General features: G+C 68.5%; 62 protein-coding genes and 1 pseudogene. 41 read left to right on the top strand and 22 right to left on the bottom strand.

Translation table 11 applies throughout. The features are described from left to right. The first annotated feature begins 162 nt into the window (after positions 1 to 162). The 18 genes from QQJ79_RS01550 to lpdA all read left to right on the top strand — a co-directional run bounded on the left by QQJ79_RS01550 (position 163) and on the right by lpdA (position 15709). Entirely contained in the window at positions 163 to 1704 is a 1542-nt protein-coding gene (locus QQJ79_RS01550) for a prenyltransferase/squalene oxidase repeat-containing protein (protein ID WP_284220390.1), read from the top strand. 78 nt (positions 1705 to 1782) lie between these two features. Continuing rightward, positions 1783 to 2745: a lipoyl synthase gene (lipA, locus tag QQJ79_RS01545; protein WP_284220387.1), complete on the top strand. Its 963-nt coding sequence runs from the start codon at positions 1783 to 1785 to the stop codon at positions 2743 to 2745. Between the two features lie 7 nt (positions 2746 to 2752). Further along, positions 2753 to 3208, top strand: coding sequence for a type II toxin-antitoxin system RatA family toxin (locus tag QQJ79_RS01540; protein ID WP_284220385.1), 456 nt, complete (start codon positions 2753 to 2755; stop codon positions 3206 to 3208). Continuing rightward, on the top strand, positions 3205 to 4317 hold the full coding sequence (locus tag QQJ79_RS01535) for an NAD(P)/FAD-dependent oxidoreductase (RefSeq protein WP_284220384.1): 1113 nt from the start codon (positions 3205 to 3207) through the stop codon (positions 4315 to 4317). The genes QQJ79_RS01540 and QQJ79_RS01535 overlap by 4 nt, the downstream gene beginning before the upstream one ends. Next, a complete protein-coding gene (locus QQJ79_RS01530; RefSeq protein WP_284220382.1) occupies positions 4310 to 4840 on the top strand; it encodes a GNAT family N-acetyltransferase in 531 nt (176 codons plus the stop codon). The genes QQJ79_RS01535 and QQJ79_RS01530 overlap by 8 nt, the downstream gene beginning before the upstream one ends. A 4-nt stretch (positions 4841 to 4844) precedes the next feature. Continuing rightward, positions 4845 to 5372: a GNAT family N-acetyltransferase gene (locus QQJ79_RS01525; RefSeq protein WP_284220379.1), complete on the top strand. Its 528-nt coding sequence runs from the start codon at positions 4845 to 4847 to the stop codon at positions 5370 to 5372. Between the two features lie 111 nt (positions 5373 to 5483). Further along, positions 5484 to 5666, top strand: a complete 183-nt coding sequence (gene rpmF / locus QQJ79_RS01520) for a 50S ribosomal protein L32 (RefSeq protein WP_284220375.1) — start codon at positions 5484 to 5486, stop codon at positions 5664 to 5666. Between the two features lie 93 nt (positions 5667 to 5759). Continuing rightward, positions 5760 to 6356 carry a hypothetical protein gene (locus QQJ79_RS01515; protein WP_284220373.1) on the top strand — a complete coding sequence of 199 codons (597 nt, stop codon included), beginning with the start codon at positions 5760 to 5762 and terminating at the stop codon, positions 6354 to 6356. 64 nt (positions 6357 to 6420) lie between these two features. Beyond that, on the top strand, positions 6421 to 7701 hold the full coding sequence (gene eno / locus QQJ79_RS01510) for a phosphopyruvate hydratase (RefSeq protein WP_284220370.1): 1281 nt from the start codon (positions 6421 to 6423) through the stop codon (positions 7699 to 7701). A 121-nt stretch (positions 7702 to 7822) separates the two neighbouring features. Continuing rightward, entirely contained in the window at positions 7823 to 8140 is a 318-nt protein-coding gene (locus QQJ79_RS01505; protein ID WP_431307562.1) for an FtsB family cell division protein, read from the top strand. 113 nt (positions 8141 to 8253) lie between these two features. Continuing rightward, positions 8254 to 9285 carry a pyruvate dehydrogenase (acetyl-transferring) E1 component subunit alpha gene (gene pdhA / locus QQJ79_RS01500; RefSeq protein ID WP_284220366.1) on the top strand — a complete coding sequence of 344 codons (1032 nt, stop codon included), beginning with the start codon at positions 8254 to 8256 and terminating at the stop codon, positions 9283 to 9285. Then, positions 9282 to 10631: a pyruvate dehydrogenase complex E1 component subunit beta gene (locus tag QQJ79_RS01495; protein ID WP_284220364.1), complete on the top strand. Its 1350-nt coding sequence runs from the start codon at positions 9282 to 9284 to the stop codon at positions 10629 to 10631. The genes pdhA and QQJ79_RS01495 overlap by 4 nt, the downstream gene beginning before the upstream one ends. Continuing rightward, on the top strand, positions 10628 to 10942 hold the full coding sequence (locus tag QQJ79_RS01490) for a DUF5076 domain-containing protein (RefSeq protein ID WP_284220362.1): 315 nt from the start codon (positions 10628 to 10630) through the stop codon (positions 10940 to 10942). The genes QQJ79_RS01495 and QQJ79_RS01490 overlap by 4 nt, the downstream gene beginning before the upstream one ends. Further along, a complete protein-coding gene (locus tag QQJ79_RS01485) occupies positions 10939 to 12243 on the top strand; it encodes a pyruvate dehydrogenase complex dihydrolipoamide acetyltransferase (protein ID WP_284220360.1) in 1305 nt (434 codons plus the stop codon). Before QQJ79_RS01490 ends, QQJ79_RS01485 begins: the two co-directional genes overlap by 4 nt. 13 nt (positions 12244 to 12256) lie before the next feature. Beyond that, positions 12257 to 12736, top strand: a complete 480-nt coding sequence (locus QQJ79_RS01480) for a glutathione peroxidase (RefSeq protein WP_284220358.1) — start codon at positions 12257 to 12259, stop codon at positions 12734 to 12736. 1 nt (position 12737) lies between these two features. Next, entirely contained in the window at positions 12738 to 13142 is a 405-nt protein-coding gene (locus QQJ79_RS01475; protein ID WP_284220356.1) for a hypothetical protein, read from the top strand. After that, a complete protein-coding gene (locus tag QQJ79_RS01470; protein WP_284220355.1) occupies positions 13139 to 14164 on the top strand; it encodes a DUF3667 domain-containing protein in 1026 nt (341 codons plus the stop codon). Before QQJ79_RS01475 ends, QQJ79_RS01470 begins: the two co-directional genes overlap by 4 nt. 141 nt (positions 14165 to 14305) lie before the next feature. Continuing rightward, complete coding sequence (lpdA, locus tag QQJ79_RS01465; RefSeq protein WP_284220354.1) at positions 14306 to 15709, top strand: dihydrolipoyl dehydrogenase; 1404 nt, start codon at positions 14306 to 14308, stop codon at positions 15707 to 15709. Positions 15710 to 15715: 6 nt separating this feature from the next. Here lpdA and QQJ79_RS01460 read toward each other — a convergent pair whose 3' ends face one another. Continuing rightward, positions 15716 to 17500: an acyl-CoA dehydrogenase gene (locus QQJ79_RS01460; RefSeq protein WP_284220437.1), complete on the bottom strand. Its 1785-nt coding sequence runs from the start codon at positions 17498 to 17500 to the stop codon at positions 15716 to 15718. 124 nt (positions 17501 to 17624) lie between these two features. Here QQJ79_RS01460 and QQJ79_RS01455 point away from each other — a divergent pair, with 124 nt between their 5' ends. The 3 genes from QQJ79_RS01455 to QQJ79_RS01445 are packed head-to-tail and all read left to right on the top strand — an operon-like array spanning position 17625 to position 19644. Beyond that, positions 17625 to 18176: a cytochrome b gene (locus tag QQJ79_RS01455; protein ID WP_284220353.1), complete on the top strand. Its 552-nt coding sequence runs from the start codon at positions 17625 to 17627 to the stop codon at positions 18174 to 18176. Beyond that, positions 18155 to 18730: a YceI family protein gene (locus QQJ79_RS01450; protein ID WP_284220352.1), complete on the top strand. Its 576-nt coding sequence runs from the start codon at positions 18155 to 18157 to the stop codon at positions 18728 to 18730. The genes QQJ79_RS01455 and QQJ79_RS01450 overlap by 22 nt, the downstream gene beginning before the upstream one ends. Beyond that, a complete protein-coding gene (locus tag QQJ79_RS01445) occupies positions 18727 to 19644 on the top strand; it encodes an L-threonylcarbamoyladenylate synthase (protein WP_431307561.1) in 918 nt (305 codons plus the stop codon). The genes QQJ79_RS01450 and QQJ79_RS01445 overlap by 4 nt, the downstream gene beginning before the upstream one ends. Positions 19645 to 19647: 3 nt before the next feature. Here the strand turns inward: QQJ79_RS01445 and QQJ79_RS01440 are convergent, their stop codons facing one another. The 3 genes from QQJ79_RS01440 to QQJ79_RS01430 form a co-directional block, all read right to left on the bottom strand. Next, positions 19648 to 20496, bottom strand: a complete 849-nt coding sequence (locus tag QQJ79_RS01440; protein WP_284220348.1) for a 3-hydroxybutyrate dehydrogenase — start codon at positions 20494 to 20496, stop codon at positions 19648 to 19650. Between the two features lie 72 nt (positions 20497 to 20568). Continuing rightward, the gene (yaaA, locus tag QQJ79_RS01435; RefSeq protein WP_284220346.1) at positions 20569 to 21336 is read right to left on the bottom strand and encodes a peroxide stress protein YaaA; all 768 of its coding nucleotides are present in this window, start codon (positions 21334 to 21336) and stop codon (positions 20569 to 20571) included. A 73-nt stretch (positions 21337 to 21409) separates the two neighbouring features. Continuing rightward, entirely contained in the window at positions 21410 to 22237 is an 828-nt protein-coding gene (locus tag QQJ79_RS01430; RefSeq protein ID WP_284220345.1) for an NAD(P)H-hydrate dehydratase, read from the bottom strand. 120 nt (positions 22238 to 22357) lie between these two features. On the opposite strand from QQJ79_RS01430, the gene QQJ79_RS01425 reads away from it, so the two are divergent. Together QQJ79_RS01425 and glnA are read left to right on the top strand one after the other, a co-directional pair. Next, positions 22358 to 22696, top strand: coding sequence for a P-II family nitrogen regulator (locus QQJ79_RS01425; protein WP_284220343.1), 339 nt, complete (start codon positions 22358 to 22360; stop codon positions 22694 to 22696). Between the two features lie 72 nt (positions 22697 to 22768). After that, positions 22769 to 24175: a type I glutamate--ammonia ligase gene (glnA, locus tag QQJ79_RS01420; protein ID WP_284220341.1), complete on the top strand. Its 1407-nt coding sequence runs from the start codon at positions 22769 to 22771 to the stop codon at positions 24173 to 24175. 78 nt (positions 24176 to 24253) lie between these two features. On the opposite strand, the gene QQJ79_RS01415 is transcribed toward glnA, so the two are convergent. The 7 genes from QQJ79_RS01415 to QQJ79_RS01385 form a co-directional block, all read right to left on the bottom strand. Beyond that, complete coding sequence (locus QQJ79_RS01415; RefSeq protein WP_284220339.1) at positions 24254 to 24532, bottom strand: hypothetical protein; 279 nt, start codon at positions 24530 to 24532, stop codon at positions 24254 to 24256. Between the two features lie 58 nt (positions 24533 to 24590). After that, complete coding sequence (locus QQJ79_RS01410; RefSeq protein ID WP_284220337.1) at positions 24591 to 25628, bottom strand: DUF4118 domain-containing protein; 1038 nt, start codon at positions 25626 to 25628, stop codon at positions 24591 to 24593. Positions 25629 to 25668: 40 nt separating this feature from the next. Next, the gene (tatC, locus tag QQJ79_RS01405; RefSeq protein ID WP_284220331.1) at positions 25669 to 26553 is read right to left on the bottom strand and encodes a twin-arginine translocase subunit TatC; all 885 of its coding nucleotides are present in this window, start codon (positions 26551 to 26553) and stop codon (positions 25669 to 25671) included. Further along, on the bottom strand, positions 26550 to 27083 hold the full coding sequence (tatB, locus tag QQJ79_RS16010) for a Sec-independent protein translocase protein TatB (protein ID WP_348521768.1): 534 nt from the start codon (positions 27081 to 27083) through the stop codon (positions 26550 to 26552). Before tatB ends, tatC begins: the two co-directional genes overlap by 4 nt. 29 nt (positions 27084 to 27112) lie before the next feature. Further along, complete coding sequence (locus QQJ79_RS01395) at positions 27113 to 27331, bottom strand: twin-arginine translocase TatA/TatE family subunit (RefSeq protein WP_284220329.1); 219 nt, start codon at positions 27329 to 27331, stop codon at positions 27113 to 27115. 94 nt (positions 27332 to 27425) lie between these two features. Beyond that, a complete protein-coding gene (locus QQJ79_RS01390; RefSeq protein ID WP_284220436.1) occupies positions 27426 to 27779 on the bottom strand; it encodes a type II toxin-antitoxin system death-on-curing family toxin in 354 nt (117 codons plus the stop codon). A gap of 35 nt (positions 27780 to 27814) precedes the next feature. Next, entirely contained in the window at positions 27815 to 28003 is a 189-nt protein-coding gene (locus QQJ79_RS01385; protein ID WP_284220328.1) for a hypothetical protein, read from the bottom strand. Between the two features lie 86 nt (positions 28004 to 28089). Between QQJ79_RS01385 and rnhA the strand changes: the two genes are divergently transcribed. Further along, a complete protein-coding gene (gene rnhA / locus QQJ79_RS01380; RefSeq protein ID WP_431307560.1) occupies positions 28090 to 28533 on the top strand; it encodes a ribonuclease HI in 444 nt (147 codons plus the stop codon). Here rnhA and QQJ79_RS01375 read toward each other — a convergent pair. From QQJ79_RS01375 to QQJ79_RS01365, 3 genes are all read right to left on the bottom strand, one after another. Further along, entirely contained in the window at positions 28530 to 28988 is a 459-nt protein-coding gene (locus QQJ79_RS01375) for an NfeD family protein (protein ID WP_284220326.1), read from the bottom strand. The two genes, rnhA and QQJ79_RS01375, sit on opposite strands and share 4 nt — an antisense overlap. Positions 28989 to 28991: 3 nt before the next feature. After that, positions 28992 to 30005: an SPFH domain-containing protein gene (locus tag QQJ79_RS01370; protein ID WP_284220324.1), complete on the bottom strand. Its 1014-nt coding sequence runs from the start codon at positions 30003 to 30005 to the stop codon at positions 28992 to 28994. Positions 30006 to 30099: 94 nt separating this feature from the next. Beyond that, positions 30100 to 30510 carry an NUDIX hydrolase gene (locus tag QQJ79_RS01365; RefSeq protein ID WP_284220323.1) on the bottom strand — a complete coding sequence of 137 codons (411 nt, stop codon included), beginning with the start codon at positions 30508 to 30510 and terminating at the stop codon, positions 30100 to 30102. 56 nt (positions 30511 to 30566) lie between these two features. Between QQJ79_RS01365 and QQJ79_RS01360 the strand changes: the two genes are divergently transcribed. The 10 genes from QQJ79_RS01360 (at position 30567) to gmk (ending at position 38922) form a co-directional block, all read left to right on the top strand. Then, positions 30567 to 31973: an FAD-binding oxidoreductase gene (locus tag QQJ79_RS01360; protein ID WP_284220321.1), complete on the top strand. Its 1407-nt coding sequence runs from the start codon at positions 30567 to 30569 to the stop codon at positions 31971 to 31973. Between the two features lie 320 nt (positions 31974 to 32293). Continuing rightward, a complete protein-coding gene (gene fabD, locus QQJ79_RS01355) occupies positions 32294 to 33241 on the top strand; it encodes an ACP S-malonyltransferase (RefSeq protein WP_284220319.1) in 948 nt (315 codons plus the stop codon). A gap of 40 nt (positions 33242 to 33281) precedes the next feature. Beyond that, positions 33282 to 33587, top strand: a complete 306-nt coding sequence (locus QQJ79_RS01350) for a hypothetical protein (RefSeq protein ID WP_284220316.1) — start codon at positions 33282 to 33284, stop codon at positions 33585 to 33587. Further along, positions 33587 to 34327: a 3-oxoacyl-[acyl-carrier-protein] reductase gene (gene fabG / locus QQJ79_RS01345; RefSeq protein WP_284220432.1), complete on the top strand. Its 741-nt coding sequence runs from the start codon at positions 33587 to 33589 to the stop codon at positions 34325 to 34327. Before QQJ79_RS01350 ends, fabG begins: the two co-directional genes overlap by 1 nt. Then, positions 34327 to 34527 carry a hypothetical protein gene (locus tag QQJ79_RS01340; protein ID WP_284220315.1) on the top strand — a complete coding sequence of 67 codons (201 nt, stop codon included), beginning with the start codon at positions 34327 to 34329 and terminating at the stop codon, positions 34525 to 34527. Before fabG ends, QQJ79_RS01340 begins: the two co-directional genes overlap by 1 nt. 149 nt (positions 34528 to 34676) lie before the next feature. Continuing rightward, positions 34677 to 34916 carry an acyl carrier protein gene (locus QQJ79_RS01335; RefSeq protein ID WP_055830235.1) on the top strand — a complete coding sequence of 80 codons (240 nt, stop codon included), beginning with the start codon at positions 34677 to 34679 and terminating at the stop codon, positions 34914 to 34916. Between the two features lie 107 nt (positions 34917 to 35023). After that, positions 35024 to 36304: a beta-ketoacyl-ACP synthase II gene (gene fabF, locus QQJ79_RS01330; protein ID WP_284220303.1), complete on the top strand. Its 1281-nt coding sequence runs from the start codon at positions 35024 to 35026 to the stop codon at positions 36302 to 36304. Continuing rightward, a complete protein-coding gene (gene mltG, locus QQJ79_RS01325; RefSeq protein WP_284220301.1) occupies positions 36304 to 37413 on the top strand; it encodes an endolytic transglycosylase MltG in 1110 nt (369 codons plus the stop codon). Before fabF ends, mltG begins: the two co-directional genes overlap by 1 nt. Then, the gene (locus QQJ79_RS01320) at positions 37410 to 38291 is read left to right on the top strand and encodes a YicC/YloC family endoribonuclease (protein ID WP_284220299.1); all 882 of its coding nucleotides are present in this window, start codon (positions 37410 to 37412) and stop codon (positions 38289 to 38291) included. The genes mltG and QQJ79_RS01320 overlap by 4 nt, the downstream gene beginning before the upstream one ends. Then, positions 38281 to 38922 carry a guanylate kinase gene (gene gmk / locus QQJ79_RS01315; protein ID WP_284220297.1) on the top strand — a complete coding sequence of 214 codons (642 nt, stop codon included), beginning with the start codon at positions 38281 to 38283 and terminating at the stop codon, positions 38920 to 38922. Before QQJ79_RS01320 ends, gmk begins: the two co-directional genes overlap by 11 nt. Before the next feature lie 35 nt (positions 38923 to 38957). Here the strand turns inward: gmk and QQJ79_RS01310 are convergent, their stop codons facing one another. The 7 genes from QQJ79_RS01310 to QQJ79_RS01280 form a co-directional block, all read right to left on the bottom strand. Next, a complete protein-coding gene (locus QQJ79_RS01310) occupies positions 38958 to 39356 on the bottom strand; it encodes a host attachment family protein (protein WP_284220295.1) in 399 nt (132 codons plus the stop codon). A 158-nt stretch (positions 39357 to 39514) separates the two neighbouring features. Then, positions 39515 to 40393: a 16S rRNA (adenine(1518)-N(6)/adenine(1519)-N(6))-dimethyltransferase RsmA gene (rsmA, locus tag QQJ79_RS01305; RefSeq protein ID WP_284220293.1), complete on the bottom strand. Its 879-nt coding sequence runs from the start codon at positions 40391 to 40393 to the stop codon at positions 39515 to 39517. A gap of 190 nt (positions 40394 to 40583) precedes the next feature. Beyond that, positions 40584 to 41585: a 4-hydroxythreonine-4-phosphate dehydrogenase PdxA gene (gene pdxA / locus QQJ79_RS01300; RefSeq protein ID WP_284220290.1), complete on the bottom strand. Its 1002-nt coding sequence runs from the start codon at positions 41583 to 41585 to the stop codon at positions 40584 to 40586. After that, positions 41585 to 42922: a peptidylprolyl isomerase gene (locus tag QQJ79_RS01295; RefSeq protein ID WP_284220288.1), complete on the bottom strand. Its 1338-nt coding sequence runs from the start codon at positions 42920 to 42922 to the stop codon at positions 41585 to 41587. The genes pdxA and QQJ79_RS01295 overlap by 1 nt, the downstream gene beginning before the upstream one ends. A 99-nt stretch (positions 42923 to 43021) precedes the next feature. After that, positions 43022 to 45451 (bottom strand): LPS-assembly protein LptD, encoded by a 2430-nt coding sequence (locus QQJ79_RS01290; RefSeq protein ID WP_284220285.1) that lies wholly within the window; start codon positions 45449 to 45451, stop codon positions 43022 to 43024. A gap of 58 nt (positions 45452 to 45509) precedes the next feature. Then, positions 45510 to 46640: an LPS export ABC transporter permease LptG gene (gene lptG / locus QQJ79_RS01285; RefSeq protein WP_284220283.1), complete on the bottom strand. Its 1131-nt coding sequence runs from the start codon at positions 46638 to 46640 to the stop codon at positions 45510 to 45512. Next, positions 46637 to 47770 carry an LptF/LptG family permease gene (locus tag QQJ79_RS01280; protein WP_284220281.1) on the bottom strand — a complete coding sequence of 378 codons (1134 nt, stop codon included), beginning with the start codon at positions 47768 to 47770 and terminating at the stop codon, positions 46637 to 46639. The genes lptG and QQJ79_RS01280 overlap by 4 nt, the downstream gene beginning before the upstream one ends. A 135-nt stretch (positions 47771 to 47905) precedes the next feature. Between QQJ79_RS01280 and QQJ79_RS01275 the strand changes: the two genes are divergently transcribed. From QQJ79_RS01275 to QQJ79_RS01250, 6 genes are all read left to right on the top strand, one after another. Further along, positions 47906 to 49381: a leucyl aminopeptidase gene (locus QQJ79_RS01275; protein WP_284220276.1), complete on the top strand. Its 1476-nt coding sequence runs from the start codon at positions 47906 to 47908 to the stop codon at positions 49379 to 49381. A 22-nt stretch (positions 49382 to 49403) separates the two neighbouring features. Then, positions 49404 to 49865 (top strand): DNA polymerase III subunit chi, encoded by a 462-nt coding sequence (locus tag QQJ79_RS01270; RefSeq protein WP_284220273.1) that lies wholly within the window; start codon positions 49404 to 49406, stop codon positions 49863 to 49865. A gap of 122 nt (positions 49866 to 49987) precedes the next feature. After that, entirely contained in the window at positions 49988 to 50176 is a 189-nt protein-coding gene (locus QQJ79_RS01265) for an I78 family peptidase inhibitor (RefSeq protein ID WP_284220272.1), read from the top strand. 22 nt (positions 50177 to 50198) lie between these two features. Beyond that, a complete protein-coding gene (locus tag QQJ79_RS01260; RefSeq protein ID WP_284220270.1) occupies positions 50199 to 50492 on the top strand; it encodes an I78 family peptidase inhibitor in 294 nt (97 codons plus the stop codon). Beyond that, positions 50489 to 50764, top strand: coding sequence for a hypothetical protein (locus QQJ79_RS01255; protein ID WP_284220269.1), 276 nt, complete (start codon positions 50489 to 50491; stop codon positions 50762 to 50764). Before QQJ79_RS01260 ends, QQJ79_RS01255 begins: the two co-directional genes overlap by 4 nt. Before the next feature lie 66 nt (positions 50765 to 50830). Further along, positions 50831 to 52528: a tetratricopeptide repeat protein gene (locus QQJ79_RS01250; RefSeq protein WP_284220266.1), complete on the top strand. Its 1698-nt coding sequence runs from the start codon at positions 50831 to 50833 to the stop codon at positions 52526 to 52528. Between the two features lie 9 nt (positions 52529 to 52537). Here the strand turns inward: QQJ79_RS01250 and panC are convergent, their stop codons facing one another. Continuing rightward, positions 52538 to 53410: a pantoate--beta-alanine ligase gene (panC, locus tag QQJ79_RS01245; RefSeq protein WP_284220264.1), complete on the bottom strand. Its 873-nt coding sequence runs from the start codon at positions 53408 to 53410 to the stop codon at positions 52538 to 52540. A 105-nt stretch (positions 53411 to 53515) separates the two neighbouring features. Between panC and QQJ79_RS01240 the strand changes: the two are divergent. After that, positions 53516 to 53780, top strand: a pseudogene (locus QQJ79_RS01240) (SPOR domain-containing protein); the annotation flags it as partial.

The following is a 53780-nucleotide window of genomic DNA, read 5'->3' as shown; positions in this document are numbered from 1 at the left end:
CGGATCAAACTAGAGCCGCCGAGCGGTATTGAAAAGGTGCGTTACCTTGCGTGACCCGAAGGGCTCATCGCTTGGACTGATTGAATCTGATCGGGTTCGCCGGACCTCTGGAAATCGATCGCCGTTCTCTCTACGCCTGTGAGGCGGAGGGCAGGAGCGCGCGTGACCGGGAAGGAATCGCCAAAGAAGCTGACCGAACTGCCGGCGCCCTATGCGGCCGAGCCGGCGCCCGGCCTGCCGCCCTGGTTCCTGAAGGCCGTGGCCTGGACCGGCGCCCTGGGCGTGCTGACGGCCAACCTTTCGGTCCTGCTGCCGCACATCGCCTCCCTGCGGACCGCCCTGCAGGAATCGTTCGGCCTCATCGCCTTCGAAAGCTTCAGCAGCGCCGCGGGCGTCCTGACGGTCCTCGGACTGGGGGCCGGCTATTTCTGCGGCTGCGCCCTGATCTATTTCCTGTGGATACGGCGGCATCTGAAATTCAAACTGCCGTTCCTGATCGGCGCCGGCGTGCTGGCGCCCTTCGTCTTTTTCCTCAGCCTGAGCCTGCGGCCCGCCAGCGACCTGGGGCCGATGCAGTCCGGACGGCTCGGCGAACTGCTGGCCATGGTCGACCAGAACTATGTCCGCGCCGGCGCCGACCATGGCGGCTACTGGTTCGCGACCGACAACGCCGCCATGGGGCCGCAGGGCTGGACCACGGCCCAGGTTCTGGCCGGCGTGCTCCAGGCGCCGTCCAGCGCCGAGTCGCGGCCCCAGACTGTCGAGCGGGTCCGCCGCAGCCTCGCCTATATCGAATCCATCCGGCAGCCGACCGGCTGGGGCTATCAGGACGGCGCGCGGACCACGGTGACCGAGATCATCGGCTGGGTCGCGACCGCCGAAGCCCTCGCCCTGCAGTCCGACCCGCACCAGCCGGTCTGGACGCCGGCCGAGGAAGGCCAGGCCAAGGACCGGCTGTTCACCGACCTGCGCGAACTGGCCGGCCGCCAGCATTCGGACGGCGGATGGGGCCCGTTGTCGCCGACGTCCGCCCGCGAACACCAGCGCACCTATTCGACCGTCGTAAGCCTGATGGCCTTTCTGGCGGCGCGGGACGCCGACATCGTGCGCGGCGACGCCCGCTGGATCTGGGACAATGACATCCGGCGCGGCGCCCGCTGGCTGATGCTGAACGCCACCGAGGGCCAGGAAGGCGCCAAGGGCTGGTGGCCCAACCCCTATGTGCGGCGGACGGACGGCGACTGCCTCGGCCTGACGTCCCAGGTCATGTACGTCCTCGCCCACATAGATCGATCGCTGGGCCTGCGCCCCTATGACGCCGCCTTCGCGGAGCTGCGCACCGGCTATCTCGGGCGGCTGCGCGAGGGAGACGGCCAGTTCGCCTCGATCCAGAAGCGGCCGCTGGACATGAACTGCCAGCTTCAGGACAGCGAATCCTACCTGTTCGGCCAGCCCGACTTCACGCTCGAGCGGTCCACCTTCCTCTGGTATCCGTGGACGATGGCGGCGGTCAGTGAGCTGTCGCGTTCGCCCAGGCTTTCGGCCGACGAGCGCAAGCGGCTGGCGGTGCTGGACGACATCCTGACCCGTCGCCTGCCCGAGATGACGCAGAAGGATCTCGAGAACACCGTCCTCTATCCGACGGCCGAGACCCTGTTCGGCCTGGGCGTGCGGATGCGCAACGACGCCGTGCTGAATCCCTGAACCCGTCGGGCCCCGCCTTGCCTTTGAGCGCCGAAAGACCGACATAGCCGCTCTGGCAAGGAGCCCTGTTCCCCGGCGATGGTCACGCTGATCGACACCCTGACGAAGACGCCGGCCGAGTTGCGTCACCCCGAGAAGCAGAACCGTCCAGAGACGGCGGTGCTGAAGAAGCCCGACTGGCTGCGCGTCAAGGCGCCCGGATCGGGCCAGTACAACGCCACCAAATCGATCGTGAAGGACAAGGGCCTCGTCACCGTCTGCGAGGAGGCGGCCTGCCCCAACATCGGCGAGTGCTGGAGCCAAAAGCACGCCACCCTCATGATCATGGGCGACACCTGCACGCGGGCCTGCGCCTTCTGCAACGTCAAGACGGGCCTGCCCCAGCCGCTGGACCCTGAAGAACCCGCCAAGGTCGGACTGGCCGTGGCGCAACTGGGTCTGAACCACGTGGTCATCACCAGCGTGGACCGGGACGACGTCTCCGACGGCGGCGCGGCCCATTTCGCCGAGGTGGTGCGTCAGATCCGCCTGCAGGCGCCGAACACAACCATCGAGATCCTGACGCCCGACTTCCTGCGCAAGGACGGGGCGGCCGAGGTGATGATCGACGCCACGCCCGACGTCTTCAACCACAACCTCGAAACCGTGCCGCGGCTGTATCTGAAGATCCGGCCCGGCGCCCGCTACTTCCACAGCCTGCGTCTTCTGCAGATGGTCAAGGAGCGCGATCCCAACCAGTTCACCAAGTCCGGCATCATGGTCGGCCTGGGCGAGACCCGCGAAGAGGTCATGCAGGTGATGGACGACATGCGCTCCGCCGGCGTCGACTTCATCACCATCGGCCAGTACCTGCAGCCGACGCGCAAGCACGCCGCCATCGACCGGTTCGTGACCCCGGACGAGTTCAAGGCCTATGAGGCCATCGCCCGCGCCAAGGGCTTCCTGATGGTTTCCTCCTCGCCCCTGACCCGCAGCTCGCACCACGCCGGCGACGACTTCGCCCGCTTGCGCGCGGCGCGACTGGCGCAGACCGGACGCTGAGCCGCGCTTGGCCGTCCATCGCGTCACCAAGATCCTGCCGTATACGCCCGCCCAGCTGGCCGCGCTGGTCGCCGATGTGCGCGCCTATCCCGAGTTCGTGCCCTGGGTCACCGCCATGCGGACCTGGAGCCCGCGCGAGGAGGCGCCGGGCGTCAGCCTGGTCGACGCCGAGGCGGCCGTGGGCTTCTCCTTTCTCAAGGAGCGGTTTTCGACCTGGGTGCGGCATGACCGGAACCGTGACGTGGTCGAGGTCGGGCTGATCCGGGGGCCCTTCAGGCATCTGAAGAACCGCTGGGAATTCTTCCCCGATCCGGCCGGGACGCGGGTCGAGTTCATGATCGACTTCGCCTTCAGGTCGCGGCTGCTGGACGGCATGCTGCACGCCAATTTCGACCGCGCCGTCAGCAAGCTGATGGGCTGTTTCGAGGCGCGGGCGGCGAAACTCTACGGTCCGAAGGCGTGAGTTTCGACTTCGACGCGACGGTGGTCGGCGCCGGCGCGGTCGGCCTCGCCTGTGGTCGGGCGCTGGCGAAGCGCGGCCTGTCAGTGCTGGTGCTGGAGAAGGAGCCCCACATCGGTCAGGGCGTATCCTCGCGCAATTCCGAGGTCATCCACGGCGGTCTCTACTATCCGACCGGCTCGCTGAAGGCGCGCTTCTGCGTCGAGGGGCGGCGGGCGCTCTACGCCTTCCTCGAAAGCCACAAGGTCGACCACCGCAAATGCGGCAAACTGGTCGTGGCCACGGACGAGACCGAGGTCGAGCGCATCGAGGCCATCTTCGTCCAGGCCACCGCCAACGGTGTCGAAGGCCTGGAGCACCTGACCGGCGCCCAGGCGCGCGCCCTGGAGCCGGGTCTCAACGCCCACGCCGCCATCCTGTCGCCGGAGAGCGGCGTCTTCGACAGCCACGGCTATATGCTCGCCCTTGAGGGCGAGATCGGCGAGGCGGGCGGCTCGGTCGTGGTCTCGACGCCGTTCGAACGGGCCGAACCGCTGCCCGGCTTCGGTTTCACCCTCACTGCGGGCGGGGAGGGCGGCGCCACCCTGACCACCCGCCTGCTGGTTACGGCGCCGGGTCTGGGGTCCCAGGCCGTCGCGGCCCGGATCGAGGGCTATCCGGCCGACCGCATCCCGCCGGGCCATTTCGGCAAGGGCGTCTATTTCCGCCTGACCGGCAAGGCGCCGTTCGAGCGGCTGATCTATCCGCCGCCGATCCCGGGCGCGCTCGGCACCCACTATCGCAAGGACCTCGGCGGACAGGCCGTGTTCGGCCCCGACCTCGTCTATGTCGAATCCGAGGACTATGCGGTCGACGCCGCCAAGGCCGCCGAGTTCGAAGGCTATATCCGCCGCTTCTGGCCCGGTCTGCCCGACGGCGCCCTGACCCCCGACTACGCCGGCATCCGGCCCAAGCTGCACGGGCCGGGCGAGCCGCAACCCGATTTCCAGCTGCACGGCCGCGACGTCCACGGTCTCGACGGCCTGGTCGCCCTGTTCGGCATCGAGAGTCCGGGCCTGACCAGCTCCCTTGCGATCGGCGAGGCGGTCAGCGAAATGCTGGCCCATGACTGAGATCACGATCCGCGACGCCGCCGCCGCCGACATTCCGGCCCTGCACGCCCTGATCGAGAGCGCCTATCGCGGCGAGGCGTCGCGCGCGGGCTGGACCACGGAGGCGGATCTGCTGGACGGTCAGCGCACTGACCCGGACGATCTGGCCGGCATTCTCGCCGACCCGAAACAGGCCTTGCTGACCGCGTGGCGCGGCGAGGATCTGGTCGGCTGCGTCCTGATCGCCGACCGTGGCGAGGGAACCGGCTATTTCGGCATGTTGTCGATCCGCCCGACGCTGCAGGGCGGCGGTCTGGGCCGCCGCCTGGTCAATGCCGCCCACGCCGCCCTGACCGATCGCTTCGGCGCCCGCCGGGTGCGGATCTCGGTGTTCCCGCAGCGCGAGACCCTGATCGCCTGGTATGAGCGCCTGGGCTATCGGCGGACCGGAGACACTCTGCCCTTTCCCTACGGCGATCCCCGTTTCGGCCTGCCAAAGCGTGACGACCTGCATTTCATCGTCATGCAGCACGAACTGGCCTGAGCGGGTGGAGATCCGCACACCCCGCCTGATCCTGCGCTCCGCCCGCCCGGACGATCTGGAGGCGATGCACGCCGTCCTGTCGGACCCGCGCGCCACCCTCTGGTGGTCGACGCCGCCGCACGAGACGCTGGAGCAGACCCGGGAGTGGCTGGACGGCATGATCGCCAACGGCCCTGACCACCCCGACTTCGTGGTCGAGCGGGATGGCCGGGTCATCGGCAAGGCCGGCTTCTGGAACCTGCCGGACGTCGGCTACATCCTGCATCCTGACGTCTGGGGGCAGGGGCTGGCGTCCGAGGCGGTCGGGGCGGCCATCGACCATGTCTTCCGGACACGTGACATCGAATCCCTGACCGCCGACGTCGATCCGGAGAACGCCGCCTCGATTCGGCTGCTGGAGCGGCTGGGCTTCATCCGGACCGGCTTCGCCGAGCGCACCTGGAACGTCGGCGGCGTGTGGAAAGACAGTCTCTACTATGCCCTGACGCGCGCGGATCGGGCGGCGGCGACCGCCGGACAAGCTCCCGCTTGAACTCCGGGCCGGGTTGAGGCATAAGCCCGCCCTCGCTGGCGGCTCTTTCGGGCCGCCGCTGTTGTTTTCGCGCCTCCGCCGGCGCCGACCTTATAGAAGATTGAGACGGACATGGCCGTTCCGAAGCGCAAAGTATCGCCCTCGCGTCGCAACATGCGCCGCTCGCACGACTCGCTGGGCTCCAACCCGCACGTCGAGGACAAGGACACGGGCGAGCTGCGCCGCTCGCACCACATCGACCTGAAGACCGGCACCTATCGCGGCCGCCAGGTCCTGACGCCCAAGGAAGACTAGGTCTTTTCAGGCCTGTATCCGACCGAATGACGGCGCGCGGTTCACCGCGCGCCGTTTTCGTGCGTTGTATCTCCCACCCGAAGGAGTTGCGCCATGATCCGCCGCCTGATGCTGACCTCCGCCGTGCTCGCCCTCGCCGCCTGCGGCGCGCCCGACCCCGAGCCGGCCCCGACGCCCGAGCCCGCGACGCCGGTCGAAGCCCCGCCCGCCGCGGATGTGCTGACCGCCCAGGGCTTCGGCCCGCTGCGCATCGGCATGACGCGGGCCGAGGTCGAGAGCGCCCTGGGGGGCGATTCCAGCCCTGACTCCGTTGGCGGGCCGGATCCCGCTTCCTGCGACACCTTCCATCCCGCCCGCGCCCCGCAGGGCCTGACGGTGATGGTCGAGCAGGGCGTCCTGACCAGCATCTGGCTGGACGACGGCGCCACGATCAAGACGGACCGCGGCTTCGGCGTCGGCGATACGGCCACGGCGATCAAGGCCGCCTACGGACCGCTTGCGCACGTCTCGCCACACAAATACGCCGCCGCCCCGGCCGAATACGTCACCACCTGGAGCGTCGGCGGCGCCGCCGGCTATGTCCAGAATCCCTCAGCGCGCGGCATCGCCTATCACATCGGCACGGACGGCCGGGCCGAACATGTGGCCGCGGGCGGACCCAGCATCCAGTACGTCGAGGGCTGCGCCTGACGGTTGGCGATTCGGCGGGGGTTGGGCTAAACCCCCGCCAACTCCCCGACAGCAGAGCGCCCCCATGACCGACATCGCCGACATCGTCGCCCGCCAGATCCTCGACAGCCGCGGCAATCCGACGGTCGAGGTGGATGTGATCCTTGATGACGGCAGCTTCGGCCGGGCGGCCGTGCCGTCGGGCGCCTCGACCGGCGCCCATGAGGCGGTCGAACTGCGCGATGGCGACAAGGACCTCTGGGGCGGCAAGGGCGTCGGCAAGGCCGTCGACAACGTCAACGGCGAGATCTTCGACGCCCTCAGCGGCATGGACGCAGAGGACCAGCGTCGCATCGACGAGGCCCTGATCGCGCTGGACGGCACCGAGAACAAGGGCCGGCTGGGCGCCAACGCCATTCTCGGCGTGTCCCTGGCCGTGGCCAAGGCCAGCGCCATCTCCTCGGGCCTGCCGCTGCACCGCTATCTGGGCGGCGTCTCGGCCCGCATCCTGCCCACCCCCATGATGAACATCATCAACGGCGGGGCCCATGCCGACAATCCGATCGACATCCAGGAGTTCATGATCCTGCCGACCGGGGCGGACAGCTTCTCCGAGGCCCTGCGGATGGGGTCGGAAATCTTCCACGCCCTGCGCAAGCAGCTGAAGGACGCGGGCCACAACACCAACGTCGGCGACGAGGGCGGTTTCGCCCCCAACCTGGCCTCGGCCGAAGAGGCGCTGAGCTTCATCACCCGCGCCGGCCAGGCCGCAGGCTATCTGGCCGGCGAGGACTTCCACCTCGGCCTCGACGTCGCGGCCACGGAATTCTTCAAGGACGGCAAATACGTCATGGCCGGGGAGGGCAAGACGCTCGAGGCCGAGGCCATGGTCAACTATCTCGCCGACCTGTGCGAGCGCTTCCCCATAGTCTCGATCGAGGACGGTTGCGCCGAAGACGATTTCGACGGCTGGCGGATGCTGACCGAGCGTCTGGGCGACCGCTGCCAGATCGTCGGCGACGACCTGTTCGTCACCAACCCGGCCCGTCTGGCCGCGGGCATCGGCGAGGGTCTGGCCAACTCCATTCTGGTAAAGGTCAACCAGATCGGAACCTTGTCCGAAACTCTTGATGCTGTGGATATGGCCCATCGCGCCGGCTACACCGCCGTGATGAGCCACCGTTCGGGCGAGACCGAGGATTCGACCATCGCCGACCTCGCCGTGGCCACCAACTGCGGACAGATCAAGACCGGCTCGCTGGCCCGTTCGGACCGCACCGCCAAATACAACCAGTTGCTCCGCATCGAGGAGATGCTGGGCGACCAGGGGGCCTATTTCGGCGACGGCATGTTGCTCAACCGGTAACCGAAAACGGACGCGGCGGCGCCAAATCCTACTGCCAAGCTACGGTTCGTTAGGCATTTTCGGTCAGGATTCATTGATTGTGTGTCCACGCTCAGAAGGAGCGTCCAAAGTGCCCGAACGGATGAAGCCGTATTTCCCTTCCGCCATTCTGCTGTTGCTGGTCGTCTATCTGGGCGTTCAGGCCCTGACAGGGCAGCGCGGCCTGCTGAGCGGGCACGAGCGCGACGCCCTGATGGTGCGGCGCGAGGCGCAACTGGCCGGAATTCTGGAACAGCGGCGCGATCTCGAGGTCCGGGTCCGCTATCTGCGCACCGACAGCCTGTCCCGCGACCTGCTGGAAGAGCGCGCCCGCGCCGTCCTCGGCTTCGCCGACCCGCGCGACTACGTCATCAGGGTCTCCGCGCCGGCCGCGACGACAGGGCCCGCGCCGCGGGCGTGAACTTTCGTTACAGCTTGGCCAGAGCGCTTTGCCTTTCGGGAACGAAGGCTGCTAAAGCCCCCTTTCCGTAACGACAAGAGGTCCTGACGCGGGGCCCAGCCGGGAGATGATGGATGGCGAAAGCCCCCGCTTCGAAGACGACTTCGAAAGCCGCGAAAATCCCCAATACGCCGACGGCCTCGAAAGAGGACCTGCTGCGCTTCTATCGCGAGATGGTGCTGATCCGCCGTTTCGAGGAGCGCGCCGGCCAGCTGTACGGCATGGGTCTGATCGGCGGCTTCTGCCACCTCTACATCGGCCAGGAGGCCGTGGCCGTCGGCGTTCAGGAGAGCGTCAAACAGGGCCACGACAAGATCATCACCGGCTATCGCGACCACGGCCACATGCTGTGCGCCGGCATGGACCCGAAAGAGGTCATGGCCGAGCTGACCGGCCGCATCGGCGGCTCGTCCAAGGGCAAGGGCGGCTCGATGCACATGTTCGACACCGCCACCGGCTTCTACGGCGGCCACGGGATCGTGGGGGCGCAGGTAGCGCTCGGCACGGGTCTGGCCTTCGCCGGCCGCTATCGCGGCGACGACTCGGTCGCCTTCATCTATTTCGGCGACGGCGCGGCCAACCAGGGCCAGGTCTATGAGAGCTTCAACATGGCCCAGCTGTGGAAGCTTCCGGCCATCTACATCATCGAGAACAACCAGTACGCCATGGGCACGAGCATCGAACGCTCGTCGTCCACGACGCAGCTGAGCGAGCGCGGCTCCAGCTTCGGCATCCCGGGCGAGCAGGTGGACGGCATGGACGTGCTGGCCGTGCGCGACGCCGTGGCTCGCGCCGTCAAGCGCGCCCGCGAGGGCGGCGGCCCCTTCATCCTCGAGATGAAGACCTACCGCTATCGCGGGCACTCCATGAGTGATCCGGCCAAATACCGCGCCAAGGAAGAGGTCGACGAGGTCAAGAAGACCCGCGACCCGATCGATCACGTCAAGATGCTGCTGGACCAGGCCGGCGCGACTGAGGACGACCTCAAGGCGATCGACGCCGAGATCAAGACCATCGTCGCCGAGGCGGTGCAGTTCGCCCAGGAAAGCCCGGAGCCGGACCCGTCCGAGCTCTACACCGACGTCTATGTGGAGGCCTCAGCGTGACCGACATTCTCATGCCGGCGCTGTCGCCCACGATGGAAGAGGGCACGCTGACGAAGTGGCACATCAAGGCGGGGGACACGGTCAAGGCCGGGGACGTCATCGCCGAGATCGAGACCGACAAGGCCACGATGGAGGTCGAGGCCGTCGACGAGGGCGAGGTCGCCGAGATCCTCGTCGCCGAAGGCTCGGAGAACGTGAAGGTCAATACGCCGATCGCCCGTCTGGCGGGCGAGGCCGGCGCCGCGGCGCCCGCGCAGAAGGCTGAGGCTCCCAGGGCCGAGGCGGCCGAACCGGCCGCGCCCGCCGCGCCCGCCGCCGCGCCGGGCCCCAGGGTCGAGCTGCGTGATCCCGAGATCCCCGCCGACGCCAAACTGGTCAAGACCACCATCCGCGACGCCCTGCGCGACGCCATGGCCGAGGAGATGCGCCGCGACGAGAAGGTCTTCCTGATCGGCGAGGAAGTCGCCCAGTACCAGGGCGCCTACAAGGTCAGCCGCGAGCTGCTGCAGGAGTTCGGCGACAAGCGCGTCGTCGACACCCCGATCACCGAGCATGGTTTCGCCGGCCTCGGCGTCGGCGCCGCCATGGCGGGGCTGAAGCCGATCGTCGAGTTCATGACATTCAACTTCGCCATGCAGGCCATCGACCACATCATCAATTCGGCGGCCAAGACCCTCTACATGTCGGGCGGCCAGATCCGCGCCGGCATCGTCTTCCGCGGCCCCAACGGCGCCGCCAGCCGCGTCGGCGCCCAGCACAGCCAGGACTATTCGGCCTGGTACGCCCAGGTGCCCGGCCTGAAGGTCATCGCGCCCTATGACGCCGCTGACGCCAAGGGTCTGATGAAGGCGGCGATCCGCGACCCGAACCCGGTCGTCTTCCTCGAACACGAGATGATGTACGGGCTGGAGTTCGACGTGCCCGAAGGCGACTACGTCCTGCCCATCGGCAAGGCCAAGGTTCGCCGCGAGGGGACGGACGTCACCATCACCGCCCACAGCCGCATGGTCGGCTTCGCCCTGCAGGCTGCGGAACAACTGGCCGGGGAGGGCATCTCCTGCGAGGTGGTCGACCTGCGCACCCTGCGGCCGCTGGATCACGAGACCATCGTCGAGAGCGTGAAGAAGACCAGCCGCCTGGTTTCGGCCGAGGAAGGCTGGGGTCCGATGGGCGTCGGCGCCGAGGTCGTGGCCCGCGTCATCGAACACGCCTTCGACTACCTCGACGCGCCGCCGCTGCGGGTGCATCAGGAGGACGTCCCTCTGCCCTACGCCGCCAATCTGGAAGCCCTGTCGCTGCCGGGCGTGGACAAGATCGTCAAAGCCGTCCGGGCGGTGATGGCATGAGCCAGCCTGACGAATTCCAGCTGAAGACCCCGGCCAGCGTCGCCGCCGACGCCGAGGCGGTCGAAATCCTGCGCATCTGGTGGTCGAAGGGCGAGCCGGTCATGTCGATCAAGCCGGCCTTCAACGACCCGCGCCAGTTCGGCCAGGTCCTGGCCCTGGCCGCCCAGCACATGGCCCACGGCTACAACGTCCGGCACGGCCATGACGAGAAACAGGCCTACAACAAGATTCTCGCCGGCATTTCCGATGTGCTGAACGGCCCGGGGGTGGCGACCGTGGTCGAGGATCCGACCTCAGGGAGCCTGCAATGACCGACATCCTGATGCCCGCCCTGTCGCCCACCATGGAAGAGGGCGTTCTGGCCAAATGGCACGTCAAGGTCGGCGATGTGGTCAAGGCCGGCGACGTCATCGCCGAGATCGAGACCGACAAGGCGACCATGGAGGTCGAGGCCGTCGACGAGGGTGAGATCACCGACATCCTCGTGGCCGAAGGGACCGAGGGCGTGAAGGTCAATACGCCGATCGCCCGGCTGAAGGGGGAGGATGGGGCGGCCAGCCCCTCCACCGCTTCGCGGTCCCCCTCCCCGCAAAGCGGGGAGGAGACGCCCGCCGTCGCCACCAAGTCTCCTCCCCACGCCGGTGGGGAGGGGGACCAGCCGAAGGCTGGTGGAGGGGCGCCCGCCGCACCTGCGAAAGCCGACGGCGCCCGCGTCTTCGCCTCGCCGCTGGCGCGCCGTCTGGCCGCCCAGGGCAACATCGACCTGGCCTCAATCAAGGGCACGGGCCCGCACGGCCGCATCGTCAAGCGCGATCTCGAAGGCGCCCTGACCGGCGCCGCCAGGCCCGCCGCCGCAACGGCTCCGGCCGTCGCCGCCGAGCCCCGCAAGGTCCAGTCGCTGGCGCAGATGGGCATTCCGGACGGCAGCTACGATCTCGTCCCGCTGGACGGCATGCGCAAGGCCATCGCCCGGCGCCTGACCGACAGCTTCCGCGACGTGCCGCATTTCCCGCTGACCATCGACTGCCGCATCGACGGCCTGCTGGCCGCCCGGGTCAAGGTCAACGCCTTGCTTGAGAAGGACGGGGTCAAGGTCTCGGTCAATGACTTCGTCATCAAGGCCAGCGCCATGGCCCTGAAGGCCGTGCCCGAGGCCAACGCCAGCTATTCGCCCGAAGGCATCGCCATGCATCACCACGCCGATGTGGCGATGGCGGTGGCGATCGACGGCGGCCTGATCACCCCGATCATCCGCAAGGCCGAGACCAAGTCCCTGTCGCAGATCGCGACCGAGTCCAAGGACCTGGCCAAGCGCGCCCGCGACCGCAAGCTGAAGCCCGAGGAGTTCCAGGGCGGCACCTTCTCGGTCTCCAACCTCGGCATGTTCGGAATCCAGTCCTTCGCCTCGATCATCAACGAGCCCCAGGGCGCGATCATGAGCGTCGGCGCCGGCGAGCAACGCCCCGTCGTGGTCAATGGCCAGCTGGCGGTCGCCACCGTGATGACCGTCACCCTGACCTGCGATCACCGCGTGGTGGACGGCGCCATCGGCGCCAAATTCCTGCAGGTCTTCAAGGCGATGATCGAAGATCCCGTGACGATGCTGGCCTGATCGGAGACGCGGTGTGACCTCGGTCTACGACTTCAGCGCCACGGCCATCGACGGCGCCGAGACGGCGCTGGAGCAGTATCGCGGTCAGGCGCTCCTGATCGTCAACACAGCCTCGAAATGCGGCTTCACCGGCCAGTATGCGGGGCTGGAGGCGCTGCATCGTCAGTATGCGGACAAACCGTTCCAGGTGCTGGGCTTCCCCTGCAACCAGTTCGGCGCCCAGGAGCCCGGCAAGGCCGCCGAGATCGCCAGCTTCTGCTCCAGCACCTATGGCGTCGATTTTCCGATGTTCGACAAGGTCGAGGTCAACGGTCCGAACCGGCATCCCCTCTACGCCTGGCTGACCAGCCAGAAGAAGGGCTTCCTCGGCAGCCGCGACATCAAGTGGAATTTCACCAAATTCCTCACCGACCGGGAGGGGCGGGTGGTGGCGCGCTATGCGCCCCAGGTCGAACCCGAGACCATCAAGGCCGATATCGAGAAGCTGATCTGACATGGCCGCGCTGCGGGACCTCGCCATCGCCCTCGACCACCGCCCCGGCGCCCTTGCCGAAATGGGCGAAGCCCTGGCGCGCGCCGGCGTGAGCATCGAGGGCGGCGGCGCATGGATCGCCGGCGGAGGGGGCGTCGCCCACTTCCTGTTCACCGACGGGCCGGCCGCCCGTGCCGCGCTGGAAGCCGCGGGCATCCGGGTCGTCGCGGAACGCGAGGTTCTGGTCCAGCGGCTGCGGCAGGATGTGCCCGGCCAACTGGGACAGTTGACTCGCCGGATGGCCGGGGCCGGCGTCAACATCGAGGTTCTGTACAGCGATCACGACCATCAGATGATCCTTGTGGTCGACGACATGGCGAAGGGACGCGCGGTCTCCGAAGCCTGGACCCGCGAGACGGGCCTTTGACCACGACCGACGGTCCGGGCGAGGGCGAGGAAAGCTGTTCGGACTGCGGCGCCGCCCTGGTCGGACGCTTCTGCCACGCCTGCGGCCAGGACAATCGTTCGCGAAACCTGCCGATGAAGGACCTCATCGGCAATGTGCTGGCCGAGAGCTTCAACCTCGAGGGACGGACCTTCCTGACGGCGGACGCCATGCTGCGTCGGCCCGGCGATCTGCTGGTGGCCTTCCGCGAGGGCCGCAGCCTCTACACTACGCCGTTCAAGCTGTTCCTGATCGTCTCGGCGGTGTTCTTCGTCTTCCTGGTCTGGACGGACGTCGCCATCTACCAGTTCCTGCCGGTCCGGACCGGTGCGGAGCCGATCACGGCCGAACTGGTCCCGAACGGGGTCCGGCTGATCGGCGGCGCCCTCAGGGACGTCTTCCTGTTCCCGCGGGCTGACCAGGCGACGGCGCTGGAGACCATCGCCGCGCTGGAGGCGGCGCGGCCGGGAGCCGACGCGGTCCAGACCCGGGCGATCGACGACTTCATCCAGTACCAGAGGGCCTGGACCGACCTGAACGCCACCCTCGAGACCTGGCTGCCCCGCCTGCTGTGGCTGCTGATGCCGATCTACGGCCTGATGCTGTGGCCGCTGTTCGGAGGCCGGCGGCGGATGCTGGTCGAGCATTTCGTCTTCGCCCTGTGGGCCCACTGCCTGATCTTCATCCTGCTCGTGCTGTTCGCGACGCTGAACTGGCTCGGCCTCAGGCTCAGCTTCTGGCTTCTGGCTCTTCCGTATCTGGCCTATTTCACCCTGGCCGCGCGGCGCTACTACGCCGTCTCCACCGTCGGGGCCGCGTGGCGGGGGGCTGTCCACCTGCTGGCCTTCTTCCTGCTGGCCTGGATTCCCCTGTCGTTTGGCGTCGCCTGGGGCAGCGCCTGGAACAAGCTGCCGGACACCTTCTGGGTTTCGGAAACCAGCGAAGGTTTCGACGACATCGACCGCTGGGTTCTGCCCGACCCGCCCACCGATCCGGCGCCGTGAGCGGGAGGCCGGCCGGGGTGATCGCCGTCCTTGCGGCCAGACGGCTGACAAATTGTATCGCGCGCGGCTGGGGAGTGGCCCCCGGCGCCGTGGGCGCGTTAAAGAGGCCGGACATCCGGCGCGGCCCAGGAGACCTGACCCATGGCTGAATTCGACCTTATCGTCATCGGTTCCGGCCCCGGCGGCTATGTCGCGGCCATCCGCGCCAGCCAGCTGGGCCTGAAGGTCGCGATCGTCGAGCGCGAGAGCCTGGGCGGCATCTGCCTGAACTGGGGCTGTATCCCGACGAAGGCCCTGCTCAAGTCGGGCGAGAAATACGAGAGCCTGTCGCACCTGAAGGACTACGGCCTGTCCGCCGAAAAGGTCGGGTTCGACTTCGACGCCATCATCCAGCGTTCACGGGGCGTCGCCGCCACCATGAACAAGGGCGTCACCTTCCTGATGAAGAAGAACAAGATCGAGGTGATCGAGGGCACGGCGAAGCTGGAAAAAGGCGCCGCGGCCCCCAAGGTCGTCATCGCCCTCAAGGCCGGCGGCTCGCGCACGGTCGAGGCGAAGACGGTCATGCTGGCCGTCGGCGCCCGGGCCAAGGCCATCCCGCAGATCGGCCTTGAGGCCGACGGCGACCGTATCTGGGCCTACCGGGAGGCCATGGCGCCGAAGAAGATGCCGGTCTCGATCGTCGTCATCGGTTCGGGCGCCATCGGCATCGAGTTCGGCAGCTTCTACCGCGCCCTCGGGGCCGAGGTGACGGTGGTCGAGGCGGTGGACCGCATCCTGCCCGTTGAGGACGAAGAGGTCTCGAAGGCCGCCCGCCGGTCGTTCGAGAAGCGCGGCATGAAGTTCCGCGTCGGCTGCAAGGTCACCAGGGTGTCCAAAGGCGGCAAGGGCGTGCAGGTGGCCATCGAGGCCGACGGAAAGGCCGAGACGCTTGAGGCCGAGGTCTGCATCTCGGCGGTCGGCATCACCGCCAACACCGACGGCATCGGCCTGGAGGCGCTGGGCGTCAACATGGACCGCGGGCACATCACGATCGACGGCCACTGCCAGACCAACGTCAAAGGCCTGTACGCCATCGGCGACTGCGCCGGCGCGCCCTGGCTGGCGCACAAGGCCTCGCACGAGGGCATCCACGCCGCCGAGCACATCGCCGGCTACAAGACGCCCAACGTCCACTCGCCCATCGCCGGCTGCACCTACGCCCAGCCGCAGGTGGCCTCGGTCGGGATCACCGAACAGGGCGCGCGCGAGGCCAAGCTGGACGTGAAGATCGGCCGCTTCCCCTTCAAGGTGAACGGCAAGGCTGTCGCCGCCGGCGACACCGACGGCTTCGTCAAGGTGATCTTCGACGCGAAGACCGGCGCCCTGATCGGCGCCCATATGATCGGGGCCGAGGTCACAGAGATGATCCAGGGTTTCGTCACCGCCATCGCCATGGAGGCCACGGAAGAGGACATCCACGGCATCGTCTATCCGCACCCGACCATGTCCGAAGCCATGCACGAAGCGTCGCTGGACGCCTGGGGGCGGGTGCTGCACATCTGACGGGTCTCAGCCCGCCAGCACGTCCGCGCTCATCCGCTCCAGCAGCGCGCCGCCCTGACGGATGGCGGCCATCCGTCCCGCCGCGCCGTCCAGCACATTGGCGGCGTAGACCTCGTACAGGGTGATCTTGCCCTCGAGCCAGGCCGGGTCGCCCTGGCCGCCGTCCAGCTGGTCGCGGGCATGGATCGCGCCGAGCGCCAGCATCCAGCCGCCCGTGACGTCGCCGACCAGCTTCAGATAGCCGTCGGCGGCGGCCAGCACGTCGGCGGCGCCGTCCGCGGCGCCCTTGCGCTCCAGCAGCCAGGCCGTGGCCTCTTCCACCGCGGCGACGCCCTCGGCGAGGGCCTCGACCGGCCGGCCGGAATAGAGGCGCGGCAGCACGGCCAGGGTCGCCTTCATGTCGGCGATCAGGTCCCGCACCGACTGGCCGCCGTCCTGCGACAGCTTTCGGCCGACCAGATCCATGGCCTGGATGCCGTTGGTGCCCTCATAGATCGGGGCGATGCGGGCGTCGCGATAGTATTGGGCCGCGCCCGTCTCCTCGATGAAGCCCATGCCCCCGTGGATCTGAACCCCCATGGAGGCGACCTCGCAGCCGATGTCGGTCGACCAGGCCTTGGCGATTGGGGTGAACAGGTCCTCGCGACCCTTCCAACGGCGGCGGTCCTCGTCCGTGGCCGCGTGCTTCGCCAGATCGGCGGCGACGCCGGTCGACAGGCAGATGGCGCGGGCGGCGGCGATCTTGGCCTTCATCACCGCCAGCATGCGGCGCACGTCCGGATGGTCGACGATCGGGGCGTTGGCCTCGCCGGTCCAGGCGGAGCGGCCCTGACGCCGGTCGCGGGCGTAGGCGAGGGCGTGCTGATAGGCCCGCTCGGCGATGCCCACCCCCTCGACGCCGACGGCGAGGCGGGCGGCGTTCATCATCACGAACATATGGGCCAGGCCCTGGTTGGGCTGGCCGACCAGTTCGGCGGTCGCGCCTTCGTAGGACATCACGCAGGTGGGCGAGGCGTGGATGCCCAGCTTGTGCTCGACCCCTACCGCGCGGAAGCCGTTGCGCGCGCCCAGGGACCCGTCCTCGTTCAGCAGGAATTTGGAGGCGAGGAACAGGCTGATCCCCTTGGGCCCCGCAGGCGCGTCGGGCAGGCGGGCCAGCACCATGTGGACGATGTTGTCCGTGGCGTCGTGGTCGCCCCAGGTGATGAAGATCTTCTGGCCGTGCAGGGCCCAGGTCCCGTCGCCGTTCGGGGTCGCCGTGGCGGTCAGGGCGCCGAGGTCCGACCCCGCGCCCGGCTCGGTCAGCACCATGGCCCCGGTCCATTCGCCGCTGACCAGTTTCGACAGATAGATATCCTTCTGCGAGGGCGTGCCATGGGCTTCCAGCGCCTCGATGGCGGCCAGCGACAGCATGGGACACAGGCCGAAGGCCATGTTGGCCGCGTGGACCGTCTCATAGGCCGCCAGCTCCAGCGCCTTGGGCAGTTGCTGGCCGCCGGCGTGGGCGGGGGCGGACAGGCCGGTCCAGCCGCCCTCGGCGAACTGGCGATAGGCGTCGGCGAAGCCCGGGGCGGCGCTCACCGCGCCGTCGGCCCAGGTCGAGCCCTTCAGGTCGCCGATCCGGTTCAGGGGCGCCAGCACGCCTTCGGAGAACTGCGCCGCCGCCTCGAGCACGGCGCCGAGCAGGTCGGCGTCATAGTCGGGAAAGGCGCCGGTGGCCGCGACCCGGTCGATCCCGGCCACGGCCTGCAGGGTGAAGGCGAGATCGCGGACGGGGGCGCGGTAGGTCATGGCGGTCGGGCCTTTACTGGTCTGATATGCGTTCATGCCGCCTTGCCCCGACGGTATGCAAGCGCGGCCCTTGGCGTCAGGCCTGCGCTGGTCCAGTCTGGGGGCTCCGGACGGGTGAGGGACCATGGCTGAACCGCGCAACCGCTATTCGACCGTCTCGCTGATCCTGCACTGGCTTATCGCCGCGCTGGTGGCGACCCAGATCGGCCTGATCGCGGCGCATGAGGCGACGGACGGCCCGATCTCGCGCGAGTTCGTCCAGATCCACAAATCGGTGGGCCTGAGCATCCTGGTGCTGACGCTCGGCCGTCTGGGTTGGCGCATCGCCAATCCGGCCATTCCCCTGCCGGCGGCGATGCGCGCCTGGGAGAAGGGACTGGCGCGCGCCACCCACGTCCTGTTCTACGCCTTCATGATCGGCATGCCGCTGGTCGGCTGGGCCGCGTCGTCGGCGGCCGGTCGCGAGATCCAGTGGTTCGGCCTGGTCCCGTGGCCGCTGCTGCCCATCGGCGGGGGGCGTGAGATGGCGGGCCAGCTGATGGACATGCACGAGCTGGCGGCCAAGGCGCTCTATGTCCTGATCGTCCTGCATGTCGTCGGCGCGCTGAAGCATCATTTCGTCGATCGGGACAATGTCCTGCACAGGATGATCCCGTGGATCCCGCGGCGGCCGTGAGGCGGCGCGCCGTCCTGGCCTTCGCCCTCCTGGCCCTCTTGACCCAGACGGGCGCGGCGGCGATCCCGTGGACGGTGGACCGGGACGCGTCCCGCATCGAGATGTCGGTGCGGGCTTTCGGCGGCTCGCACAGCGGCCGGTTCGGCGACTGGCGTGGCGACATCGTCTTCGATCCCGACGCCCCGGACCGGACCCGGGCCACGGTGGTCGTCCAGTCCGCCTCGCTGGCGATGTCGCCGGCCGCCGTGTCGGGTCGCGCCACCGGTCCCGCCTTCCTCGACGCCGCGCGCTATCCGCTGATCCGCTTCGACCTGCGGGCGCTGGAGCCGCTCGGCGGGGATCGCTACACCGCCCGCGCCGAGGTGACGATGAAGGGGGTGACCCGCCCGGTCGCCTTCCCCGTGGACTTGCGCGTGACCGGCGACCGGGCGCATCTGACGGGCGCGTTCGTGCTGAATCGCGCGGATTTCGGCATAGGGACATCGGGGCCTTGGAACAGGCTGGTCGGACGGCAGGTGACGGTGCGGGTGGCGCTTCAGGCGCGCCGCGCCTGACCGTGTCCGACGCCGAGGCCGCCCGCGCCCTGGCCGAAGGCCATCTGGTCATCCTGCCGACCGAGACCGTCTATGGCCTCGCCGCCGACGCCGGAAACGCCGTCGCCGTCGCCGCCATCTTCGAGGCCAAGGGCCGGCCGCGATTCAATCCCCTGATCGCCCATGTCGCCGACGCCGTGCAGGCTGAGGCCATCGCCGTCTTCGACGCCCGGGCGAGGGCCCTCGCCGAGGCCTTCTGGCCCGGTCCCCTGACCATCGTGGCCCCCGTCCGGGACCGGGACCGCGTCTGCGATCTGGCCCGCGCCGGTCTGGACAGCGTCGCCGTGCGGGTGCCCGGCCACGCCCGCGCCCGGGCCGTCATCGCCGCCTTTGGAGGCCCGGTCGTCGCCCCCTCCGCCAACCGCTCGGGCCGCCCCAGCCCCACCACCTTCGCCGACGCGGTCGAGGAGACGGGCGCCTTCGCCGCGGCGGCCCTCGACGGCGGCGACTGCGCCGTCGGCGTCGAGAGCACCGTGGTCTCGGTGCTGGATGGCCGCGTCTCCCTGCTGCGCCCCGGCTCGGTCACCCGAGAGGAGATCGAGGCCGTCGTCGGCCCGCTCGACCGGGACGGGGAGGGCCATCGCTCCCCGGGCCGGATGGCCCTGCACTACGCCCCCGATGCCCCTGTCAGGATCGATGTCGTCGAGCCGCGGCCCGATGAAATCCTGCTCGGCTTCGGCCCCGGCGTCGGGGCGCTCCGCTGGAGCCTGAGCCCGTCGGGCGACCTGCGCGAGGCGGCGGCCAATCTGTTCCGACGGCTGCGGGAAGCGGACCGGGAGCAGCCGGCGGGGATCGCGGTGTCGCCCATCCCGGCGCAGGGGCTCGGCGAGGCGATCAACGACCGGCTCAGGCGGGCGGCGGGGTTTGTGGGGTAGGCGCTACTGCGCCGTCCAGCCGCCGTCGATCGAGAAGCTGGCCCCGTTGGCCGACGCCCCGAGATCACTGACCAGATACAGCATCATTCCGGTCAGCTCATCGGTCGTCACGAACCGCTTGGTCGGCTGGGAGCCGAGAATGACGTCCTTCAGCACCGCCTCCTTCGACAGGCCGCGCGTGCGGGCCTGGTCGGCGATCTGTTTCTCGACGATCGGCGTCTCGACGAAGCCGGGGCAGATGGCGTTGCAGGTGATGTTGTCCTGCGCCACTTCCAGGGCCACGGTCTTGGTGAAGCCGATCACCCCGTGTTTGGCCGCGACATAGGCCGACTTGAACGGACTGGCGACCAGGCCGTGGGCCGAGGCCACGTTGATGATCCGGCCGCGCCCCTGGGCCTTCATGATCGGGATGGCCGCGCGGGTGGCGTAGAAGGTCGAGGACAGGTTGATGGCGATGATCTGTTCCCACTTGTCGGAGGGGAATTTCTCGACCGCCTCGACGTGCTGGACGCCGGCGTTGTTGATCAGGATGTCGACCCGGCCGAGCTGGTGCTTGCCATAGGCGACCATGTCAGCGACCTCGTCGCCGCGCAGCATATTGGCGGCGTGATAGCGCACCTGCACGCCGCAGCTGGCCTCCAGCTCCGACCGCGTCCGCTCGATCTCGGACGGATCGCCCAGGCCGTTCAGCACCACATCGCCGCCGCGCGAGGCGATGGCGCGGGCGAAGGCCAGGCCGATGCCGGAGGTGGAGCCCGAGATCACCGCCACCTGACCCTTCAGGTCGCCTATGTCGCGGAAGGGCTCGCGGGCTGTCTCTGAGCCGTCACCGCGTTTGGGCCATTGGAACATAAGGGTCTCGTCCGTCCGTCAGTCTGGTGTCGCCAGCCTAGCCGTTCGCGGTTGCGAAGGCGACAGTCGGGATTAATTTCCCGACCTGATGAATATCCACTCTGTCTCGCTCGAGGCCGCCTTGTCAAAGCGATAGCCGTCGCGGTCGAAGGCCTTGAGGTCTTCGGCCCGTTCGATCCGCTCGTCGATGGCGAACCGGGTCATGCCGCCGCGCGCCTTCTTGGCGAAGAAGGAGATGATCCGGCTCTCGCCGCCCTTCGATTCGCGGAACTGCGGCGTCACCACCGGCAGTTTCAGCGCCCGGGCGTCGACGGCGCCGAAATATTCCTGGCTGGCGAGGTTCACCAGGACCCGCTGCCCATGGCCTTCGGCGTCGGCGTTCAGCTGTTTGGCGATCCGGTCGCCCCAGAAATCGTACAGGCTGGACCCGCGCCGGGTCTTCAACCGCGTGCCCATCTCCAGCCGATAGGGCTGGATCCGGTCCAGCGGCCGCAGCAGGCCATACAGGCCCGACAGAATGCGCACATGGTCCTGGGCGAAGGCCAGACCGGCCGCATCCAGTTCCCGCGCCTTCAGCCCCTCATAGACGTCGCCGGCGAAGGCGAAGGCCGCCTGCACGCCGTCGGTCGAGTCGGGGTCCAAGGCCTGGAAGCGTTCGCGGTTCAGCCGCGCCAGATCGTCGGAAAGGCTCATCAGCCGGCGCAACTCGGCCACGGTCCGGCCGCGCGCGGTTCTGGCGAGTGACGCGGTGTCCTCAAGGAAGCGCCGCTCGCTGGCGGGCAGGCCGGGATCGGCTTCGGTGAAATCCAGCCGCTTGGCCGGGGACAGGACGATCAACAAGACGGAGCTCCGGCGGCGCAGCCGTCGAGATAGGCCGCTTCGATGACGAATTGAACCGGGCGGGACGTCGCGCTCAGACCGCCTGTGAATAAAGCGCCGCCAGCACCGCCGGGATGCGCTCCGGCAGGTCTTCCGCGATCAGTCCGGGGCCGAAACCCCGCGCCGCCTCGGCATGCATCCAGACGGCGGCGCGGGCCGCGTCGAAACTGTCCATCCGCTGCGCCATCAGACCGGCGATCATCCCGGCCAGGACATCGCCGCTGCCGGCCGTGGCCAGCCAGGGCGTGCCGTTGTCATTCACGCTCAGACGCCCGTCCGGCGCCGCGATCACGGTCGCCACCCCTTTCAGCACCACGACCGCGCCCGCCCGCTTCGCCGCCTCGGCCGCCGCCGCCTCGCGGCCCTGCTCCAGCAGCACCGGAAACAGGCGCCGGAACTCGCCCTCGTGCGGGGTCAGGACATCATCCCGGTCCAGCACCTCGAACAGGTCCTCGGGCCAGCCCTCGAACACGGTCAGTCCGTCGGCGTCCACGACCAGGGCGGCGCCGGTGCCTGCGAGGGCGCGGACATTGGCCTGGGTGGCGTCATTGATCCCGGCCGCCGGGCCGATGACGACGGCGTCGAGGTTCGCGGCCGCCTCCGCCAGGGCTTCATCCGAGCCGAACGGGGTCAGCATGATCGCCTCGATGGCCGGAGCGATCACGGCTGTCGCATCCGGCGGGCACAGGATGCGCACCACGCCCGCGCCGATCCTGAGACCCGCCCGCGCCGCCAGCCTGGCCGCGCCGGTCTGGGTCGCCTTGCCGGACACGACGCCCAGCCGGCCGCGCGCGTGCTTGTGCACATCGACCGCGGGCCAGGGCAGGGTCGTTCGCCAGTCGGGCAGGGCGGGGCGGGTCATCCCGACTTGCGTCCGTTCACGGATGGCGACCTAGGACGAAAAACACTTGCCTTATTGTGCAATGCAATGTCCCCTTGCGGTCCAAGTGTGCGGCACGAAATAGCCCGCCTGGGATCGCCGATGAAAAAGATTGAAGCCGTCATCAAGCCCTTCAAGCTGGATGAAGTAAAAGAAGCGCTGCAGGATGCCGGCGTGCAAGGCATGACGGTGCTGGAGGCCAAGGGATATGGTCGCCAGAAGGGTCATTCCGAACTATACCGCGGCGCCGAATACGTCATCGACTTTCTGCCCAAGATCAAGATCGAGGTGGTGGTTCCCGACGACATGGTCAATTCGGTTGTCGACGCCATCCAGGCCGCCGCCCGCACCGGCAAGATCGGCGACGGCAAGATCTTCATCTCCGACGTCCTCGACGTCATCCGCATCCGCACCGGCGAAACCGGCGCACAGGCCGTATAGTCTCTTCCTCCACCGGCCGCTCCACAAGGCGGCCGTTTTCATTCCTCCCCCGCCAGACAGGATCCACAAGACATGAGCGCCGGCAAGATTCTAAAGGAGATCAAGGAGAAGGACGTTAAATACGTCGATCTCCGTTTCACCGACACCAAGGGTCGGATGCAGCACGTCACCTTCGACATCGACCTGGTCGATGAGGAGTTCCTCGAAGAGGGGACCATGTTCGACGGTTCCTCCATCGCCGGCTGGAAGGCGATCAACGAGTCCGACATGCTGCTCAAGCCGGACCTCGCCAATTTCTGGATCGATCCCTTCTACCAGCAGACGACGATGTTCCTGTTCTGCGACGTGCTGAACCCCGACACCGGCGAGCCGTACAACCGCGACAGCCGCTCGATGGCCAAGAAGGCCCTGGCCTATGTCCAGTCCTCGGGTGTGGGCGACACCGTCTATTTTGGCCCGGAGGCCGAGTTCTTCATTTTCGACGACGTGCGCTGGTCAACCGCCCCGCACGACACCGGCTATGCCTATGACTCCATCGAGCTGCCGGCCAACACCGGAGCCGAATATTCGGAAGGCAACATGGGTCACCGTCCGACCCACAAGGGCGGGTATTTCCCGGTCAACCCGACCGACAGCGCCCAGGACCTGCGCGGCGAGATGCTGGGCGTCATGCGCGACCTGGGCATGCAGCCCGAGAAGCACCACCACGAGGTGGCCCCGGCCCAGCACGAACTGGGCCTGAAGTTCAGCGACCTCCTGACCATGGCCGACCGGACCCAGCTCTATAAATATGTGATCCACAACGTCGCCGCCGCCTACGGCAAGTCGGCCACCTTCATGGCCAAGCCGACCTTCGGCGACAACGGCTCGGGCATGCATGTGCACCAGTCGATCTGGCGCGACGGCAAGCCGCTGTTCGCGGGCGACAAATACGCCGGCCTGTCGGACCTCTGTCTCTGGTACATCGGCGGCATCATCAAACACGCCAAGGCCATCAACGCCTTCGCCAACTCGACCACCAACTCCTACAAGCGGCTGGTCCCCGGCTATGAAGCCCCGGTGAAACTGGCCTATTCGTCGCGCAACCGCTCCGCCTCGATCCGGATTCCGTGGGTCAATTCGCCCAAGGCCAAGCGCATCGAAGCCCGCTTCCCCGATCCGATGGGCAACCCCTATCTGACCTTCGTCGCCCTGTTGATGGCCGGTCTCGACGGCATCGAGAACCGCATCGATCCGGGCGCGCCGGCCGACAAGAACCTCTACGACCTGCCGCCGGAAGAGCGCGGCTCGATCCCCGAGGTCTGCGGCTCGCTGAAGGAGGCGCTGGACGCCCTCGACCAGGACCGCGCCTTCCTCAAGAAGGGCGGCGTCATGGATGACGACTTCATCGACAGCTACATCGAGCTGAAGATGGAAGAGGTGATGCGTCTGCAACTGCATCCGCATCCGGTCGAATTCGACATGTACTACAGCTGCTGACCGGCGGCTGAGGCTGGACAGTCAAAGGCGCCGGACGGGATCCCGTCCGGCGCCTTTTTCATTCTGTTGAGCGAGGGTTTAGCGGTTGGTGGTTTCGACCTCGATGCCGTCACGGCCGGCGCGGACCGTCGTGCTGTCGCCGTCGCGGCGATCGCTTTCAATGACTACCGGCGGGCCGGGGACGGCGACTTCGCGCTCGATGACCACGGGGGCGGCGGGGACCTCGCGCTCGATGATCGTCGTCGTGTCGGTGTCGCGGGCGGCGTCCGCATCGTCGGCGGCCGGGGTGCAGGCAGCGGCGCCGAAGGCGACGAGCGCCAGCGCGGCGACAGTGGTGAGCGTGTGGCGGATGGTCATGGACGGACTCCTGAATGGGAACCCGATGCTAACGGCCACGCTCGGCCGTTGTTCCTGCCTAGTGGACGCTGACCGCCACCGGGTTCCAGCTCTCCGCCGGCTGGACCTCGGCCGGGAAGGTGATGCGCACGCCGCCGCCCGGTGCGCCGCGGGTGATCAGTAGCCGTCCACCCAGCTGTTCGGTGATCGCTTCGAACAGGGGGATGTCGTCCGGGGCGGGCCCTTCGCCCTCGGTCACCGCGAGATTCAGGAACCGGTCCCGCCCGTCCTCGTCGAGGGTGACGGCGAGTGACACCGCGGTCCGCTGGGCTTTCAGGGTGTTCAGATACTCCAGCAGCACCAGCCCCAGAGATGTCGCCTGTTCCAGCGGGATGTCGCGCGCTCCGCCGGCGATGCTGACGCGATCGGACGGCACGCCCCCACGGGCCGCGGCGGCCTCGACCAGCTTGCGGGCGAAGGCCTCGAACGGGATGCGACGGTCGACCCCGCCGGTGAACTCCCGGTGGGTGCGCGAGATCACCAGGGTGCGCGAGGCGGCGTTGGTCAGCACCCGCGAGACGAAGGGGTCGGCTTCTTCTCGGGCCCGCAGTTGCAGGATGGCGGAGATCAGCTGGAGATGATCCGTGGTCCGTTGGGCATGATCGCGGAACAGCTCGGCCTGACCCATGGCCAGGGCTTCGACCTGGGCGTGTTTGGTGGTCAGGGTGTTCAGCCGCGCGCGGATGGTGCTGAGCACATGAATCAGCAGCAGGGAGGAGACGAGGAAGAAGCCCAGGGCGACCATGGCGCGCCCGTCGGTCGGGAAGGAGAAGGGCTTCGGCCCCATGAAATTGTAGACGATCACCGTCGAGAGGCCGGCCGCCATCAGTCCGGGCCGGCCGCCCAGCCAATAGGCCGACAGGATCACGCCTGGATAGAAGCAGGTGTAGCCGTAGCCGCTGGCGAGATAGGGCGAGAGCAGCAGCCGCACCCAGAGCGAGATGAGCACGAGGCCGGCCGCGGCCCAGTACCGGGCGCCGGGAATTCCCCTTAACCGCGTCAGGATCGCGCTCACGCGGGAAGGGGAGGCGGTCAGGAGCGCGGAGGGGGTTTCCATGGCGTGTCAATATCACACCGGCCAGACTGCGTCGCCGGGCTCAGGCCAGCCCTTCGGCCGCATCGGCCTTGTTGCGGCGGAATTCGATCAGCCGCACGCACCAGATCGAGATCTCGTAGAGCAGCACCAGCGGGACAGCGAGCATGATCTGGCTGATCGGATCGGGCGGGGTGACGACGGCGGCGACCACCACCACGGCCATGATGGCGTAGCGGCGACCCTCGGCCATGACCTTCGAGGAGATGATTCCCGCGAGACCGAGCAGGGTCATCACCACCGGCAGCTGGAAGCACAGGCCGAAGGCCAGCAGCAGGGCGGTGACCAGGTTCAGATAGTCCGACACCTTGGGCAGAAGGGCCGCCGATACGCCGCCGCCGGTGATCTGCTGGCTCAGGGAGAACCACATGACGAAGGGCAGCATGACGAAATAGACCAGGGCCGCGCCCAGCATGAACAGCAGCGGCGCCGCCAGCAGGAAGGGCAGGAAGGCGCCCTTCTCGTTGCGGTACAGGCCCGGCGCCACGAACCGGTACAACTGCCAGGCCAGGACGGGGAACGACACGACAATGGCCCCGAAGCCCGCCAGCTTCATCTTGGTGAAAAGAATTTCCAGCGGGGCCGTGTAGATCAGATTGACCGTCTGGCCGTCGACGCCGGGCAGGGGCTTGAGCCCTGCGGTGCCAAGGATCAGATCGAGCGGCGAGACATGGCCGCCGGGGCCGACCGACTGGTGGAAGGCCGCGGCCGCCGCGAACGGCTTGACCAGAAAGATGTACAGCGGCTCGGCGAAATAGAAGCAGACGAAGAAGCTGATGATGAAGGCGATCACGCAGATCACCAGCCGCCCGCGCAGCTCGATCAGATGATCCATCAGGGGCGCGCGCGACGCCTCGATCTCATCCTCGTCGGTGTCCAGGCGGCTCACAGGTCGACCTTTTTGGCGCGGATGGGCCGCGACTTGCCGCTGGCGGTCTTGATGGAGGCGACCGGCGCGTCGGACTTCTTCGTTGTGGTCTTCCGGGACTTGGCGGCCGTCCCGGTCCTGGGCGCGGTTTTCGCGTCGGGCTTCGGCGCGTCTGCCGGCTCAAGCGGCGTCATCACCGGCGGGCTGTCCGGCCATTCGTCCGGCGCGGCCAGCATGACCGGCTCGTCCAGCGGCCGGTTCAGGTCGTCGCGGATTTCGCGGAACGCGGCGTCGGCCTCGGCCCCCAGCGGGACCATGCCCTGACCGGTCCGCAGCGCCTGGACCTCCTTGCGCAGTTCGTCCAGCTCGGACTGGCGCGCCATTTCGTCGAAGCTTGAGCGGAACTCATTGGCCATGGCGCGGGCGCGGGCCATCACCCGGCCGATCTTGCGCATCAGCAACGGCAAATCCTTTGGCCCCACCACAAGCAGGGCCACGATGCCGATCACGAGGATTTCAAAGCCGCCGATACCGGGGCCGAGGCCACCCATCCGTCAGGTCTCCGACGTCAATGAGGGGGCTACGACTTCAGGTCTTCTTTTTCGGCGTCGGTGCGGGGCAGGGCGCCCGCGCGCTCGTCCGAAGGCTTGTCCGAATCGGTGTCCTTCAGGCCTTCGCGGAAGGCCTTGATGCCCTTGGCCGCGTCGCCCATCAGGCCCGACAGCTTGCCGCGCCCGCCGAACAGCAGCAGGGCGACGATCGCGACGATGGCCCAGTGCCAGATGCCGAAAGTACCCACGAACCGTCTCCTCGTTCGGGCCCATGCGCGGCCCGCTCAAACACTTGTGCCGCATATAGGCCGTTCAGTGGCGCGACGCCAAGCGATTGCCGCGTCAGGTCGCCACGCTGTTGGCTCGAACCCAGACGGCGAGCGCGTCTTCGTCCATCTGGCTGGCCGCGATGGCATAGAAGGCCCTGACCGCATCCCCGTCGGTCGCCGCCAGTATCCAGCCATTGAGTTCCAGAAACACGCCCACGCCAAGGAAGGCTGCGCGCTTGTTGCCGTCGACGAAAGGATGGTTCTTGGCCGGACCAATGCCATAGCTCGCGGCCAGATCGCGGATGTCCTCGACACCCTCATAACTCCAGCGATTAAAGGGTCGCGCGAGGGCGGATTCCAGCAAACCCTCGTCCCGCAAACCGGATGATCCGCCCGTGCGGGCCAGAACGTAGTCGTGCAGTTCGATGACGTCGGCCTTGGCGAGCTAACGTGGCTCGACCTTCATTTGGCGAGGGCTTCGAACGTCTTGATGTAGCGCTCGACGAAGGCTTTGCCGCGTTCGACCGCCGTGGCCTCCACGGCTTCGATCGCCACGACGTCGCCCACCGCCGCGCCGAGCGAGGCCAGGTCCGCCGCATCCAGCTGAATGACGGGCTTTCCGGCGACTTCTGCAATCTTCAGATGGATCATGGCGGCGCTCCTGCCTAGGAACATACGCCAAACCGGATTCGCCTCCAACCAGCCGGAGGCCGGAGCCGCTGACCAAAGGTTCGCTCTTGTCCCACGTGATCATCCACACCGACGGCGCCTGCAAGGGCAATCCCGGCCCCGGCGGCTGGGGCGCGATTCTCCAGACCGGCGGCGGTCACGAGAAGGAACTGTGCGGCGGCGAACCCCTGACCACCAACAACCGCATGGAGCTGATGGGGGCGATCAGCGCGCTCGAGGCCCTGTCCCGCCCATGCCGCGTCGATCTGCACACCGACAGCCGCTACGTCATGGACGGCATCACCAAATGGATCGGTCCGTGGAAGGCGCGCGGCTGGAAGACGGCGGACCGGAAGCCGGTCAAGAATGAGGACCTGTGGAAACGCCTCGACGCCGCCCGCGCCCGCCACGAGGTCAAATGGCACTGGGTCAAGGGCCATGTCGGCCATGAACTCAACGAACGCGCCGACGGCCTGGCCAACCGCGGAATCGAGAAAATGCGGGCGGGTTAGGCCGGCCGCACCTTCAGCTTCGGCCCGTCCATCCCCTCGACGATGACGCTCTCGCCGGCCAGCGGGGCCGCGCCCTCGATCTCGGCGACCCATTCGGCGCCCGAGACGAACACCCGGCCGCGGCCGTCGACGAAGGCCTGGACCACCTGGGCGCGCTGGCCGATCAGCCGGACGTCTCGGGCGTTGATGTCCGGCGCGTCCGACGGATTGACCCGCTGGATCAGCCGTCGTGACAGCAGGGTGGCGATCACGGTCAGGGCGGCGAACAGGGCCACCTCTCCGGCGAAGCCCAGCGGCAGGCCGAGGGCGGTGACCACGGCCACCACCCCCGCCGACACCGCCGGCCACAGCAGCCATTCGGTCGAAAAGGCCGCCTCGATCGCCAGAAGGATCACGCCCAGGGCCAGCCAGATCCAGAACGGCTGGGCCGCGTGCAGGTCAGTCAGGGCTTCCATGGATCAGGTCCTCGGAACGGAAGGGCGGGGCGGGCGCGGCGGGGTCGGACGAGCGGGCGCGGGCGGCGGCGGGGCGTCGCGACGCACGTCGCTGCGGCCCTGCTGTTGTTCCTTCGCCAGGCCGACCAGCTCGCCGAGGCCGGCGATGGTGCCGACCAGGCCAGACATCTCCGCCGGCACGATCACCGTCTTCGCCGTCGGGTTGCGCGCCAGTTCGGCGAAGGCCTCGACGTATTTCTGGGCCACGAAATAGTTGATGGCGTTGACGTCGCCGGCCGCGATGGCCTGGGACACCATGGCGGTGGCCTTGGCCTCAGCCTCGGCTTCGCGCTCGCGGGCCTCGGCGTCGCGGAAGGCGGCTTCGCGCCGCCCTTCGGCTTCCAGAATGGCGGCCTGTTTGGCGCCCTCGGCGCGGGCGATGGCGGCCTGTTTCTCGCCGTCGGCCTCGGTGATGACGGCGCGGCGTTCGCGCTCGGCCTTCATCTGGCGGGCCATGGCGTTGGTGATGTCGGCCGGCGGGGTCAGGTCCTTGATCTCGATGCGGTTGACCTTGACGCCCCACGGCTCGGTCGCCGCGTCGATCACGGTCAGCAGGCGGGAGTTGATCGAGTCCCGCTGGAACAGCACCTCGTCCAGCTCCATCGAGCCGACCACGGTGCGCAGGTTGGTCGAGCACAGCTGGGTGATGGCGTAGGGCAGGTTCTCGATCCGGTAGGCCGCCGCCGAAGCCTCCATCACCTGGATGAAGACGATGGCGTCCACCTTCACCATGGCATTGTCCTTGGTGATGACCTCTTGCTGAGGAACATCAAGAACTTGTTCCATCATGTTCATGCGCCGGCCGATCCGCTCGACGAACGGCGTGAGGATGCTGATGCCGGGGCTGAGGGTGCGCGTGTATTTGCCGAACCGCTCGACGGTCATCTCGCGGCCCTGGGGCACGATCTTGACCACGCTGAACAGCAGCACGAAGGCCAGCACCACCAGCGCGACGGTGAATAGAAGCGACGTGTCCATGATATCTCCCTGTCCGGCTCAGGTTAGCACCCTGTGGCCCGCACGCCACAGAAACCGGACAGGGCGGAGATGACATCCGCGTAATCTGCGCCATTCAGCGCGCGGCGGCGGCCATGCGGATGATCCGGCGCGTCTCGGACCAGCCGATCAGGGTCTCGACCTCTCCCAGCGCCACGAACCGCGCCTCGACGGCGTCGTCCCCGGCCACCGGCTCGCCCGACAGCCACCGCGCCGCATAGTCGATCAGCACATAGTGCCGGCCCGCTTCGGGAAACAGGCCGTCGACGACATCGACCAGCCCCGTGATCTCGGCCGCGACCCCGGTCTCCTCGCGCAGCTCCCGCAGAGCCGCGTCCGCCGCCCGTTCGCCGGGCTCGATCCGCCCGCCGGGCAGGCTCCATTCGCCCTGGCGCGGCGGCGTCCCGCGCCGGATCAACAACACGGAGTCGCCCCGCAGGCAGACGACGCCGACGCACGGGACGGGGGTGGGCAGGGAGACGGACATCCACCAACCCTGACACGGCCCTTTCGCCGCGCCCACGACTTTGAGACAAGGACTCCATGACCGCCCCGTCGCCCGCAGCCCTCGCCGCCCTGAAATCCGCTGTCGGCGACGGCGGCTGGACTGACGATCCGGTCGAGATCGCGCCCTGGCTGACTGAGTGGCGGAACCGTTGGCATGGCCATACGCCCCTGATGCTGACGCCGCGCTCGACCGCCCAGGTCGCCGCCGCCGTCCGCGTCTGCGCCGAGCACCGGATCGCCATCGTCCCGCAGGGCGGCGACACCGGCCTGGTCGGCGGCCAGATACCCTATGGCGAGGTGCTTCTTTCGACCCGGAAGCTGCGCGCCGTGCGCGACGTCACGCCGTTGGACGACGCCATGACGGTCGAGGCCGGTGTCACCCTGCTGGAGGCGCAACAGGCCGCCGCCGCCGCCGATCGCATGTTCCCGCTCAGCCTCGCCGCCGAGGGCACAGCCACCATCGGCGGGGTCATCTCGACCAATGCGGGCGGCACGGCCGTGCTCCGCTACGGCATGATGCGCGATCTGGTGTTGGGCATCGAGGCGGTGATGCCGGACGGCGAGGTCTTCAACGGCCTCAAACGCCTGCGCAAGGACAACACCGGCTATGACCTCAAACAGCTGCTGATCGGCGCCGAGGGCACGCTCGGCGTGGTCACCGCCGCGACGCTGAAACTGTTCCCCGTGATGCGCAGCCGGGCCACGGCCATGGTCGGGCTCGACGCGCCCGGAGCCGCCATCGAACTGCTCGCCCGCGCCAGGGCCGAGACCGGCGGCGGGGTCGAGGCCTTTGAGCTGATGAAGCGGATCGGCATGGCGTTCGTCCTCGCCAACATCCCCGACACGCGCGAGCCGCTCGACTCGGCCCCGCCCTGGTACGTCCTGGTCGAACTGGTCTCGGGCGAGCCCGGCGCCGCCGACGCGGCCATGGAGCGGCTGCTCAGCCAGGCCTTCGAGACCGACCTGATCACCGACGCCGTCCTCGCCCGGAACGACAGCCAGCGCGCCGCCCTATGGAAGTTGCGCGAGGAGCAGTCCGCCGCACAGAAGCCCGAGGGCGGCGGCTGGAAGCACGACGTCTCCGTCCCGCTCTCCCACATCGCCGACTTCCTCGAAGAAGCGACCGCCGCCGTCGAACGCTTCCACCCCGGCGCGCGGGTCAGCGCCTTCGGCCACGTCGGCGACGGCAACCTCCACTATGATGTCCTCTGCCCCGTCGGCGGCGATCATCCGGCCTTCATCGCCCGCTGGGAGGAGGGTTCGCAGATCGTCCACGACATCGTCGCCCGCTACGACGGCTCCATCTCCGCCGAACACGGCCTCGGCCGGCTCAAGACCGACGAGGCGCGCCGCTACAAGTCGCCGCTCGAAATCCGCACCATGCAGGCCGTCCGCGCCGCGATCGACCCGCACCGGATCATGAACCCCGCGGTGCTGTTCTAGCGGTCGGAAGGAGCCCTTCCCGGAGTTTGCACCTGGAGCCAGCCTCGTCGGCTCATCACAAAGGGCCCGAAGAAGGCACGAAGAACACTAAGGGAGCGCGCCCGTCCCAGCTTGCAGCGGGCCCTTGCCCGCCATCTCCTTACCTTGTGTCTCCCTGACGGGAGACGCGGGCCCGCCGGCCGCTTCGTGTCCTTTGTGTTCCTTTGTGCCCTTTGTGATGAACCTTTCCCGGTCCGATGCCTCCCGGCAGGCCCGTCTTGCCCCTGCGGCCTGATCGTCCTACCCCTCCGGCTCGATTCAACGCCGCCGGAGACCCCCCCATGACCCTCGCCCTGCTGTTCCCCGGACAAGGCAGCCAGTCGGTCGGCATGGGGGTCGCGCTCGCCGACGCCTTCGCCGCCGCCCGCGAGGTCTATGCCGAGATCGATGAAGCGCTGGGCCAGAAGCTGTCGGTCCTGATGCGCGAGGGGCCGGAGGACCAGCTGACCCTGACCGAGAACGCCCAGCCCGCCCTGATGGCGGTTTCATTGGCCGCGGCCCGCGTGCTCAAGGTCGAGTTTGGCGTCGACGTCAGCCGCGCGGCCTTCGTCGCGGGCCATTCGCTCGGTGAATACTCCGCCCTTTGCGCCGCCGGTTCGATCACCCTGGCCGACACCGCCCGGCTGCTGAAGCTGCGCGGTCAGGCCATGCAGCGCGCCGTGCCCGTGGGCCGCGGCGCCATGGCCTCGCTGATCGGCCCGAAGACCGATCTTGCCCTCGCCGAGGCCGCCGCCGCCGCGGGCTCCGAGGTCGGCGTCTGTGTCGTCGCCAATGACAACAACGCCGGCAATATCGTCATCTCGGGCGACAAGGCCGCCGTCGATCGAGCGATCGAAAAGGCCAAGGAACTGGGCGCCCGCGCCATCCCGCTGAACGTCTCGGCCCCCTTCCACTGCCCGTTGATGCAGCCTGCCGCCGACGAGATGGCCACAGCCCTGGCCTCCGCGACCATCGTCGCCCCCTCGGTCGCAGTCGTCGCCAACGTCACCGCCCGCCCCGAGCGCGACCCCGAGGTCCTGCGCCGCCTGCTGGTCGAACAGGTCACCGGCCGCGTCCGCTGGCGCGAGAGCATGGAATGGATGGCGGGCGAAGGCGGGGTGACCCGCGTCGCCGAGATCGGCTCGGGCAAGGTGCTGGCCGGCATGGCCAAGCGGATTGCGCCGGACGCCGAGAGCCTGTCGCTGAACACGCCGGAAGATCTGGAAGCGTTCGTGAAATCTCTGGGCTAGGCGCGTGCGCTGGCCGAGTGTCTATTGCTGGGGCTGGTTCATGGGCATCCCCGGCCTGCTGCTCTGCTTCGTAGGATCGATCGCGCTGGCCATAGGCGAGATGACTTTGGTCGCGCGCCTGTTTGGCTCGCCGGGCATTCCGTTTGTCGCCTATTTCGGCCCCACCCTGATTGTTGTCGGGCTCGCGGCCTACAAGCTCGTCGATTGCCCCCGTTGTGGGGTAAGCGCCTACTGGCACTCGGGGAAACGCTGGAGCAATGCGTGGCCCGAAAAGCAATGCTCGAAGTGCGACCTCGATCTTCGTAAGTATCACCCCTTCGATTCCCGAGCCAAACGAGGCACATGATGTTCAATCTCACCGGCAAGACCGCCCTCGTGACCGGCGCGACCGGCGGTATCGGCGGGGCCATCGCCCGCGCCCTGCACGCCCAGGGCGCGACCGTCGTCCTCTCGGGCACCCGCGAGGCGGTGCTGCAGGATCTGGCGAAAGAACTGGGCGAGCGCGCCTTCGCCGCCGCCGCCAATCTGTCGGACGCTGACTCGGTCGACGGCCTGCTGGGCCGCGCCGAGGAAGCCGCCGGCGCCCCGCTCGACATCCTCGTCGCCAACGCCGGCATCACCAAGGACGGCCTGCTGATGCGGATGAAGGACGAGGACTTCACCGACGTCATCAAGGTCAATCTGGAGAGCTATTTCCGCCTCTCCCGCGCCGCGATGAAGGGGATGATGAAGCGCCGCTCGGGCCGGATCATCGGTATCACCTCGGTGGTCGGCGTCACCGGCAACCCCGGCCAGACCAACTACGCCGCCTCCAAGGCCGGCATGATCGGCTTCTCGAAATCGCTGGCCCAGGAAGTCGGGTCGCGCGGCATCACGGTGAACTGCATCGCCCCGGGCTTCATCGCCTCGCCGATGACCGATGTGCTCAACGAGACCCAGCGCGAGACCATCCTCAAGAACATCCCCGCCGGCCGGCTCGGCACGGGCGACGAGATCGCCGCCGCCGCCGTCTATCTGTCCTCGGACGAAGCCGCCTATGTCACGGGGCAGACGCTGCACGTGAACGGCGGCATGGCGATGATCTGATGAAAGCCCTGCGCATCCTCGCCACCATCCTCAGCGGCCCGATGCTGCTGATCGGGATCATCTGGGTGCTGCAGGGGCTCAACATCCTGCCGGGCAGCTTCATGACGGGTCAGATCATCTGGGCTGTCTACGGCGCGCCCCTGGCGCTGGCGGGCGGCGGGCTGGTCTGGTGGGTGAACCGCGGCGGTCAAACCCGGTAACGGGCTATTTTCCGCCCGCGCCGCCGTGCTAAAGCCTCCGCAACCGGTTGGCCTGAGTCTTCGTTCAAGGCTTGCGTCGCCGTCGCCGTCGTCATACGGCAGGATTTGAGACAACAGCCGCTGCGGCGGCCCTGAAAGCAGAGACACCCATGTCCGACACCCTGGAACGCGTCCGCAAGATCGTCATCGACCACCTGGACGCCGATCCGGAAAAGGTCGTTGAAAAGGCCAGCTTCATCGACGACCTGGGCGCTGACTCGCTCGACAACGTCGAACTGGTCATGGCCTTCGAGGAAGAATTCGACATCGAAATCCCGGACGACGCCGCCGAACACATCCAGACGGTGGGCGACGCCGTGAAGTTCATCGACGAGAAGCTGGCGGGCTGATCGCCTCCACTTCAAAACGGCTTTGATGGCCGCCGTGGCGCGCCCCTAGCGGGGCCGCCCGGCGGCCATTACTGTTTGCGGTCAGGAATCTGTAGCGAGGAGCGCTCATGCGCCGCGTCGTCGTCACCGGCCTCGGTCTGCTCACCCCGCTCGGCTGGGGTGTCGAGCACAATTGGAAGGGCATCCTCGAAGGGCGGTCGGGCATCGGTCCGATCACCAATTTCGACACCGAGGGCTATGGCTGCACCATCGCGGGCGAGATTCCCTCGGTCGATGGCCGCGGCGGCGGCGCCCCCGGCCAGCCGGGCGTCTTCGACCACGAAAAGGTCATGTCGCCCAAGGACCGCAAGCGGGTCGACGACTTCATCGTCTACGCCATCGCCGCGGCGGACGAGGCCCTGGCCGATGCGGGCTGGAAGCCGGAAACCGAGGAACAGCGCGAGCGCACCGGCGTCATGGTCGGCTCCGGCATCGGCGGCCTCGGCCCGATCGCCGACACCGCCATCATCCTCAAGGAACAGGGCCCGCGCCGCGTCAGCCCCTTCTTCATCCCTTCGGCCCTGATCAATCTGACCAGCGGCCAGATCTCGATTCGCCACGGCCTCAAGGGGCCGAATCACTCGGTCGTCACCGCCTGCGCCACGGGAGCCCACGCCATCGGCGACGCGGCGCGGATGATCATGCTGGACGACGCCGACGTCATGGTCGCGGGCGGGGCGGAAAGCTCCATCGTCCCCATCGGCATCGCCGGCTTCCTGGCCTGCAAGGCCCTGTGCACCGCCTATAACGATGCCCCGGAGAAGGCCTCGCGGCCGTGGGACAAGGACCACTCCGGCTTCGTCATGGGCGAGGGCGCCGGCATCGTGGTGCTGGAGGAATACGAACACGCCAGGGCGCGCGGCGCGACCATCTACGCCGAGGTCGTCGGCTACGGCATGAGCGGCGACGCCTATCACATCACCGCCCCGGCCGAGGACGGCGAGGGCGGCTATCGCGCCATGCAGATGGCGGTGAAACGGGCCGGCATCGACGTCTCCGACATCGACTATGTCAACGCCCACGGCACCTCGACCATGGCCGACTGGATCGAGGCCGGCGCGATCGAGAAGCTGATGGGCGACCACGCCCCCAACGTCGCCCTGTCCTCGACCAAGTCGATGACCGGCCACCTGCTGGGCGCCGCGGGGGCCATCGAGGCCATCTTCTGCATCCTGGCCATCCGCGACCAGATCGCCCCGCCGACCATCAACCTCGACAATCCCGAGCGTGAAACCGCCCTGAATCTGGTGCGCGACAAGGGCCAGCCGATGGAGATCGATGTGGCCATGTCCAACAGCTTCGGCTTCGGGGGCACCAACGCCTCGGTCATCTTCCGAAAGGTCGGCTGATGTCGGTGGAGCGCCGATCCGGCCGCAAAACCGCGTTTCTGGCCGCCACGGCCACCTTCAGCACCTTCCTGATCATCGCCCTCGTCGCCGCCTGGAGCGTCTTCTACGCCCCCGGTCCCGCAGCGCGGGAGGGCGACTCGACCGTCGTCAGCCTGCCCAGCGGCGCAGGGGTCAGCGCCATCGCCGCCACGCTGAAGTCGGCGGGCGTGATCCGTTCGACCGACATGTTCAAGGCCGCCGCCACCCTGACCGGCGCCGACCGCAAGCTGCGCGCGGGCGAATATGAGGTGCCGAGCAAGGCCTCGCTGCGTTCCGTGCTCGTCCTGCTGGTCGAGGGCCGGGTGGTCCGCCACTACGTCACCCTGCCGGAAGGCTGGTCCTCGGCCCAGGCGGTCGAGATCCTGAACAGGCAGCCCATCCTGACCGGGACGATCGACGCCGTCCCGGAAGAGGCCAGCCTGTGGCCCGACACCTATGAGATCAGCCGCGGCGAGACCCGCGCCTCGGTCATCGCCCGCATGCGCCGCGCCCGGGACGAGAACCTCGCCCGCCTGTGGGCCGCCCGTAGTCCCGCCACTGTGGTGCGTACGCCCGAGGAGGCCATGATCCTGGCCTCCATCGTCGAGAAGGAGACCGGCGTGGCCGCCGAACGCCCGCGCGTCGCCGCCGTCTTCACCAACCGGCTGCGCTCCGGCATGCGGCTGGAGAGCGACCCGACCATCGAATACGGCATCACCAAAGGCGTGCCCCTTCGCCGGGGGCTGAGACGGTCCGAGCTCGACCGGCCCAATCCGTGGAACACCTACCAGATCGACGGCCTGCCCCCGACCGCCATCGCCAATCCCGGCCGGGACGCCGTCGCCGCCGTGCTCAACCCGCCCTCGACCGCCGACCTGTTCTTCGTCGCCGACGGCTCGGGCGGCCACGCCTTCGCCCGGACCTATGAGGAGCATCTCGCCAATGTCGCCCGTTGGCGCGAGGTCGAACGCCGTCGGGCCGGTCTTCCGCCCGCCGCGCCGGAGCCGGCCCCCGCCGCCGCCCCCGAGGCTGCGACGGTTCCTCCCGGCGCCCGTGTGATCACCATTCCCGCGCCGGCCCCTGCCGGATGAGCGCGATCTCGGGCATGACCGGCTTCGGCCGGGCCGACGGCGCTGAGGGCGACTGGACCTGGTCGGTCGAGGCCCGTTCGGTCAACGGCCGCAATCTGGAGGTCCGCTTCCGCGGCCCGCCCGGCTTCGACGGGCTGGAACGCCATGCCAAGTCCGCCGCCCAGGTCCGGCTCAGCCGCGGTCAGGTCACCCTCGGCGTTCAGGCCAAACGCGACCTCGGCGTCGCCTCGCTGAAGGTCAATCAGGATATCCTCGCCCACTACCTGACCCTGGCCAATCAGCTGGCGGAGGAGGGGGCCACCCCGCCGTCCGCCGACGGTCTGCTGTCCCTGCGCGGCGTGCTGGAGGCTCCCGAGGAGGTCGATGACGCCGAGGCGCGCGCCGCCGTCGAGGCCGCCATGGCGCTGTCGATCGACCAGGCGCTCGACGCCCTCAAGATCTCGCGCGACCGCGAGGGATCGCAGCTCCTGCCCGTCGTCATGGACTTCATCGGGCGCATCGCCGCCCTGGTCGTCCGGGCCGAAACTGAAGCCTCCGCCCAGACCGACGCCATCCGCGAGCGTTTCGCCCGCCGCATGACCGAACTGGCCCCCGATGCGCCGGGCCTTGAGGACCGCATCTTTCTCGAGGCCGCCTCGCTCGCGACCAAGGCCGACGTCCGCGAGGAGCTGGATCGCCTCGCCGCCCACGTCGCCTCGGCCCACACCCTGTTGCAGCAACCCCCCGCCGGCCGAAAACTCGACTTCCTGATGCAGGAATTCATGAGGGAGGCGAACACCCTCTGCTCGAAATCGGCTACGACCGCGCTCACCGGAATCGGCCTGGAGCTCAAGGCCGTGATCGAACAGCTGCGCGAACAGGTCCAGAATGTCGAATGAACGCCATCCCCGCCGCGGCGTCCTGCTGATCGTGGCCAGCCCCTCGGGCGCCGGCAAGACCAGCCTGTGCCGCCGCCTGATGGCCGACCACGGCGGGCTGGAGCTGTCGATCTCCATGACCACCCGCGGCATCCGCCCCGGGGAGGTCGCCGACCGCGACTATCATTTCGTCGATGACGCCGAGTTCCAGCGTCTCGTCGACGCCGACGCCTTCCTCGAATGGGCCGACGTCCATGGGGCCCGCTACGGCAGCCCCCGGGCGCCCATCGACCGTGCCCTGTCCGAGGGTCGCGACGTCCTGTTCGACATCGACTGGCAGGGCGCCCGCGACATCGCCGTCAAATGCCCTGAGGACGCCGTCCGCGTCTTCATCCTGCCGCCCAGCCTTGAGGAACTGCGCCGCCGTCTGGTCACCCGCTCCCAGGACGCGGACGAGGTCATTGAGCGCCGCATCCAGAACGCCAAGGGCGAGATCGAGCACTGCGGCGACTTCGACTACGTCTTCGTCAACGACGACTTCGACCGCAGCTACGCCGAACTGGCCCACATCTACCACGCGGAGCGCAGCCGCCGTTTCCGCAACATCTGGATCGACGCCTACAAGGACGCCCTGCTGAACGAGGCGGTCTGAGGACTTCCGTCTCCCCGGGGGGAGACGGAACCGTCCTAGGCCTTGTCGATCGCCGCCGCGATCTGATCCGGAGAATGCCCGGTCAGATCCTTCGAGATCTCGCCGACCACCCGCGCGGCCGTCTCCTTGTGCCAGCCCTTGCGCAACTGACCCATCGTCTTGGGCGCGGCGATGACCAGCAGGTGTTCCACCTTGTGGTCCAGCACCAGCTTGTTCAGCACATCGGCCACGCCCATGGCGAAGCCGTCCTCGGCCTGGGTGTCGTTGTCGGGATTGGCTCCGCTGGAGATACGCCCGGCGGCGCCCGAGGCGCGATCGGCGATCGCCGGCGTCGGCTTCGGAGACAGAACCGCGCCCTGATGTCCCGTGTTCTCGTACAGCGCCAGTTTCTCGCCATCGACGACGGCCACGAGGGCGCCTGGGGAAAGTATCATCTGAAGTCTCCGGTATGGGGGGCCGGCTGAACGTCTCGCGGGCGAGGCGGTTGCCGTCCATGCCGGAACCGTACTCACGATCCCCGCCGCGGCCTTGATTGAAATCAATGGGGCGAAGGCCGGGACCCAGGCTGCGCGAACGACGGCGCGGAAGACGCCTACCCCCGTTTGCGCCGCATCATCGTCGCCCCGCCATCGCCCGGCGCCGCCGGCTGTGGCTGTCCCGCCACGGCCCGCGCCAGCCGCAGGAACCCCGCCAGATCGATCACCTCCGCCCGGTCCTCGGGGCTCAGCCCCGCCGCCTCGCACAGCGCCGCCCCGCCCAGCGGCTTGAGGCTGGACCTCAGCATCTTGCGCCTCTGACCGAACGCGGCCGCCGTCACCCGCTCCAGGGCCTTCAGCAGGTCCTGATCCGGCCGGTCCGCGCGCGGAACCAGATGCACCACGGCGCTGGCCACCTTGGGCGGCGGGGTGAAGGCGGCGGCGGGCAGGTGCATGACCAGCTTCGCCTCGCATACCGCCTGGCTGATCACCGCCAGCCGTCCGTAGGCCTCGTCCCCGGGGGCGGCCGTGATCCGCTCGGCCACCTCCTTCTGGAACATCAGGGTCAGGGCGTGCGGGGTCCACGGCCCGGTCAGCCATTTGATCAGCAGGGGGGTGCCGACATTGTAGGGCAGGTTGGAGACGATGTGCGCCGGCCCCTCGACCAGCTCGGCCTCGCGCACCCCGAGGGCGTCGGCCTCGACCACGGTCAGCCGGCCGGAGCCGTCGTCGAGTTCGCCCAACAGGGGCAGAAAGCGCGGATCCTTCTCGACCAGCACCACCGTGCCCGCGTCGCTCTCCAACAGGGCGCGGGTCAGGCCGCCCGGACCGGGGCCGACCTCGATCACCGCCCGGCCCTCGAACGGCCCGGCCAGACGCACGATCTTGCGCGTCACATTCAGGTCCAGCAGGAAATGCTGCCCGAAGCTCTTCTTCGCCAGCAGGCCGTGGGCGTCGAGCGTTTCGCGAAGGGAGGGGAGGTCGTTGGGGGTCACACCCCTCCCTTACGGGACGTGGCGCGGTCCGTCTCCTCCCTGTTCGCGCAGCGAACGGGGAGGGGGACCATGCGAAGCATGGTAGAGGGGTCATGCGGCCTTCGCGATCGTGCGGCGGAACCCGCCCCTCCGTCTCGCCTGCTTCGCCGTCGATCCACCTCCCCATCGCTCCGCGACAGGGAGGAGACGGTCACTTCGCCCGCGCCGCCGCCATCTCTCCCGCCAACTGCACTGCCGCGATCAGGCTGTCCGCCCGCGCCACGCCCTTCCCGGCGATGTCGAACCCCGTGCCGTGGTCGGGCGAAGTGCGGATCACCGGCAGGCCCAGGGTCGTGTTCACCCCGCCCCAGAAGTCCAGCGTCTTGACCGGGATCAGCGCCTGATCGTGATAGAGGCACAGGACCGCGTCATAGGTCGCGCGGGCCTCGTCGTGGAACAGGGTGTCGGCGGGCCTGGGATCGGTGATGGCGATGCCCTCGGCGCGCAGGGCCGCGGCGGCCGGGATCAGCACCGCGATCTCCTCCAGCCCGATCGATCCTCCCTCGCCCGCGTGCGGGTTCAGGGCCGCTAGGGCGAGGCGCGGGGCGGCGATGCCGAAGTCGCGCTTCATCGCCTCGTGCACGACCCGGGCGGTGCGGCAGACCCGCTCGGCGGTGACCAGCTCAGGAACCTCGGCCAGCGGCGCGTGGATGGTGACCAGACAGGCGCGCAGATCCCTGGCGGTCAGCATCATCACCGGCCCGCGCGTCCCGATGAAGGGCGTGTCGGCGGTCAGTTCGGCGATGAACTCCGTATGGCCCGGGAAGCGGAAGCCGGCCGCATAGAGCGGAGCCTTGGCGATGGGCGCGGTGACGACCCCCGAAGCCTCGCCGGACAGGGCCAGGTTGACGGCCTGTTCGATCCAGTCGGCCACGGCGCCGGCGTTGGCGGCTTCGGGACGGCCGGGCGTGACGGGCGCGGGCAGGGGGGTGTCGAGGACCGGAATGGCCCGACCGAAGACGGCTGGAGCGTCAGCGGCCGACAGAATCGATTCGACCGGCTGGCCCTGGGCTCGCATCAGGGCGGCGTCGCCGATGACGGCGAAGACGGGGCCTTCCGCCCGCAGCGCGGTCCAGGCCCTGGCGATGATCTCGGGCCCCACGCCCGCCGGTTCGCCCATGGACAGGGCCAGCGGCGCGGGGCCGGCGGTCATCACCGATACTCGATGAGTGCGTCCTCGCGCAGGTCGCGCATATAGCGACGGCCGAGGGTGGCGAGGTTCTGCCGGAACAGGGTGTTCTCGACTTCCTGCGGATTGGGTGCCTCGGTCCCGCCGACGCGGCGGCCGCACACGCCCAGCAGGTGGACGCCCAGCGGGGTGCGCACGGGGGTGCTGACCGAACCGACCTCGGCGGAACGGGCGACCTGCTGGAACTGCGGGGCGAGGTTCTGCACATCGGCCTCGCCCAGATCGGCTCCGAGCAGACCCTGCTCCGACGTCGCCCGGGCCAGCATGGTGTCGCAGGTCAGTTGGGGGCGGAGAGCCTCCAGCCGCTGGGTCGCCGCGGCGACGTCAGCGTCCGTGGCCGTCTCCGGCAGTTCGATCATGACCTGTTTGATCTGCACAAGACTGGCCGAGGCCCCGTCCCGCTTGTCGCGCATATAGATGATATAGACCCCGCCATCGACCGGGATCGGCCGCGACAGCTGTCCGACCTGAAGCTGATCCAGCGCCTGCTGCAGGGCCGGTTGCATGGTGCCTTCGACAACCCAGCCGGCGTCGCCGCCGCGCGTCGCGGACGGCGCCGCCGAGAACTGCTGGGCCACGGCCTGGAAGGGCGCGCCCTGGACCATCTGCTGCACCAGCTGGTTAGCGCCGTTCAGCGCCGCCTGCTGGCCGCCGACGCGGGCGGACTCGATGTAGATTTCACCGATCAGATATTGCTTCTTGGCGGCCGCCTCAGAGATCTGACGCATGGCCGCGGCCACGGCGGCGCGGCTGACCCGGGCGCGGCTCTGGAACCGGCCGCCGACCAGTTGCGACCAGCCGATCTGGGTCCGCAGCTGCTCGCGCAGGGTGCTGGGGCGGATGCCGCCCTGGGCCAGAAAATCGACATAGGCCTGGGGCGCGGCGCCCACTTCGCGGGCCATGGCCGTGATCTCTTCCTCGACCTGTTCGTCGCTGACGACCAGGTCCTCGTAATTGGCCAGTTCCTGCACCTGCAGCCGCTCATCAATCAGGGCGTTCAGAGCCTGCTGCTGGATGGCGGGAATGTTCTCGGGCGTGGGCTGGACCTGGGTCATGGCGATCAGCAGCAGCATGCGCTGGCGCAGGTCGAACCCGGTGATGACGCTGTCGTTGACCGTCGCGAGGATGCCGTCCGACATCTGGAAGGCCGGTGCGGCAGGCGGGGCGACCGGTGCGGCTTCAGCCGCCGGGTTCAGATTGCCGGCGGCGGCCGGCTGCGCCGGAGGTGCGGTCTGGGCCATGGCCGAACTGGCCAGGAGGGCGGCGATCGCCACGCCCGTCATATAACGCTGCAAACCCATGTCAGTCCTGGTTCCTCAAGCGGCGCTGGTCCGGTTTTCGTCCCGGATTTTCGAACCGCGCGCCCCCGGGCTGCGCGGCCGTCAGCGCCCGTCGCTGCGTCAATACCCTGTACCGCCGAAAGTGGCGAGGTTTAGGCGCACATAGACGCCTTCGGACGGTCCCGTCGGGCGTACGCGGGTATTGTCGCGCCGGTAGCCGATCTCGAACCGGAAACAGTCATCGTCGAACAGCAGGCCGACTTCGGAGCGGGTGATGATGTCCCGCTCCAGATCGGCGATGCCCGACGCCGCCACGCCCCAGTTGCCATAGACGAACTGCTGGCCCGACAGCTGCACGAATTCGTAGTTGCGGTTCAGCGGCCCGGCCAGGGGATTTGAACGGTCGATGATGTAGCTGACCGTCGCCAGATTGCGTCGGCCCCAGCGGCCGTCCACCGCCGTCTCCGCCCGACGGATTTCACCGGAGGCGTCGAAGGTCGCGTGGCCCCAGCCGCGGATGCGGTCCGAAGGCGAGAAACTGCCCTGCACGACCCAGTCGGACGTCTGGGATGCCAGGCCGGTCGGGTCATAGAGCTGGGCCGGCAAATCCGGAACCGGCGTCAGGAAGGCAGGCTCTTCATCGGCGCGATAGCTGCGGCCGATGAACAGGCTGGCCTGCCGGCCCTCGTTCCAGCGCATTGTCGCGCGGGCGCCGATCGTCAGGCGGGGGCCCCCCTCGTACAGATCGTAGCCGGGGAAGCGGTCGGTCCTGAACAGCGAGCTCTCGTCCAGCTCCAGGGTCTGGCTGTCCTCGATGGGAATGCGCGGGTCCAGGTCCGAGGCGGTCGAGACCGACAGCTGGGCCATCGGCTCCAGAATCAGATCGGCGCCGGGGCCGATGCTGCGGAACAGGGGATAGCTGATGTCCAGGCCTGCGGTCGCCCGTCCGCGGGAAAGGGCTTCCTCCTCCAGCCCCAACATGGGCGGCAGGTCTCCGACGGAATAGAAGTCGGCGCGCACGTCGGCGAACGGTTCCCACCGCACGCCGAGGGGCGAGATCAGGGTGCGTCGCCATTCGGCCTGACCCGAGATGCGCCGGCTGTCGACGCCGGGCAGCCCGAGCGTCGGTCCCGCAGGAATAATGGCGGGGCGCAACACGGGTCCGCCGACATAGTCGTCGCGATACAGCGCCACGGCCGATCCCCGCAGCCGAAGTCGGCCGCCCAGAACCGGCCCGGACGGCTCCCAACGCGCCTCGACCAGCGGCGCCACGACGGGCAGGGCGCCGTCGGCCTCGAACTCGTTGAGCGCCGGGGTGACCGGATCAAACCGGGTGACCCGCAGGCTCTGCAGGTCGAAGGCTGCGATCGACAGGTAGGAGCGCGCGGTTTGCCGCTCGGCGAACAACTGGCTGATCAGGCGGCGCTGGTCGCCATAGTAGAGACCGTTGTCCTGATAGGGGTCCCGGACGTCGTAGCGGTCGAACAGGGTCTTGTCCGACACGCGCTCGATGGTGAAGCCCCAGCGCCAGGGGCCTGCGGGATCGAATCGGCCATGGCCGAGGAAATAGCTGCGGCTCGTGCGGTCGCCGTATTTGACGTTGCTCTCGGCGTCGCCGTCGCCGTCGAGGTCGAAGTCGCCGAAACTGCGTTCATAGGTATAGCCGCCGCGCGCGACGATCATCCCGTCGGCGAACCGGCGGCGCCATTGCAGGTTCAGCAGGGGCGCGACGTCGGTGTTGAACTGCGGGCTGATCAGCCAGTCTTCCGACGGAGACACCACCCGCAGATAGGGGATTTCAAGGCTCAGGCCCCGTCCCTCGTCATAGCTGGGAATCGGCACCAGGAAACCCGAGGCCCGTTCGACGGTCGGATCGGGATGGGCGAAGAACGGCAGGTAGAAGACCGGGACGCCGCCGACCCGGAAAACGGCGTTGCGGTACAGGATCGCACGCAGTTCCTCGTCCTGGACCACCTTCTCCGCCTGGATGGCGATACTGGGTTCCCTGGGATTCCCGTCGGCGTCGCAGATCGGGCAGGGCGTGAAGAGAACGTAGTTCAGCTCATTGACGTTCTCGCTCCGGCGCACCGCCGTCGCCGCCATCAGGCTCGCGCCGTTGCGGAAGCGGGTGGCGAAATCGACCGCCACGCCCGCCTTCAGGTCCGAGTCCAGCTCCAGATGGCTGGCGAAGACGACATTGCCGTCGGGGTCGCTGAACTCGACCTGCCGGTCCGCCGTGGCGATGCCCAGGCCGAGGTCATAGCTGACGGCGCCGGCTCTCAGGGTCGCGCCCTGGAACCGGGCCAGCACGCGGTCGGCCCCGACGCCTTCCGCCGTGATGAGATCGCCGGTTCGCGACGCGGAATCCGCTTCGATATAGACAGCGTCGGGGGTCAGCCCGTCGGCGCCCGGTCCCACGGCCGCGGGCGCAGCGGGCGCCTGCTGCGCCTGGGCGGCGCCCGCCAGGGACGCCAGCGCGATTGCGGCCGCACCGGCCAGAAGCCGGTAGCGCAAGGCTCCCAAATCGGGCGCGCGGCGGTCACGCTGCATGCGAGAAATCACTCTGGAGGGCGTACGGTCCGGCAAGCCGGGAGGCAGGCCGGATCGCTTAGCCGTCTTCGGTATAGAACAGCAAGGTGAAGGCGGCGAGCGCTGTCAGCAAGGGCGGCAGCCAGGCCGCCAGCCAGGGCGGAATCACTTCCGCCGAACCGAAGGCGGACGCCGCCTGATTGACGAAGAAGAAGCCGAACCCCAGCACCACCGCCGCCACGCTCATCCGCGCCAGATCGCCCAGCCGCATCAGGCGGAGCGAGAAGGCTGCGGCCAGAATGGACATGGCGGCGAACATCAGCGGCGTGGCCAGCAGCTGCTGCAGCCGAAGCCGGTAGGCGGTCGATGAAAAGCCCGCGGCCTCGACACGGTCGATCTGGGCCGGCAAGGACCAGAATGAGGTCGATTGCGGTCGGGCGAAGCGTTCGAAGGCCTCTTCATCCGCCAGGCTGGAGGGCAGATCCAGTGTGGCGTAGCGCACCGCCCGCTGGCCGATCTCCGCCCCGACCGCATTGACCAGCCGCCAGCTGCCGTTCGAAAGCGACGCCGTGTCCGCGTCGATCCGCTCCGAGAAGGTCCGCATCCCTTCGGCGTCATTGGTGTAGATGAAGAAGGTGACGTCCAGCAGCCGCGCGCTCGACCGGTCCTGCCGCTGGGCGCGGATGACCATCTGGCGCGTATCGTCGCCCTCGCGAATCCAGACGGTGGGGCTGGCCTCGGCCCCGGCGGCCGAGCCGGACAGTCGCGCCCGCTCGCGCTGGAACAGACCGTCCGCCGACGCCGCCAGCGGCCCGAGGGCCGCGACCGTGATCGCGCCGAACATCAGGGCCGCGCCCGCCGCGGGCAGCACGAACCGCCATGCCGAGACGCCCGCCGCCCGCATGGCGATCAGCTCGCTGCGCCGGTTCAGTCCGACAAACGCCGCCAGCGTCCCGAACAGAAAGACGAACGGCAGCAGCTGGATGATCACCTGCGGCGACTTCAGCAGCATCAGGCCGAGAATGCGCGCTCCGGAGAGATCGACATCGGAGCCCACCCCGCGGGACACCTCGACGAAGTCGATCAGCATGATCAGCGCGGCGATGACGCCCAGGGCGATACCCAGCGACCGCGCCTGCTGGACCAGCACATAGCGTTCGATTCGGCCCAGTCTCAGCCAGGGCACGGGCAGGGAGGTGCGGCTGATCATGCGAACCGCGCCTTCAGCCGCTCATAGGCCGGCCAGACCGGACGCCGGCGGGGCTTCAGCGCCCGGAACAGCAGCCTCAGGGCGACGATGGTCGCCACGATCGGCAGCAGATACTGGAAGATGTTCAGCCAGCCGTTCCAGGCGCTGGCCGAGACGACGCCGTAGCCGGCGATGCGGACGATCAGGAACAGGCCCGCGACCTTGGCGATTCGCAGGCTGTAGCCGGTCCGGCTGAACTGCCCGCCCATGATCGCCGTCAACGCCATGGCCATGGCCATCAGGGCGTAGAGCGGGGCCGACAGCCGGGAATGTCCCTCGGCCATCAGCTCCCCGGCCGACCCGACCCGCTCCAGGTCCGCGGGGGAGGGGTTGAACAGCTGCGTCAGATACAGGTCCGACGGCTTGTAGCGGACCCGGTCCGTCACTTCCGAATACTGGGCCAGCGGCACGTCCTGCCGGCCGAAGGACAGATATTCCAGCACGCCGCGCGACGAGTACCGCTGCCACGATCCGTTGAGCAGGGTCAGGTAGGGCTGCCCGTCGATCCGGCTGAACCGGGCCTCGGCCGCGTCCCAGGTCGTCACCTTGTCGCCGTCTTCCAGATAGACGAACAGGTTCTTCAGCAGGCCGTTCTGTTCGATCTGCTGGACATAGACGGTCAGGCCGCCGGGCCCCTCGACGAACTGGCCCTCCTCGACCAGCAAGGCCGCCAGATCGGTGCGGACGGCGAAGGCCTCGGCCCGCGCCTGACGCTGGGCCCACGGCTGGCCGACCGTGGTGACGACAAGCGTCAGCAGGGCCGCGATGGCCGCGATCCGCACCGCCGGGCGAATCGCCGCCCAGCGCGTGACGCCGGAGGCGAACACCGCAGTCAGCTCCTGCTCCCGCTGCAGCCGCGTCAGGGCGATCAGGGCGCCGACGAACAGGCCGATGGGAATGATGACCGCCAGAAGCTGCGGCACGGCCAGCAGGGTCAGCTTGACCATGACCCAGACGCTCTGGCCGCGCTCGACGATGACTTCCAGCTGGTCGAGGCTCTGGCTCAGAATGCCGATTCCGGCCAGGGCGGCGCACGCGCCCACGACGGGGCGGGCGATCTGCCGGAAAAGATAGCCTTGAATCAGGGTCATATGCGGCAGGAAATCGCCCGTTGCAGGCGGCGGCGAGGGAGAGCATCTAATACACACCCGAATGCGCCGGTGAAACCGCGCGCACTCAACCCAACCCACATACAGCCGGGGCGTACCGCCCGGCGGGAGTAGTAAATGAAGATCGAGTTCGTCGCGTCCGCGGGCGCTGCCGAGGTTCTGGCCATTCTGGTCCACGAAGGCCGGGTTCTCTCCGGCATGGGGCCCCAGCTCGACACGGCCACCTCCGGCGCCCTGACGAAGGCGATGACCGCCAGCCGCTTCACCGGCGCTTCGAACAGCACCCTGATTGTGGCGGCTCCGGCCGGGGTCGACGCCGCGACCCTCGTGCTCAGCGGCGCGGGAGAGACGGGCAAGTTCGACGACCTCGCGCTCGAGACCGCCGCCGGCGCCGCCTATCACGCCGTCAAGCTGTCGGGCGCGACCGTCCTGACCATCGACGCCCATCACCTGACCGCCGACCAGGCCGCGCGCGCCGCCTTCGCCGCCCGTCTGGCCGCCTATCGCTTCCTCAAATACCGCACCAAGCTGAAGCCCGAGAAGACGCCGTCGATCGAAACCATCAAGGTGGTCGCCGCCGACCCGAAGGCCGCTGAGGCTGCCTGGGCGGCCCATGCCGCCGTCGCCAGCGCCGTGGAGTTCGCCCGCGACCTCGTCGCCGAGCCGGCCAATGTCCTCTACCCGGCAGAATATGCGACGCGCGTGAAGGCGCTCGAAAAGCTGGGTCTCGAGGTTGAGGTCCTCGGCGAGAAGGAACTCGCGAAACTCGGCTTCAACACGCTTCTGGCCGTGGGCCAGGGCAGCGTGCGCGAGAGCCAGGTCGTCATCATGAAGTGGAACGGCGGCAGGAAGGGCGACCAGCCCATCGCCTTCGTCGGCAAGGGCGTGACCTTCGACACCGGGGGCATTTCGATCAAACCGGCCGACGGCATGGAAGAAATGAAGTGGGACATGGGCGGTTCGGCCGCCGTGGTCGGCCTGATGCATGCCCTCGCCGGCCGCAAGGCGAAGGTCAACGCGATCGGCGTCATCGGCCTGGTCGAGAACATGCCGGACGGCGCCGCCCAGCGTCCGGGCGACGTGGTCATGTCGCTGTCCGGCCAGTCGGTCGAGATCCTGAACACGGACGCCGAGGGCCGCCTCGTCCTGGCCGACTGCCTCTGGTACACCCAGGACCGGTTCAAGCCGAAATTCATGCTCGACCTGGCCACCCTGACGGGCGCCATGATCGTGGCCCTCGGCCTCGAATACGCCGGGGTGTTCTCCAACTCCGACGAACTGGCGAACAACTTCCTCGCCGCGGGTCCCAAGGTCGGGGAGAACGCCTGGCGGATGCCGATCCCGGCCTTCTACGAACGCCACATCGACACCCCGATCGCCGATGTGAAGAACACCGGCAACGGCCGCGCCGGCGGTTCGATCACCGCCGCCCTGTTCCTGCAGCGCTTCACCAACGGCGTGCCTTGGGCCCACATCGACATCGCCCCGACCGCCTGGGTCAAGGACAGCCGCCATCCGACCGTGCCGGACGGCGCCGTCGGCTGGGGCGTGCGCACGCTCGACCGGATGGTTGCCGACAGCTACGAGTCGTAAGTCTCTGAAAAGGTAGAACCGGGTGTCTGACGCCAAGCCGGAAATCTGGTTCTACCACCTCGAGCGGTCGACCCTGGAACAGGTGCTGCCCGGCCTGATGGAGAAGACGCGCGAGCGCGGTTGGCGGGCGTTGGTGCGCGCCGCCGACGCCCGTTTGCTCGACGATATCGACGAGCGGCTGTGGACGTATCGCGATGACAGCTTCCTGGCGCATGGACGGGCGTCCGGTCCGGAGGCGGCGCGCCAGCCCATCCTGTTGACCGAATCACAGGAGAACCTGAACGCCGCTCAGGCGCTGTTCATTGTGGACGGCTCAGAACTGGGCGACACGAAAGGCTTCGAGCGATGCTTCATCATCTTCGACGGGCGGGACGAGACGGCGCTGACGGGCGCGCGGGTCCGGTGGAAGACGTTGAAGGACCAGGGAGCCGCGCTGGCCTACTGGAAACAGTCTCCGGAAGGACGCTGGGAAAAGGCGGCCTGATCGCTCTTCTCGCGCTCGCGGCCTGTTCCACGCCCGCCTCCGACGCCTCCGCGCCGCGCACGATCGAAGAGGCCCAGATCAATCAGCCGACCGGGTCGCGACCCTCCAATCCCACCGCCGACATGTGCCGCGCGGGCGAGTTGCAGTGGCTGGTCGGGAAACCGAAGACGGACATCCCCGTTCCGGTCGATGTCGTGAACCGGCGGGTGACCTGCACCACCTGCCCGGTGACCGAGGACTATTCGCCGACCCGCCTGAACATCTTCTTCAACGAACAGACCGAAATCGTCGAACAGGTTCGCTGCGGTTAAGCCATCACGGGTGACGACGCCGATGAAAATCCAGTCCTTCAGTCTCGCTGCGGTCGCCCTGCTGATCGCGTCCTGCGCACCGGTTGACGCCGGCGATCCGCCCCTGCCGCCTGAAGACGGCCCCACCCAGTGCAAGGCCGAACAGTACCAGCGCTTCATCGGCCGCAACCGTTCGGAACTGCCGGCGCGGCCGGCCGACGAGGTCTGGCGCGTGACCTGCACCACCTGTCCGGTGACCATGGATTACAACCCGCGCCGTCTGAACGTCCTGTTCGAGGAATCCACCGGCGTGATCCGTGAGGTCAAATGCGGATGAGAGCCCTGATCCTGGCCGCCTCCGGTCTCGCGCTGACGGCCTGCGCGCCGGTCGATCCGGCGCCGGACGAGACGCCGATTCCGCAGCGCTGCGACGCCGCCGCCGCCCGCTCGCTGATCGGGGCGCATGTCGGCGCGGTGTCCTTCCCGCAAGGCGCCAATGTCCGGATGGTCTGCACCACCTGTCCGACGACGAAGGACCTCCGGCCTGACCGGCTCAACATCCGCTTCGTCGAGGCCACCGGGATCATCGAGAGCGTGGACTGCGGCTGATCCCGCCCTTGGCGAACCCGGCCTTTCGCGACAAGGTGGCGGCGAGGGCAGGGGAGGCCCACGTTCATGCGCACACTCTTGATGGCCGGCGTCGCCCTGACCGTTTCGCTGATCGGCCCCGTCGCCGTCGCTGACGCAACCGCCGAACGCGCCGCGCTCGACCGCATCGAGCGGCCCCAGGTCTGCGGCCCCGCGGTCTCGGCCAATACCGGAACCCCGGTCGCCGACATGGTGATGGTCGAGGGCTTCGGAACCGGCGGCTTCGCCGTCGACACAATCGTCCCCGAGGCCCAGGCATGGTTCAACCACGGAGTCCGGCTGCGCTGGGCCTTCGAGCACAAGGAATCGGTGCGGGCCTTCCGCAAGGCCCGGCTGCTCGACCCGACCTGCGGCATGTGCGCCTGGGGCGAGGCCTGGGCGCTCGGCCCCAATCTCAACGGCGGGGGCAATGACGACGACAGCCAGTCCGCCGCCCTGAAGGCCGCGCGAGACGCCCGCCGGCTGGCCCGCCGCGCCACGCCCATGCAACGTCAGATGATCGACGCCCTGGTGCAGCGCTATTCGGGTCTGAAGGGATCGCGCGACCGCCGCTTCGCCCTGGCCATGGACCGGATCGCCCGCCGCAATCCATCGGACATCACCGTCGCGGCCATCACCGCCGACGCCTGGATGCTCAAGGCCGACGAATGGTGGGACGACGGCGGCAAGGCGAAAGACCCCGGCATCACCCGCGCCATGGGCATCCTCGAACAGGCGCTGGCGACGGCGCCCGACGATCCCGGCGCCATCCACCTCTATATCCACCTGACTGAATGGTCGGACGATCCGCACAAGGCGATCCCGTATGGGGAGCGACTGGCGTCGCTGGCCCCCGGGGCCAGCCATCTGGTGCATATGCCGTCGCACACCTTCTATCGCGTAGGCCGCTATCGTGACGCCATGATGTCCAACGTCAACGCCGTGGCGCTGGACCTGAAGTATGACAGCCTGGCGCGACCGCCTGGCGGCGTGCCCGGCATGGCCCTGCACGCACACAATATCCATTTCGGCATGGGCGGGGCCCTGATGGCGGGCGGAGCCGAGGAGGGCCTCAAGCTCGCCGAGTGGTTCCTCGCCACCTATCCCGACATTCCCGCTGACAACATGTGGCGACAGGCCATGGCCAACAACGCCTACGCCCTCTACGGCCGGTTCGGATCCGCAGATCAGGTCGCAGGGCTCGCCGAGCCGCCCGAAACCCATCCCATGCTGCGGGTCAGTTGGCGCCTCGCCCGCGGTGAGGCGGCGGCGCGCGCGGGGGACGCTGCGGCCGTGCGGGCCGAGGCCGCAGCCATCGCCGCCATCCGGTCGCAGACAGGCTTCGCGGCGGGCCCCAACGGCGAGATGCGCAACGACTTCACCGAAGTCACCCAGCGGGTGCTTGAGGGCCGCGCGGCGATGATCGCGGGCGACGCTGATGCGGCCATCGCGGCCTTCACCCGCGCGGCCGCGATACAGGGGCAGGGCGAGGAAGGCGGCGACCCGCCGATCATCTGGTATCCGACGCGTCGCAGCCTGGCCGCCGCCCTGCTGTTGAAGGGCGACGCCGCTGGCGCGAGAGCTAAGCTGCTGGAACTGATCGAGGACTGGCCGAACGACCCGTACAGCTATTTCGTGCTGGCTGAGGCTGAGGCCGCGCTCGGAAACGGGGAGGCCGCCGCCGAGGCTCGCCGACAGTCGCGCATTGAATGGATCGGCGGCGCCATGGACCTCAAACTGACCTGACGCGGCGCATCAGGACGGCGCAGCGACCGCCATATTGTCGATCAGCCGTGTTCGCCCCAGCCAGGCGGCCGCCAGAATCCGGCCCGGCGCGTCCGCCACGCCGCCCTCGAAGACGGCCAGATCGTCGGCGCGGCGGACGGCGACGTAGTCGACATGGCTGAAGCCCGCGCGCAGCAGGGCCTCACGCGCATCCCGCTCGACGACGTCCAGCGAACCGCCGGATGCGGCCGCTGCCCCAGCCGCCGCCAGCACGCCGTTGAGCTGTCGGGCGACCTCAAGCTCCGCTTCTGACAGGTAGGCGTTCCGCGACGACAGGGCGAGGCCGTGCCCGTCCCGCATCGTCGGGGACCCGACGATCTCGGTGGGAATGTCCAGATCCCGGACGAGCCGCCGCACGACCATTAACTGCTGCCAATCCTTCTCGCCAAAGACGGCCACGTCCGCCCGCGCCTGATTCAGCAGCTTCGTCACCACCAGGGCCACGCCGCCGAACATCTGCGGCCGGAACTCGCCTTCCAGACCTTCCGCGGGTCCGCCGACGCTGATCGTCGTCGTCGCCCCCGCCGGATACATCTCCTCCACGGACGGGGCGAACAGCAGGTGGCAGCCCGCGCCGGCCAGCAGTTCGGCGTCCCTCGCTTCCTGCCGCGGATAGGTCCCCAGGTCCTCGTGCGCTGCGAACTGGGCCGGATTCACGAACACGCTGGCCACCACCCGGTCCGCCCTTTGTCCCGCTTCCCGCACCAGCGTCAGATGGCCTTCGTGCAGCGCGCCCATGGTCGGCACGAAGCCGACCGTGAACCCTTGCCGCCGCCAGTCGCTTAGAGTCTGGCGCAGCGCCGCGACGCTGCGGACCACGGGAAGGGCGTCAGTCTCGGCCATGATGAACGGATTAACCTTTCGGCTTAAGCCTGCTTGTGAACCGGCCGGCAAATCTTGCCGTGCCAGTGTCGGCTTATGACGCCCAGCCTCATCATTCGTCCAGTCATGGTCCTCGTGTCGGCGGTCGCCCTGAACGCCTGCGGCATGATCGACAGCGATCCGCATCGCTTCGAGAACCTGGCCAATTCCGTCGCCGCCATCGACGTGGACGGCAAGCGCGCCGGAGCGGCCCCCACGCGTACGGCCGCCGAGGCGGGCCTGCGTCCTGCGCTGCGGGTCGAGGTCATGGATCCGCACGCGCTCTGGGACGCCCGGGACGGGCTGGACGGCGCCGTGGAGCGCGCAGCGCCCCGACTGGTCGCCGCCGCTG

This window comes from Brevundimonas denitrificans, assembly GCF_030160755.1.
Lineage (GTDB): Bacteria > Pseudomonadota > Alphaproteobacteria > Caulobacterales > Caulobacteraceae > Brevundimonas > Brevundimonas denitrificans.
This window is presented reverse-complemented; position numbering and strand designations above follow the sequence as displayed.

Excerpts from the sequence above, each read along its gene's own strand:
- QQJ79_RS01425 (WP_284220343.1), top strand. The coding sequence starts at position 22,358 with ATGAAAAAGATTGAAGCCGTCATCAAGCCCTTCAAGCTGGATGAAGTA.
- QQJ79_RS01530 (WP_284220382.1), top strand. The coding sequence starts at position 4,310 with ATGACTGAGATCACGATCCGCGACGCCGCCGCCGCCGACATTCCGGCC.
- pdxA (WP_284220290.1), bottom strand. The coding sequence starts at position 41,585 with ATGACCGCCGGCCCCGCGCCGCTGGCCCTGTCCATGGGCGAACCGGCG.
- QQJ79_RS01310 (WP_284220295.1), bottom strand. The coding sequence starts at position 39,356 with ATGATACTTTCCCCAGGCGCCCTCGTGGCCGTCGTCGATGGCGAGAAA.
- pdhA (WP_284220366.1), top strand. The coding sequence starts at position 8,254 with ATGGCGAAAGCCCCCGCTTCGAAGACGACTTCGAAAGCCGCGAAAATC.
- QQJ79_RS01490 (WP_284220362.1), top strand. The coding sequence starts at position 10,628 with ATGAGCCAGCCTGACGAATTCCAGCTGAAGACCCCGGCCAGCGTCGCC.
- mltG (WP_284220301.1), top strand. The coding sequence starts at position 36,304 with ATGTCGGTGGAGCGCCGATCCGGCCGCAAAACCGCGTTTCTGGCCGCC.
- QQJ79_RS01275 (WP_284220276.1), top strand. The coding sequence starts at position 47,906 with ATGAAGATCGAGTTCGTCGCGTCCGCGGGCGCTGCCGAGGTTCTGGCC.
- tatB (WP_348521768.1), bottom strand. The coding sequence starts at position 27,083 with ATGGGTGGCCTCGGCCCCGGTATCGGCGGCTTTGAAATCCTCGTGATC.
- QQJ79_RS01485 (WP_284220360.1), top strand. The coding sequence starts at position 10,939 with ATGACCGACATCCTGATGCCCGCCCTGTCGCCCACCATGGAAGAGGGC.
- QQJ79_RS01440 (WP_284220348.1), bottom strand. The coding sequence starts at position 20,496 with ATGTTCCAATGGCCCAAACGCGGTGACGGCTCAGAGACAGCCCGCGAG.
- rpmF (WP_284220375.1), top strand. The coding sequence starts at position 5,484 with ATGGCCGTTCCGAAGCGCAAAGTATCGCCCTCGCGTCGCAACATGCGC.
- QQJ79_RS01475 (WP_284220356.1), top strand. The coding sequence starts at position 12,738 with ATGGCCGCGCTGCGGGACCTCGCCATCGCCCTCGACCACCGCCCCGGC.
- QQJ79_RS01370 (WP_284220324.1), bottom strand. The coding sequence starts at position 30,005 with ATGGACACGTCGCTTCTATTCACCGTCGCGCTGGTGGTGCTGGCCTTC.
- panC (WP_284220264.1), bottom strand. The coding sequence starts at position 53,410 with ATGGCCGAGACTGACGCCCTTCCCGTGGTCCGCAGCGTCGCGGCGCTG.
- QQJ79_RS01385 (WP_284220328.1), bottom strand. The coding sequence starts at position 28,003 with ATGATCCATCTGAAGATTGCAGAAGTCGCCGGAAAGCCCGTCATTCAG.
- QQJ79_RS01280 (WP_284220281.1), bottom strand. The coding sequence starts at position 47,770 with ATGACCCTGATTCAAGGCTATCTTTTCCGGCAGATCGCCCGCCCCGTC.
- QQJ79_RS01255 (WP_284220269.1), top strand. The coding sequence starts at position 50,489 with ATGAGAGCCCTGATCCTGGCCGCCTCCGGTCTCGCGCTGACGGCCTGC.
- eno (WP_284220370.1), top strand. The coding sequence starts at position 6,421 with ATGACCGACATCGCCGACATCGTCGCCCGCCAGATCCTCGACAGCCGC.
- fabD (WP_284220319.1), top strand. The coding sequence starts at position 32,294 with ATGACCCTCGCCCTGCTGTTCCCCGGACAAGGCAGCCAGTCGGTCGGC.
- lipA (WP_284220387.1), top strand. The coding sequence starts at position 1,783 with ATGGTCACGCTGATCGACACCCTGACGAAGACGCCGGCCGAGTTGCGT.
- gmk (WP_284220297.1), top strand. The coding sequence starts at position 38,281 with ATGTCGAATGAACGCCATCCCCGCCGCGGCGTCCTGCTGATCGTGGCC.
- lpdA (WP_284220354.1), top strand. The coding sequence starts at position 14,306 with ATGGCTGAATTCGACCTTATCGTCATCGGTTCCGGCCCCGGCGGCTAT.
- QQJ79_RS01415 (WP_284220339.1), bottom strand. The coding sequence starts at position 24,532 with ATGACCATCCGCCACACGCTCACCACTGTCGCCGCGCTGGCGCTCGTC.
- QQJ79_RS01460 (WP_284220437.1), bottom strand. The coding sequence starts at position 17,500 with ATGACCTACCGCGCCCCCGTCCGCGATCTCGCCTTCACCCTGCAGGCC.
- fabG (WP_284220432.1), top strand. The coding sequence starts at position 33,587 with ATGTTCAATCTCACCGGCAAGACCGCCCTCGTGACCGGCGCGACCGGC.
- QQJ79_RS01365 (WP_284220323.1), bottom strand. The coding sequence starts at position 30,510 with ATGTCCGTCTCCCTGCCCACCCCCGTCCCGTGCGTCGGCGTCGTCTGC.
- QQJ79_RS01320 (WP_284220299.1), top strand. The coding sequence starts at position 37,410 with ATGAGCGCGATCTCGGGCATGACCGGCTTCGGCCGGGCCGACGGCGCT.
- QQJ79_RS01350 (WP_284220316.1), top strand. The coding sequence starts at position 33,282 with ATGGGCATCCCCGGCCTGCTGCTCTGCTTCGTAGGATCGATCGCGCTG.
- QQJ79_RS01250 (WP_284220266.1), top strand. The coding sequence starts at position 50,831 with ATGCGCACACTCTTGATGGCCGGCGTCGCCCTGACCGTTTCGCTGATC.
- QQJ79_RS01410 (WP_284220337.1), bottom strand. The coding sequence starts at position 25,628 with ATGGAAACCCCCTCCGCGCTCCTGACCGCCTCCCCTTCCCGCGTGAGC.
- QQJ79_RS01295 (WP_284220288.1), bottom strand. The coding sequence starts at position 42,922 with ATGGGTTTGCAGCGTTATATGACGGGCGTGGCGATCGCCGCCCTCCTG.
- QQJ79_RS01515 (WP_284220373.1), top strand. The coding sequence starts at position 5,760 with ATGATCCGCCGCCTGATGCTGACCTCCGCCGTGCTCGCCCTCGCCGCC.
- QQJ79_RS01375 (WP_284220326.1), bottom strand. The coding sequence starts at position 28,988 with ATGGAAGCCCTGACTGACCTGCACGCGGCCCAGCCGTTCTGGATCTGG.
- QQJ79_RS01430 (WP_284220345.1), bottom strand. The coding sequence starts at position 22,237 with ATGACCCGCCCCGCCCTGCCCGACTGGCGAACGACCCTGCCCTGGCCC.
- fabF (WP_284220303.1), top strand. The coding sequence starts at position 35,024 with ATGCGCCGCGTCGTCGTCACCGGCCTCGGTCTGCTCACCCCGCTCGGC.
- QQJ79_RS01265 (WP_284220272.1), top strand. The coding sequence starts at position 49,988 with ATGTGCCGCGCGGGCGAGTTGCAGTGGCTGGTCGGGAAACCGAAGACG.
- QQJ79_RS01335 (WP_055830235.1), top strand. The coding sequence starts at position 34,677 with ATGTCCGACACCCTGGAACGCGTCCGCAAGATCGTCATCGACCACCTG.
- QQJ79_RS01455 (WP_284220353.1), top strand. The coding sequence starts at position 17,625 with ATGGCTGAACCGCGCAACCGCTATTCGACCGTCTCGCTGATCCTGCAC.
- glnA (WP_284220341.1), top strand. The coding sequence starts at position 22,769 with ATGAGCGCCGGCAAGATTCTAAAGGAGATCAAGGAGAAGGACGTTAAA.
- QQJ79_RS01505 (WP_431307562.1), top strand. The coding sequence starts at position 7,823 with ATGAAGCCGTATTTCCCTTCCGCCATTCTGCTGTTGCTGGTCGTCTAT.
- QQJ79_RS01360 (WP_284220321.1), top strand. The coding sequence starts at position 30,567 with ATGACCGCCCCGTCGCCCGCAGCCCTCGCCGCCCTGAAATCCGCTGTC.
- QQJ79_RS01340 (WP_284220315.1), top strand. The coding sequence starts at position 34,327 with ATGAAAGCCCTGCGCATCCTCGCCACCATCCTCAGCGGCCCGATGCTG.
- lptG (WP_284220283.1), bottom strand. The coding sequence starts at position 46,640 with ATGATCAGCCGCACCTCCCTGCCCGTGCCCTGGCTGAGACTGGGCCGA.
- QQJ79_RS01260 (WP_284220270.1), top strand. The coding sequence starts at position 50,199 with ATGAAAATCCAGTCCTTCAGTCTCGCTGCGGTCGCCCTGCTGATCGCG.
- QQJ79_RS01290 (WP_284220285.1), bottom strand. The coding sequence starts at position 45,451 with ATGCAGCGTGACCGCCGCGCGCCCGATTTGGGAGCCTTGCGCTACCGG.